Raw genomic sequence first — 41941 nt, 5'->3', positions numbered from 1 at the left:
TTCTCAAACTGTTTCAGCCACGCCGAAGCAGAGACCGTTGAAAATTGGCTGCAAGCCTTCGCCTTCGCATGGAATCAGCTTATCTGAACACTACCCCACGCTCCAATCCATACTCTCAAGTAAATCTGGTTACATAGGTTATGTATAGCAAATCGGGTTGTTACCCGAACCTACACTGCTTCCATTAGGAACCAGCAGCGGGTGTCTGACGACCTTGATTCGCTCGGGTTCGCGGCCTCGAAACTCTGGAACGTCGGACGGTGGGTCTGCGACCGAGTGTGGTCTGAAATCGGCCACATTCCCGGTCACAACGAACTCACCACCTACCTGAAGTCGCACGAACGCTACGATGACCTCTTCGTCTGCAAAGTCGAGATCGAGGTTTCTGAAGCCCCCGGTGAGAAGACCGTGGGTGTTGACCTCGGCATCAACAACTTCGCCGCACTCGCCTACGAAGACGGTCACAGCGAACTGTACCCGCTCAACTGCTTGAAGCAGGACGACTACTACTTCAGCAAGCGACTCGCACAGTGTGACGATTCTGACCCCGAGCAACCTACGCGGTTGAACCAGAAGAACTCGGCTCGTCGCACTCACTACTTCCACACGCTCTCGAAACACATCGTTCAGCGATGTGTGGACGAAGATGTTGGTACGATCGTGGTTGGCGACCTCTCCGGCATCCGCGAGGACGAGAAAACCGACGAGTCGAAAAACTGGGGGAAACACGGCAACCTTGACCTGCACTCGTGGGCGTTCGACCGCTTCACTTCGATGCTTGCGTACAAAGCCGAGATAGACGGCATCACGGTCAAGCAAGTGTCTGAGCGGGACACGTCGAAGTCGTGTTCGTGTTGTGGTCGGAAGCGGAAGGCGAACCGCGTGGAGCGTGGGTTGTACGTCTGTGATGAGTGTGAGACGGTGGCGAACGCGGATGTGAACGGTGCTGAGAACATTCGGCAGAAAGTATCTCCGAATCCTCACGGAGAAGATAGGAGTAACGGCTGGTTGGCACAGCCATCGACGTTCTTGTTTGACAAGGAAACTGGTGTGTTCGCACCTCAAGAACACGTAACGTCGTAAACCACAATATCCCAACGGCGGTCGGGAATCATCGCCCTTCAGGGCCGGGAGGATATCAATCGTCGTGGTCGGTGACGAAGTCGGGCTTCACCGTCTTCTTGTCGACCTCACCGCGGAGGTGCTCGACGAACGCGCTCGGGTCCACGTCGTTGCGCTCGTTCTCGAAGCGGTCGCGTACGGAGATGGTCTGTGCCTCCTCCTCGTCGCCGCCGACGACGACCATGTACGGCACGCGGTCGTCGTGGGCCGCGCGGATCTTCCGACCGATCGTCATGTCGCGGTCTTCGACCTCGACGCGGAACGCCGAGAGCTCGTTCTTCACGCGGTGGGCATACCCGAGATTGTCGTCGGAGATGGGAAGGATGCGGACCTGCTCGGGCGCCAGCCAGAACGGGAAATCGCCGCCGAAGTGCTCGATGAGCACCATGAAGAAGCGCTCGTAGCTCCCGTACAGCGCGCGGTGGATCATCACCGGGCGGTGCTCGGCGTTGTCCTCGCCCGTGTAGGTGAGGTCGAACCGCTCGGGCATGTTGAAATCGAGTTGGACCGTCGGGCCGTCCCACGACCGCCCGAGGGCGTCCTCGAACGAGAAGTCGATCTTCGGGCCGTAGAACGCGCCGTCGCCGGGTTCGATCCCCCACTCCAGCGCGGAGGACTCGAGTACCGACTCCAGTTGGCTCTCGGCTTGCTCCCACACCTCGTCGCTGCCGACGGACTTCTCCGGGCGCGTCGCGAGGTCGACGGAGACGTCCAGATCGAACGTGTCGAGCACCTGCTCGATGCCGTCCATCACCTGCCGCACCTCGGCTTCGATCTGGTCGGGCCGCACGAACAGGTGGCCGTCGTCGATGGTGAACGCCCACGTGCGCGACAGCCCCGACAGCTCACCGCGCTGTTCCTTGCGGTACACCTTCCCGTGTTCGGCGTAGCGGACCGGGAGGTCGCGGTACGACCACGAGCCCTGATCGAAGATGGTGGCGTGGCCGGGGCAGTTCATGGGCTTGAGGCCGTACTCCTCGTCGTTCACGTCGAACAGGAACATGTCGTCCTGATAGTTCTCGTAGTGACCCGACTCCTCCCACAGCTCCGTCCGGAACACGTGCGGCGTCTCCACCTCACCGTAGCCCGCGTCGTCGTTGAGGTCGTTGACGTACTCCTCCAACTCCGAGAGGATCGTCTTGCCCGCCGGGTGATACAGCGGGAGGCCCGGCCCCGTGATCGTCGGGATGGAGAACAGATCCATCTCGCGGGCGATCTTGCGGTGATCGCGCTCCTTGGCCTCCTCGCGCATGTTCAGGAACTCCTCCAGCTCCGACTCGGACTCGAAGGCGGTCCCGTACACGCGCGTCAGCTGGTCGTTCTCCTCGTCGCCCCGCCAGTAGACCGAGGAGATCGACAGCAGCTCGAAGGCGCCGATCTGTCCGGTCGACTCGACGTGCGGTCCCTTGCACAGGTCGCGCCAATCGTCCTGCTCGTAGACGGAGACGGGGTCCTCGCCGGCGGCCTCCTCGTCGAGGATCTCGGTTTTGTACTCGTTGTCCTCGTACTCCGCCAGCGCCTCCGCTCGGGACACCTCCAGGCGTCGAATGTCGTAGTCGGCCTCGACGATGTCGGCCATCTCGGCTTCGATGGCGGGGAAGTCGTCCTCGTCGATGTCGACGCCTGCGATGTCGTAGTAGAACCCCTCCTCGGTCGGCGGGCCGATCGCGAGCTTCGCATCCGGATACACCCGCTGGAGCGCCTGCGCGAACACGTGCGCCGCCGAGTGGCGCAGCACCCGGAGATACTCCTCGGACTGGTCGGTGACGATCTCGATGCGCGCGTCGTCGTGGACTGGCGCGGCCTTGTCGACGAGTTCGCCGTCGACGACGCCCGCGACGGTGTCGCTCCCGAGTCCCGGCCCGATCTCGTACGCCACGTCCTCGACGCAAGCACCCTCCGGGACGGACAGCTCCGAGCCGTCCGGCAAGGTGACGACGATGTCGCTCATACGCGTTCGGTGCCGGGGGGCGCGAATAAGTCTTGTCGAACCGTGCGAGAGCGCCACGGACGCGACCGCTCGCGGTCTCCGGACTCCGGCGTCCGACCCGACTCAGCCCGATCCAACTCGGCCCGGTCCGACCGATATCCGGGGAGATATCGGCGCCGGTCCGCCGAGGGTGCCGACCGCACCCCTACTTCGGAAAGACCCAACATCGTCGAGGCTGCATCCATATGCATGGACTTCACCGTCGACGCCGACCGCCTCCGCGACGACATCGAAGCGACCGCCGCCTTCGGCGACATTGACGCGGGCGAGGGCCGCGGCCGGACGGTCCTCGTCGGCACCGAGGCGAACCGCCGCGCCCGCGAGTACCTCGTCGACCGCATGGAGGCCGCCGACCTCGACGTGACCGTCGACGCCGTCGGCAACGTCGCGGGTACGTGGGTCCCTGACGGCGTCGACCCGGACGCGGCCCCCGTCGCGGTCGGGAGCCACCTCGACTCGGTGCCGGAGGGCGGCATTTTCGACGGCCCGCTCGGCGTCTACGCCGCGCTGGAAGCAGTCCGCGCGCTGCGGGACGCGGACGCGACGCCCGACCGCCCCGTCGCGGTCGTCTGCTTCACCGAGGAGGAGGGCCAGCGATTCGCCGACGGCCTGCTCGGGTCGTCGGTCGCCGTCGGCGAGCGCACCGTCGAGGAGGCGTTCGCGCTGACCGACGACGAGGGCGTCACCCTCGAGGAGGCGCTGGAGGAGATCGGCTTCCGCGGGGAGGGCCGCCTCGACGCGAGCGCGTGGGACGCGTGGTACGAACTGCACGTCGAGCAGGACACGACGCTCGAGGAAGCTGGCGTCCCGGTCGGCGTCGTCACGACGATCACCGGGATCACCCACTGCGAGGTGGAGATCGCGGGCGAGGCGAACCACGCGGGCGCGACCCACATGCACGACCGGACGGACGCGCTCGCGGCGGCCGCCGAACTCGTCCTCGACGTGGAGGCGGCCGCAAACGAGGTCGTCGACGCCAGCAGCGACTCCGCCGTCGGGACGGTCGGCTCGCTCGATGTGTCGCCGAACGCGACGAACGTCGTCCCCGGCCGCGTCGAGGCCGGCGTCGACGTGCGCGACGTGGAGTACGAGTCGATGGAGGCGATCGTGGGCGCCGTGCGCGACACCCTCGACCGGATCGAGGCGGAGCGCGGCGTCGAGACCGAGTTCGCCCGACCGTTCGACCTCCGGCCGACGCCGATGACCGAGCGACTGCGCGAGGCGGCCCACCGCGCCGGCGACGCGGCCGGGATCGAGACGACGGACCTCCACTCGGGCGCCGCCCACGACACGATGCACGTCGCGGACGTGACCGACGCGGCGCTGCTGTTCGCGCCCTCGCGCGAGGGGATCAGTCACAACCCCCGCGAGTGGACCGACTGGGACGACTGCGCGGCCGCGACGCGAGTGCTTGCGGGCGCGATCGCCGAGACCGCTGGCGCCGACGAATAGGCATCCCTCGCCTCGGCGACCGCTGCGGCGTCGTCTATCGTGCCCCGCAGCTCACGCCGCCAGCGCGACGTCCAGATACAGCATCACGAGGACGCCGAGCATCGTCCCCAGCGTCGCGACCCGCTCGTGGCCCCGGGAGTGCGTCTCGGGGAGGATCTCGTCGGAGATGACGAACAGCATGCCCCCGGCGGCGAAGCCCATCGCGTACGGGAGCACCGGCGCGGCGAGCGCGACGGCGACCGCGCCGACCACGGTGAGCGGGATCTCCACGAGCCCCGATCGCACGCCCGTGAGGACGGCGTACGTCCGGCGGTCGAAGCCGGCGTTGATCGCGGCGACCGACACCGCGAGCCCTTCCGGGATGTTCTGGAGCCCGATCGCGAGCATGAGCGAGAGGCCGTTGGCGACGTTCCCGGAGCCGAAGCCGACGCCCACGGCGAGCCCCTCCGGCATGTTGTGGATGGTGATGGCGACGATGAACAGGATCACTGAGGCGACCTTCGCGTCCATGACGGTCTGATCCGGGCGCTCCCGGCCGGTGATCAGGACGTGGACGTGGGGGACCCAGTGGTCGGCCTGGTCGAGCACGAGCACGCCGAGGGCGATACCCGCGAGCACGGGGATCGGCGTGAGTAGCCCGGTCGCGGGGACGCCGGGGACGACGATCTCCGTCAGGTCGATTCCGGGGACGATAAGCGACGTGAACGACGCCGCGAGCATCACGCCCGCGGCGAACCCGAGGGCGCCGTCGAGCAGTCGCTCGGACGGGTCGCGGACCACGAGCACCAGCAAGGCGCCGACCATGTTCATGCCCGCGATGACGAACCCGCCGGCGAGCGCCTGCACGACGGGGTCCGTTCCCACGAGATCGACAAAGAGTCCCTCGAACACGTTCGCACCACCGCCTGGCGGTCATCAAAAGCTACCGATCGGGACGCCGCCGTCGACCGTCCCGACGCCGCGGTCCGCCCGGCGGCGGCGACACGCGGATCAGTTTTCGGCTCCCGGCGCCGCGGCACCGGGCGGCTCCCCGCGCCCCTCGGCGACACGGAACCCTCCGGTCTCCTCGCGGCCCGTGACCTCCCGCTGCGGGTACGGGATCTTGATTCCCGCGTCGTCGAGCGCCGTCTTCACCGCCCGAACCACCGACGCGGTCGCGAGCGCCCGCTTGGGCGCGCTGGGACGGTCGATCCAGAAGCGACACTCCAGCACGACCGCCGAGTCGCCCAGCGACTTCGGGATCACCTGCGGCGGGGGGTTGTCCTCGATCTCGCTCACGCCCGCGAGCGCATCGCTCACGACTGCCTCCGCGGTCGCGAGGTCGGCGTCGTAGTCGACGCCCACGTCGACCGAGAGGCGCAGTTGCCCGAGGCGCGTCAGGTTGGTGACGACCGCGTTGGCGACCCGGTCGTTCGGGATGACGACCACCTCGCCGCCGGCGGTTCGGATCCGGGTGTTGATCACGGTGATGTCGGAGACGATGCCCTCCTCGCCGTCGATCGCGACCCAGTCGCCCAGCTCGAACGGCCGGGAGAACATGAGCACGAAGCCGGCGATGAGCGAGCCGATCGTGCTCCGGGCGGCCGTGCCGATAACGATGCCGAGAAAGCCCGCGCCGACGAGCAGGCCGCCGAGGTTGATTCCCCACACCGTCAGTCCGCCGACGACCGCCGCCGCCAGCACGGCCAACTGGAGCAGCCGGAAGACGATCCCCTTCTGGTGTTGGTTGATCGCGTCGGACTCGGCGGCGTAGTCGTCGAGGCGCGCTTCGAGCACGTCGATCGCGATCAGCGCGCCCGCGACGATGGCGGCCGTCGTGAGTACCTTCGCGAACGCCGGCAGCGTCGCGGCCATCGCCGCCACGGCCGCAAACGCCACCTCGACGTACCCCCAGACGACCAGCGTCGCAAGCCCGCCGCCGAGCACCACCGCGAACTGGAGCGTCCGCACGATCGCATTGACGGGAAACCGCCAGTCCAACTCCGACATTTCGACGGGAACGCGCTCGTTCGCGAGCACCCGGTCGCGGACGAGTCGGTGTGCGCCCCGCACCGCACGGGGCGTGAACAGCAGGGCCGTCACGGCCGCCGCTGTGAGGAGCACGACCGTCGCCGCGAGGCGCGCTTCGGTCGTCACGAACCCCTCAAGGGTCTCTCGGAGCGTCACGAGGAAGGCGAGTCGCATACACGCTGAAACGAAACGGGAACTAAAAGCGCGGCGGTGCGACTATCGGACGCGATTCCCTCGTCGGCGTCCGTGTCGGATGCGTGGCGGGTCGCGAGGCGCGATGGCGTCTCTGATCCGGTCGACCCTCGGCTACAGCCGCTTGCTCACGTACGGGCCGTCCTGGTGATAGCCGAGCTTGTCGCGGTAGTAGCCGCGAACGCCGACGCCGGAGATGACCGACAGCTTCGGGAACCCGGCGTCGGCGGAGATGTCCTCGGCCCGCCGGAGCAGCCGTCGGCCGTAGCCGCGGTGCTGCCAGTCGCCGTCGCGTCCGTCCCCGTCGCCGTCTGTGCCGGCGCCGTCGAACGTCGCCGGCGACCCGTACACGTGGAGTTCGCGCACGAGCGCGGCGTCAGCGAGCTCCCGTCGGACGCCGTCGCCGTCGGCGGCTGGCCCGGCCCCCGGCGCGGCGTGGGAGTAGGAGGGAAATCGGAGCCGGCAGAACCCGACGAGCAGGTCCCGTTCGGTGTCTTCATAAGAGATGAAGTGCTCCAACCCGCCGCCGGAATCGTAGGTCATCACGTCCAACTCGACGTCCTCGGGGCGCGGGTCGGCCTCGTTGTGCCCGACCTCGCGGGCGCGGATGTCCCGGAGCTCGTAGCCCTTCTCCTCGGCCCGCCGCTCGGCCAGCTGCCGGAGGTTCGACTTCCACACGCCAGCGTCGATGAAGTCGGCGGGGATGTCACGCTGGACCCGCTGGAGCCGGCAGTACTTCGGGACTTGGTCCATCGCTTCCGCGACGAGGTCGGCGGCCTCCTCGTTCGAGAGCGGTTCGAACTCGTCGCGGTGCCACGCGTCGTACACCCGCGTGCCGCGGACGACCAGCGTCGGGTAGATCTTCAGGTAGTCCGGCCGCCAGTCCGGGTTCTCGAACAGCTGGCGGAAGTCCTCGCGGCACATCTCCTTCGTCATCCCCGGCTGCCCCGGCATCATGTGGAAGCCGACCTTGAACGCCGCATCGCGCAGTCGCCGGTTGGCGTCGATCGACGCCTGGTTGCCATGGCCGCGGTGCATCTCCCGGTTGACACGCTCGTAGGTCGTCTGGACGCCCACCTCGACCTTCGTCCCGCCGAGCTTCAGCATCCGATCGATCTGCTCGGGATCACACCAGTCGGGCTTGGTCTCGAAGGTGATCCCGATGCAGCGCACGTCGGCCTCCTCGTTGCGCGATTTCACATCCTCCAGGTACGTGAAGTCGTACTCGCCCGAGTCCTGTGCGAAGCTGCGTCCCTCCGCGGGGTTCGGCCGCGCGTCGGTGTCGTACTCGTTCATCGCCTGCAGCGCCCGCTTGACGAACCACTCCTGGTAGTCGTGGCTCCGGGCGGTCATCGTCCCGCCCATGAGTATCAGCTCGGCCTTGTCGACGGGGTGGCCGATGTGGCGGAGCTGCTCGAGCCGGAGGGTGACCTGCCCGTACGGGTCGTAGTCATTCTGCTGCCCGCGGGCGGCCGCGGGCTCGTGGCCGGTGTAGCTCTGGGAGGAGTCGAACTCCGAGGCCGGCCCGCCGGGGCAGTAGAGACACTTCCCGTGCGGGCACGTGTGCGGCGAGGTCATGATTGCGACCGGGGAGACGCCCGATGCGGTGCGCACGGGCTTGCGCCGGACGACCTCGCGGACCTCCTCGCGGCGGCCCTCAGGGGCGCGCTGCAGCAGGTCGGTGTTCTGTGGCACCTTCGGGGAGGAGAACTCCGAGCAGGCGTCGAGCTTGGCCGATTCGAGGTCGTCGCGGCCGATCTCGCCGTCGAGGATCCGCTCGACGAGGCGGGCGCACGCACGCTCGAACGCCGCCGGCTCGTCGGACTCCTCGGCGTACTCGGTGAGTTCGGGGTCCGTCCCCGCGGTACCGCTCATTGGGTGTGTGTGGCCGGGGTTCGGGCCTAAGAGTTTCGTTCGTGCCGATCGGCATCGGCCGGCTCGGTCCGGCGGCGTCGAGACTGCCCCGCTCAGAACGGACGTCAAGAAGTCGCTTGGACTGCGACGGCTCGGGTTACTGCAACTGGCCCGCGACCGCGTCGACGACGGCGTCGGTCACCTCGTCGCGGCGGCCGGCGAGGTACTCGATGCGACCCTGACGCACGCCGACGGCGGTGACGCTCGCGTCCGGAACCGCCATCGCGGCGTCGCCGGCGGCCTCGCGTACGTCCACGTCGCCGTCGGCGCGGACGTACAGCTCGTCGGTGCCGTACACGACCGTCGCGTCGCGGTCGCCGCGGCGCTGGAGTTCGTCGGCCAGCAGCGTCGTCGACGGGAAGTCGAAGCGGTGACTGTACGCGTCGGCGTCCAGCGTCGCGAACGTGCGGCCGTCGACTTCGCGCTCTTCGATGTTCGCTTCGGCCGTGTCCACTTCCGTCTCCAGCTTCTCGCGGAACTGCCCCGCGATGTGGCCCGCGAGGTCGCCGCCCTCGCTGTCAAAGAGGATGTCGGCGATGAGCTCGCGCTTGTCCTGATAGCTCTGGTAGTACGCCTCCAGCGCGACCGCCTCACGGAGTTCGCTCACGCGCTCGGCGTCGACGCCGGCGTCCGCCGCGAGGTCCGCGTACGTCTCCGGCGTCCCCTCCCAGTAGCTCACCGCGGGGAGATGGGCCACGTCGTCGGTCACGTCGCCGTTCACTGTCGCCGCCAACACGGAACCGAGCGCGCCCGTGGTCAGATCGCCCGTCTCGGCACCGGCGAGCCCGGGGTTGACGAGCGTCGCGACGGTGTCGGCGATCTCCGGGTCGGCGGTCGCGGCGTCGACGACGACGCGCTCGGCGCCGTACACGCCGAGCAGGTCGAGGCCGTCTTGGGACTCGACCGTCGAGCCCGTCCCGAGGAGGAGGACGAGCGGGAGCTGCTCGCCGTGGCGGTCACGGTCCTGCAGCATCCGGGTGGCGTCTTTCGTCGCCGCGTCCATGTCGTACACCGGTTCGTCGAGTGGTCGGCGGGTGAAGTAGTGGTACTCGGCGTCGCTCTTGGCGTGTTCCTCGCGGATCAGCGGGAGCACGGCGCGCTCGACGGCCGCGCCGGCGACGTAGCCGTCGGCGGTGGCGGCGTGCCGGACCACGATGGGGCGCGACTCGATGACCGCGCGGCGGACCGACTCGGCGGCATCGAGCAACTCGTCGCCGACGGTGTCGATCGCGGGGTGATCGCCGAGCACGCTGACGCCGTCGGGGCGCGCTTCGTCGGTCAGCGCGTCTGCGAGCCGACGCTCGACGGCGGCGGCCTCGTCGCCCGCAAGCGCCGCCAGCGCCTCGGTCTCGACTTGGACCTCGTTTCGGCGGACCTCCACGTCGCCTTCCAGTCGGACGATATCGCCCACGTCGATCTCGGGGTACGCGCGGACGCCGGCCTGCACGAACGCCGCGCAGTCGACGACGCCCGTCTCATCGCGGAGTTCGAACACCGTCGGCCCGCCCGTCTGTCGCGCGCTGACGACCTCGCCTTCGATGCGGATCGACTCGCCGACGCGGTCCGACAGCGTGCCGATGTCGACGCGCTCGCCGGCGCCCTCGGGAGTCGCCTGCTTCCGTTCGCGGACGGCGTCGATGTCGTCTGTCGATCCCTCCTGGCCTGTAGATCCCTCTTGGCTCGTCGCCTCCGCGTGCGCGGGGCCACGCTCGTTCTCGTCGTCGCGGTCCGTGCGCTCGACATCGTCTCCGGTGTCGGATTCGGCTGCCTCGGCGTCGTTTCCGGCGTCGGGTTCAGCAGCCTCGGCGTTGTCGGGGCGGTCGGGCGACGGCTTGTGCGTCACGGTGCCGGTGTCGCCGGTGCCACCGGTGTCGCTGCCGCCGCTGCCGCCGTCGCTATTTCCCTCGTCGTCGTCCTCGTCCGGCTCCACCTCGGTGGTGCCCTCCTGGATGAGCACGCCGCGGAACTCCCGCTCGGCCTGTCGGATCGACCACGCGAGGTCGACATCGCCGTTCTCGCGCACGTTCTTCACCTGGACGAACACCTCGTCTCCGGGCTCCCAGTCGAGCGATTCGAGCCGGCGGTCGAGCTCCGACCGGTGGAGGAGGCCCGTGACATTCGGGGACAGATCGATGAACACGCCGAAGTCGGCGTAGCCGTCGACGATCCCGGTGTAGAATCGGTTCGACCGGAGCTGGTTGGGGTCGTTGCCGCGGAACTCGAAGACGACGTCTTCCTCGTGGGAGGAGCAGATGCGTCCGTCCACGGACGCACCACAGATGATACACTTACCCATTTGTGTGGAACCTGTGGCCCCTGCCTAAAACGGTTGTCGAAACGCCGATGCACGCACGCGCCGGACGCTCCCCGCGCCGCCACCGGAAATGACCGGTCGGCCCGGCCGATCCCCGGTGGCCGATCCGGAGCGTACGACGGCCTTTGATCAGATGATGTACCACCGGGTGAGCAGCGCCGCGATCGCGTCGAGGCCGCGGAACCCGTAGCCGAACACCACCGTTGCCGGCGCGGCCGCCGCCGCAGCGGCGCGGAGCGTGCTCGTCTCGTGGACCTCGCGGATCCCGAGCAACAACAGTCCGGCGCCGTAGAGGCCACACGCGGCCCGAAGTTCGGGGATGGGCGCTCCCGCAAGCGCGCACGGCGCGCTCGCGTACGCGAGAATCTGAACCGTCTCGCTGATCCCGGCGCGGTCGCGAACGAACAGGATCAACAGCACGGTCTGCAGTGCCGCAGTCAGGTGCAGCCCGGCGGGCGCGATGAAGACGGCGACGAACAGCAGCGAGACGCTCGCGGAGACGGCCGGTCCGCCGAACGCGGTCGGGATCGTCGCGGGCTCGAAGAGGAACCGGCCGCCGGCAAACGCCACGGCGACGCAGACCGCGAACACGAGTCCGGGCGCCTGGTCACCGGGCGCGACACCGGTCCGAAAGAACCGCGAGGGGCGGACCAGTATCTCCACCCACGCTCGGGCGACCGCCGCCGGCCCGCGCGCCCGTCCGTTCCGGGGATTCTTGACCCACGTCGTCACACCCTGCATAGCGACGGCGCGGTCATGACAGTTCCGATGAGCGTCAATCGCGCCGGAGCACGTGACAGCTCCGGCACCGCGCCTGATAGCTCTCCTCGGCGCCAACGAGGATCGTCGGGTCGTCCGCGTGAGCGGGTTCCCCCTCGATGAGCCGCTGGTTCCGGGTCGCCGGCTCGCCGCAGACCGCGCAGATCGCCTGGAGCTTATCGACGTACTCGGCGACGGCCATCAGGTCGGGGAGGGGATCGAACGGCTCGCCGCGGTACGTCTGGTCCGTGCCCGAGACGATGACGCGGCGGTCGTCCTCCGCGAGCGCTTGACACGCGTCGACGAGCGCGTCCGAAAAGAAGTTTGCCTCGTCGATCGCGACGACCATCTCGCCGTTCAGATCGTCCAGGATGTCCCATGGTCTCTCCCCCTCGTTACCGACGACGCTCGCCTCCCACGAGCGCCCGTTGTGGGTCCCGATCGTCGTCTCGCCGTAGCGGTCGTCGAGCGCGGGCGTGAAGACGGCGATCTCCTGGCCCGCGATCTCCGCACGGCGGAGGCGTCGGAGGAGCTCCTCCGTCTTTCCGGAGAACATCGACCCGGAGATGACCTCGATCCACCCGGAGCCGGTGATCGCGTGCATACCAGATGCGGGCGGTTGCTCCCCGGAAAACCGTTACTCTCTGCGGCGCAGCGACGGCTTCGGGGCAGGCGCCGAAGCCGCGGCTGGCCGGTGTAGCGTCCGGAAGGATTGGGCGTGGGTGCTGTCTGTAGGGCGCCCCGAAGGGCGCACAGCACCTGCATCCCGCGATGCGTCCGCACCGCGTAAGATGCGTGGGACCAGATTTGAACTACGGTCGCGCGTTCCGCGCTCCCTGCTTCAAATCCGCCCGTGTACGCATCCGTAAGATGCGTGGGACCGGATTTGAACCGGCGGACCTCTACAGGACAGCGCCCTCAACGCTGCGCCGTTGGCCTGGCTTGGCTACCCACGCATCGTGCGTCAGTACGCACTCAAACGTATCCCGGTTACCGATAAAGGGCTTTCCATTCGGACGAGTCTCCAGTGCGGGATCGCACACGTCGGGGACCGTTAAAGCGGCCCGTTCGCTCGGCGATCGGACAACGGCTTTGATGCTCCCGGTCGTTCCCCCGATAATGAGTACGGACGTTCCGTCGTCTGGCGGTGGTGTCTCCGGGTTCGCACGCGAGCACACGCTCGGCGTCGCCGGCGCCCTCTCCGCTGTCGCACTCGGGCTCGTCTTCGCGGTGGTCGGTGGTCTCGTCCCTAGTTCGGTGCTCCCGCGCGCCCCGACCGCGGTGCTCGACGCGATCCCGACGATCAACGCCCTCGTCTCGCTCGCGGCGATCGCCACGATCGCGCTCGGCGTCCGGGCGGCCCGCGCTCGCGACTTCGAGGCCCACAGACGCTTCATGCTCGCCTCGACTGGGTTGTTCGCGGCGTTCCTCGCGATGTACCTCTACCGTATCACACTCGTCGGAACGACCGACTTCGGGGGCCCCGCGGTCGTCGAGGGGTTCGTCTACCTCCCGCTGCTCGCCGTCCACATCCTCCTCGCGATCGTCTGCGTTCCGCTCGTGGTGTACGCGCTGACGCTCGCGGCGACGCGCCCGATCACGGACCTGTCCGACACCGCACACAAGCGGGTCGGCCGGGTCGCCGCCTCGCTGTGGATCGTCTCGTTCGCTCTCGGCGTCGTCGTGTACGCGCTGCTGTATCTCGTCTACTGACTGCCTGGACTCTGCGGGCGCGCTCGACCCGCCCGGGCGCCCGTGCCGCCGCACGCAAGCGTTGAAATACGATCCCGAATCAGAATCACCGATGCGGTGATCGTCGCCGCGGGCCGCGAGCGGGTGCGCGACACGGCGGCCTGCGGGCGGTGCGGGTGTCGCCTGTTCGCCCCCTCCCAGACTGAGTCACGTATCGGTTCTGAAGTCTCCTTCGCGGTGCCGACGCTGCTCGGTCACCAGACCTCGCCGTGGATGGCCGAGGGCTCCCTACGGTCGCCCTCGCGTTAGTCGTCGGCGGGCGACGCTTCCCCGACGACCGGCCGGCTCACGTCGCGGTCGGTCGGCTCGCCGTCGATGTCGTACGGGTACTCGCCGGTGACACAGCCGAGACAGAGGTCTGCGGTCGTCGACGACAGCGCGCCGGCGACGGCGTCGACCGACAGGTATGACAGTGAGTCGGCGCCGATCTCCTCGCGGACCTCATTGACCGAGCGGTCGGCGGCGATCAGCTCCTCGCGGGTCGCCATGTCGATGCCCATGTAACACGGGGCGACGATCGCCGGCGCCCCGATTCGAACGTGCACAGCTTCGGCACCGGCGTCGCGGAGCAGCTGCACCAACTGCGTCGAGGTCGTCCCCCGAACGATCGAGTCGTCGATGAGCGTGACCGTCCGTCCCTCGACGGTCGACCGGATCGGGTTCAGCTTGAGTCGCACCGCCCGCTCGCGCTCGTCTTGCGTGGGCATGATGAACGTCCGGCCGACGTACCGGTTCTTCATTAGCCCCTCGGCGAACTCCACGTCGGCGCCGTCCTCGGCGGCGGCGTCGGCGTATCCCGATGCGAACGCGCGTCCGGAGTCGGGGACGGGCATCACCACGTCGGAGTCGACGCCGGCTTCCTCCCACAGCGCCCGACCGAGGTCGCGCCGTGCCTCGTACACGAGCGTGTCGTCAATAACGGAGTCTGGTCGCGCGAAGTAGACGTGCTCGAAGAAGCAGTGAGCGGTGTTCTCTTCCTCGAACAGTTGGTAGGAGTCGAAGCCGCTGCCGTCTCTGTCGAGGACGACCAGCTCGCCGGGCTTCACGTCGCGGACGAGATCGCCGTCGAGCGTGTCGACAGCGGCCGATTCGCTGGCGATCACGTAGCCGTCGTCGAGTTCGCCGATGCACAGCGGACGGTTCCCCTGTGGATCGCGCACGCCGACGACGGTGTCGTCGTGCATCACCGTCAGCGAGTAGGAGCCGTGGACGCGGTCCATCGTTCGCTTGACCGCGCGGATGAGGTCGGACTCGAGGAGGTTGCGCGCGAGGTCGTGGGCGATGACCTCCGTGTCCCCTTGCGAGGTGAACGCGTGCCCCGAGGACGCGAGTTCCTCGCGGATCTCGTCGGCGTTGACGAGGTTCCCGTTGTGGGCGAGCCCGAGCGCGCCGGACTTGAACGACACCGAGAACGGCTGGGCACAGCAGGCGTTGATGCCGCCGGCGGTGGGGTATCGAACGTGTCCGATCCCCGCCGAGCCCGCGAGGCTATCCAGATCAGACTGCGAGAAGGCGTCGCCGACGAGCCCCATCTCGACGTGACTGTGCTGCTGGAACCCGTCGTGGGTGGCGATCCCGGCGGAGTCCTGCCCGCGGTGCTGGAGCGCGTACAGCGAGTAGTACAGCGGCCGGGCAACGTCGCGCTCGGCCAGCGAGACGCCGACGACGCCGCACTTCTCGGTCGGCCCGTCGACGGGGGCCGGATCGCGCGAGCCGTCGCCGAGCGGTTCGGTGAGCGATGTAACCGTCGCCGACGCACGGTCCCCGGAATCGCCGTGTGACATGGTCGTTACTGGAAGCCGATTCCACAAAAACCCTCGTTATCGTGCGTAGGTCACCGGGAGAAACCGAACAGATATTCACTCATGTGTATATTTTGGTGGGCACGCGGGTCCCGACGCTTCGTCTCTCGGGTTGTGAGACTCAAGGCTCTCTCGGGCGCTCCGCCGTCGGCTGGCACGGAACCGGGCGCGCCGCGTGTCGGCGTTCGCCGACCCACTCGGTGGTGTGTACGGCGACGCAGTCGCTCAGTGGTGGGTCGAACGAGTGAAGGAGAGAAGACGCCGCTCAGTTGTCGCCGGACTTTGACTGCCACTCGTAGCTCCGACGCTTGGCGGACTTGCCGAAGCCGCAGGAGGAGCACTGCTTCTTTTTCACGTGGTAGGACTTCTCGCCGCAGCGTCGGCACTTGACGTGCGTCGTCTTGTTCTTCTTCCCCTGAGACGGCGTTCCGGCTCCGGTCATGTATTGATGGAAACGACGTTGTCGCCACGGATAATCGTTGTGTCTTCGACTTCGTCGTCCGCCGACCCCTCCAATTCGGTGGGGTCAAGCACGACGTTCATGTGCTGATCGTAGCCGGCGAGGACTCCGAAGTGGGCGGTGTCGTCTTTGAGGTGGACGGTTACCGGCGTGTCCAGTGCCTCCTCCAGCACGTCGAGCGGGCGGCCAGTCATGTTCGTGCGGTCGTTCGATTCGTGTTTAAACGTACCGGACGCCGGACGGGGCGCCACCGCGTCGCTGTCCGACGATCGAACGATCTCCGAGCCCGAGGCAGAGGGGGGATCCGTCGGGCCGCCGAACCCGAGCAGTTTTAACAGCGGGCCTGTTGAATACAGATACCAGAGCCCGCGGGTAAGTACGGGGATCGACCCCGTATAGCGGGATTGCGGACCGACGCGCTGTAAGACGCCGGGGTCCACAGCGACCCGTACCGGGGCTTTCCGTACGAGCATCGGCCGCGCGCGACGCGCGGGATTCACGCTCGCAACGCAGACACCGAAACACAATGGAAGTCGAAATCGCAACAATCGGCGGCTACGAGGAAGTCGGTCGCCAGATGACGGCAGTTCGCGCAGGGGACGACATCGTCGTGTTCGACATGGGCCTCAACCTGAGTCAGGTCCTGATTCACGACAACGTCGAGACAGAGAAGATGCACAGCCTGGACCTCATCGACATGGGAGCCATTCCGGACGACCGGGTCATGAGCGACATGGAGGGCGACGTGAAGGCGATCGTGCCGACGCACGGTCACCTCGACCACATCGGCGCCATCTCCAAGCTCGCACACCGCTACGACGCGCCGGTCGTCGCCGCGCCGTTCACGATCGAGCTGGTCAAACAGCAGGTGAAAAGCGAGAACAAGTTCAACGTCGACAACGACCTCGTCAAGATGGAGGCGGGCGAGACGATGTCCATCGGCGACTCCGGCAACGTCGAGATGGAGTTCGTCCACGTCACCCACTCCATCATCGACGCGGTCAACCCGGTCCTCCACACGCCCGAGGGCGCGGTCGTCTACGGCCTCGACAAGCGCATGGACCACTCGCCGGTTCTCGAGGACCCGATCGACATGGAGCGATTCCGCGAGATCGGCCGCGAGGGCAACGGCGTCCTCTGTTACATCGAGGACTGTACGAACGCCGGCCGGAAGGGCCGCACGCCCTCCGAGTCGCACGCGCGAAACCACCTCAAGGACACGCTGATGAGCATCGAGGACTACGACGGCGGCATCGTCGCCACCACGTTCTCCTCGCACGTCTCGCGCGTCTCCTCGCTCGTCGAGTTCGCCCAAGAGATCGGCCGCGAGCCGGTGCTTCTGGGTCGCTCGATGGAGAAGTACAGCGGCACCGCCGAGCGACTGGACTTCGTCGACTTCCCGGACGACCTCGGGATGTACGGTCACCGGAAGTCCGTCGACCGGACGTTCAAACGGATCATGCAGGAGGGCAAAGAGAAGTACCTCCCCATCGTCACGGGCCACCAGGGCGAACCGCGCGCGATGCTCACCCGGATGGGTCGCGGCGAGACCCCGTACGAACTGGACGACGGCGACAAGGTCGTCTTTTCTGCGCGGGTCATCCCGGAGCCGACGAACGAGGGCCAGCGCTACCAGTCCGAGCGCCTCCTGAAGATGCAGGGCGCGCGCATCTACGACGACATCCACGTCTCGGGCCACCTCCGCGAGGAGGGCCACTACCAGATGCTCGACGCGCTAGAGCCCCAGCACGTCATCCCGGCCCACCAGGACATGAAAGGCTTCTCGCCGTACGTCGACCTCGCGGGCCGAAAGGGGTACAAACTCGGGCGTGACCTCCACGTCACGCAGAACGGGAACATGATCCAGCTGACCGAGTAACGATGGCTCAGGACGCGACGGCCGAACGGGTGCTCGCGGCGGTGAAACAGCGCCGCGACCGCGTCAACGACGCACTCGATGAGGACCTCCCGATGGCCGAGCCGGAGCGGCTCTACGAGGCCACGCGGTACATCCTCGAGGCCGGCGGCAAGCGCCTCCGGCCGACGGCGGCGCTCCTCGTGGGCGAGGCGCTCGCGGAGGTCGACGCCGACGCGGCCACCGACTACCGGTCGTTCCCGGCGCTCGACGGCGAGCGGTTCGACCTGATGCGCGCGGCGGTCAGCGTCGAGGTCATCCAGTCGTTCACCCTCATCCACGACGACATCATGGACGAGGACGACCTCCGGCGGGGCGAGCCGGCGGTCCACCGCGCGTACGATACGGAGACGGCGATCCTCGCCGGCGACACGCTGTACGCGAAGGCGTTCGAGCTGCTCTCGGACACGGACGCGGCGCCGGCGAACACCGTCGAGGCGGTCAACCGCCTCGCCTCCGCCTGCACCCGGATCTGCGAGGGGCAGTCGCTCGACGTGGAGTTTGAGAACCGCGACGACGTGAGGCCCGAGGAGTATCTGGAGATGGTCGAGTTGAAGACGGCCGTGCTGTACGGCGCCTCGGCGGCCATCCCGGCGGTGCTCATGGGGGCCGACGACGAGACCGTGCAGGCGTTGTACCAGTACGGCGTCGACTCCGGGCGCGCTTTCCAGATCCAAGACGACGTGCTCGATCTCACGGTGCCGTCCGAACAGCTCGGCAAGCAGCGCGGCTCCGATCTCGTCGAGGACAAGGAGACGCTCATCACGCTCCACGCGCGCCAGCAGGGCGTCGACGTGGACGGGCTGGTGACCGCCGAGACGCCCGCAGACGTGACCGAGGCCGAGATCGACGCCGCCGTGTCGACGCTCGAAGACGCCGGCTCGATCGACTACGCCCGCGAAATGGCCGAGGACCTCACCGAGCGCTCGAAGGAGCGTCTGACGGTGCTCCCCGAGGGGCCGGCCCGCGACCTGCTGGCGGATCTAGCGGACTACCTCATCGCCCGCGGCTACTGACCCGCGGCGGCTGCCGACCGCGGTCGGCGCCTCCGTGCGTCGGCGTGAGCGGACCGAAACGGAAACGCCGAAGTCGGTTCCGCCCGCCGTGTGGAACGTGAGTCTCCTGTGAGTTCGCTCCGTAACGCCGCCCTCTTTCTCGCCCTCGGGATCTGTTGGGGCGGGAGCTTCCCGGCAATCGAGATCGCACTCGTCGAGTTGCGTCCGTTGCTCTTGGGCGCGTACCGGTTCGACGTGGGCGCGCTCGTCGCGCTGGCGTACGTGTTCTGGCGCGCGGACGACCCGTACCCTCGCGGCCGATCCGACTGGGGTGCGGTCGCCGTCGCGGCACTGCTGTTCGTCGTCGCGAACATCGCGTTCCTCGCGTACGGCCAGCGGTACACCACCGGCGGCGTCGCGGCGATCGTCTACAGCCTCAACCCCATCCTCACCACGTTCTTCACCGTGTGGCTGCTGGGGGAGGGAAGCCTCGACTTCCGCGGTTACGTCGGGGTTGTCCTCGGCGTCGTCGGCGTCGGCCTCGTCGCGCAGCCGTCGCCCTCGGACCTGGCCGGCGACACGACCATCGGCGTCGCGCTGGTGTTCGTCGCGGCCGTCGCCGTCTCCTTCGGGAGCGTCGCCACCCGCTGGCTCGACCCGCAGTCGGACGCACTCCCCCGGACCGCGTGGGAGATGGGGTTCGGCGCCATCGTGCTCCACGTGCTCAGCGTCGCGGCCGGCGAACCGCAGCCGCTCCCGACGGCGCTGTCGGCGGAGGTGCTGGGGTCGCTGCTGTTCCTCGGGGTGTTCGGGTCGGCCGTCGGCTTCGGCATCTACTTCGGCCTGCTGGACCTGCTCGGCCCGTTCGAGATCAACCTCGTGAGCTACGTCGTCCCGGTCGTCGCGACGGTCGCTGGCGTCGTCATCCTCTCGGAGCCGGTGACGCCGCTCACCGTCGGCGGCTTCCTCGTGGTGGTCGCCGGCTTCGCGCTCGTGAAGCGCGAGGCGATCCGCCGGGCGGTGGACGGGTCCTCGTGGTGAGTGAGTCGACTAGTCGCGATCGGTCGACGGACGGCGGTCGGCCGGCTACGACTCCTCGTCGCGGAGGTCGCCGATGTCGGCGAGCAGTTCCTCGGCGTGGTCCTCCGGTGAGACGCCCTCGTAGGTCCGCTCGATCCGCCCGTCGGGACCGATGAGGTACGTGTTGCGGAAAACGCCCTCGACGACGTTGCCGAAGACGTTCTTTTCGCCGTAGGAGTCGTAGGCGCTCGCGACTGCCCCGTCCTCGTCCGACAACAGCGGGAACGGGAGGTCGTGCTTGCGGGCGAACGCCTCTAGGTCGTCGACGGGGTCGTCACTCACGCCCAAGACCGCCGCATCGCGCTCCTCGAACTCGTCGTAGGCGTCGCGGAAGCCGCACGCCTCGGTCGTACAGCCGGGGGTGTCCGCCCGCGGGTAGAAGTAGAGGACGACGCGCCGGCCCTCGAACTCGTCGAGCGAGACCACGCGGCCGACGTGGTCGGGGAGCGAGAACGCGGGCGCTTCGGTGCCGGTGTCGAGCATGGACGAGTGTGCGGCGGCGGCGCGAAAAGGCGTATCGGTGCCGGTGGGGCCTGCTCCCCGTCGTTCGTCGAGCGGGAGGCCGTGGTCACTCGATCGGCTCGGCGGCGTCCCGCTCGACGAGCGGGTCCGCGTTCGCGGTCGGCAGCGAGACCACGTCGTCGCTCGCAAGTTCGTACTCCCGCTCGTCGACGCCGAGGATCTGTCCCACGTCGCGGGTGATCCGGACGGTTCGGCGCTCGGTGTCGGCGCCGGCGTCGGTGTCGGCGTCGCCCCCGCCGGTGTCAGTGGACGATGCCGGCGGGACCGCGTCGCCCGATCGGTCGGGCTCTGACCCCGGAACGAACTCCTCGGAGGGTCCGCCGGCGTCTGCGGCTTCGACGGGTGGACCGGCCTCCTCGACGCCCGCTGCGCCCGCGTCACCGGGTCCGGGCCTGTCGCCGTCGGCCGCGTCGATTTCCCTGGCGGCCTCGGCGCCGGTGTCGGCGTCGGTGTCGACGGAGGCCGCGGGTACGGTCGACTCGCCGTCGCCAGCCTCGCCGCCCATCGCCTCGGCAAGGACACCGCCAGATTGCGGCTGTGCGCTCTCGTCTTCCGGTGTGCCAGCGGCGGACTCCGCGGTCGCGGGCGCGCCGGGCGTTCCGACGCCAGCGTGCCGTCCGTCGTCGGCGGTCGCCGCGGGCGCATCGATGTCGATGTCGATGTCGGCGCCGTTGTCCAACACGTCGAGGACGCGGCTTTTGTTCTGTTCGATACGGACGACGAGGTCTTCGAACAGCTCCGCCTCTTGGACGGTCATCCCCTCGGTGTCGGTAGGAGCGCCGGCGGCGGCGAACGACGAGAGCTTCACGACCTTGCCGACGCGGCGCTCGTACAGCGACTCTACGACCTCTTCGGCGGTCTCGATTTCGTCGGAGAGCTTGCGAACCTGCTCGTCGGAGAACGGGTTCTCGACGGTGGTCGCGCGCTCGTCGCGCTGGCGCTTGCGCTCGGCGAGGTACGCGGCGACGTCCTCGTAGAAGGAATCGCGCAGGTGCTGGAGGCTGTCCTTCGTGCGCTCCTTCGACTGGACCGAGCGTAGTTCGTCTAAATCCATCGTATCTGCTCTCTCGACTGCTACTCTCGCGCCTTCTCGGCGCGCCCTCTGGCCATGAGGAATACGCCGACGTACTCTGGGACTGAGACGATTCCCTCTTCCACCTTATCTCTGTCGTCGCCAACGTCGACCGACCCGGGATCGTGCACGTCGACGAGGATGTCGCGGCCGCGGAAGCGGTCGGGAACGGCGTCCGTCAGCGGGTCGAAGTCGTCGACGGCGTCGTGTTCCAGCGGACGCACGACGAGGCCGCTCCCGCCGTGGATGCTGCCGGGCAGCCGGATGAGCCGGCGAACGTCGGTCGTCACCGGCTCGTCGATTGGCGCGGTCTGTTCGGCGGCGACGCGCTCTGCGATCGCGCGCACGAGCGTCGAGGCGCCGGGGCCTAACTCGACGTTGCCCGACTTCACGCCGTCGGGATTGCGCTCCAGCACGCCGTAGATCGTCCGGGCAGTCTTCTCGCCGACGCCGTCGAGCTCCTGCAGCTCCGCGAGGGCGTCGTCCTCGTCCATCGCGCGGAGGTCCTCCGCGTAGGCAACGAGCTCCTCGTGGACCCGTCGGCCCCACCCGCCCTCTCGGCGGAGTTGCTTCTGGAGGGTCGTCCCGCGCTCGTTCGGGCGGCGCTCGATGAGGCCGTCGTAGTTCAGATCGACCGCGCGGACGTAGTCGACCACCTCGCGGCGCGCAGTCGAGTCGAGGTCGGCGACGGCGTCGTCGCGGACGTGGACGTGGTAGCCGCGCCCGCCCGAGAAGACGACCTGCAAGTCCGTGTCCGCGAAGCCGAAGTCGGTCTCGAGGATGTCCAGCAGCGCGAGCAGTTCGTCCTTGCAGGCCGCGAGCATGTCGCCGTAGCTCGTCTCCTCCGGGTCGACGCCGGGGAGGTGGTCGGCGTCGAGGTCGAACACCAGGTCGGCTGTGCGCCACCCCTTCTCGCTCATCCGCTTGTTCGCCGGGTCGTCGTAGCGGGCCGCCGAGAAGTAGGCGTGGCGCGGCGTCTCGCGCGCGAGGAACTCGCTCACCTCGCCGATGTCGAGCAGCGACTGGTGGCGGACCATCGTGGTGCCGTCGCCCGCGGTGAAGGGGATGTGGCCCCACTCGCGCTCGTTGGCCTCGGGCGGCGGGGAGACGGAGGCGCTCCGGTAGTAGTCGCCAAAGCGGCCCCTCAGGTACTCGCGGGTGCGGCGGTTCATCTAACGAGGCTTGGGTAATGGGGACGCCGGTATGAGTGTTGCCGTCTGGCTCCGACGGCGAGGCTCGCGGGCGGGGCGGGCCGCGGAGAAAGTCCCGGAACACCTAACCCGCAAAGCCACGACGGCGAAGCCATGATAGACGAGACGGTCGCCGAGATCCGAGAGATGCAGACGCACTCCTCGTCGGTCGTCGCGGTGAAGGCGGCGCGCTCGCTGCGCGACCTGCTCGACCGCGAGTACGCCACGCTCGACGAGTTCGAGCGCGACCTCGATCACAACGCTGGCGCCCTCCGCCGGGCGAACCCCTCTCACGCCAGCCTCCACCGCGCGATGCGGGCGGTCACCGACGCGGTGCTGGACAACGCCGAGACGGTGGATGGAGCGAAGGACCTTCTGGAAACGGCGATCGAACAGGAGACCGAGCGGGTCGAGACCGGCAAGCGCGAGGCGGCCGAAAACGCCGCACGGACCTTCGCGGACGGCGAGACGTTCCTCACGCACGACTACTCCTCGACGGTTCTGGAGGCCGTCGAGTCGGCCACAGGCCGCGGCGCCCGCATGACAGCGTACGTCACCGAGGCGCGCCCGCGGTATCTCGGGCGGAAGATGGCGCGCACGCTCGCGGAACTGGACCGGGTCGAACCGCACCTCGCGGTCGACGCCGCAGCCGGCTACCTCCTCCGGGAGGTGGACCCGGATCGCGTCGTCGTCGGCATGGACTGCATCGTCGGCGACACCCTCTACAACCGCATCGGGACGTTCCCGATCGCGGCCGCCGCCGCCAAGGTCGGCGTTCCCGTCGTCGTGGTCGGCTCGGGCACGAAGATCATCGACGACGAGTTCCGCTTCGAGAACGAGTTGCGTCCCCCGAGCGAGGTGATGCTCGAACCTGTCGACGGCATCACGCTGGAGAACCCCGCCTACGACGCGACGCCGATCTCGCTGGTCGACGAGGTGATCACCGACGAGGGCGTCCGGGAGTTCTGAGGTCTCGCCCGGATCGATGCCAAACGATTAGCAGCGCGCGCCCGAACGCCCCCATCGATGTACGACGACATCCTCTTTCCGTACGACGGGAGTGACGGCGCGAGCGACGCGCTCGACCACGTCGCCGCGATCGCGTCGTGGTGTGACGCGACCGTCCACGTATTGTACGTCGCGGACACCAACCGCGACTCCGTAACGGTCGTCGGGGGCGAGGCGGTCGACTCGCTCGTCACCCGCGGCGAGGAGACGGTCGACGAGGCGCGCGCCGCGCTCACCGCTCGCGGAGTCGACCACGAGGCCGAGGTCGCGCAGGGAGGACCGGCGCGAACGATCGTCGACTATGCCGAACGGTACGGCCTCGATCTAATCGCGATGCCGACGAACGGCCGAAAGGGGCTCTCGCGACGGATACTCGGCAGCGTGACCGAGAAAGTCGTCCGCCTCTCGCCGGTGCCGGTGCTGGCCGTTCGGATGGCCGACGACGAGCGGCTATCGTTTCCGTACGAGGACGTCCTCGTCCCGACGGACGGGAGTCGGCGCGCGTCGGCGGCCGTCGACCACGGCATCGCGCTCGCGGGGGCGCTGGATGCGCGGGTGCACGCGCTGTCGGTCGTCGACGACTCGCTGCTCGGCGGGCTCGGCCTCGAAAACGATCCGGACGCTGACGGCGCCGACGATGCGGAGGCCGCGGCGACGGACGTGGTGGACGCCGTCGCCGCCGACGCCGAGGCGGCCGGCGTTCGCGAGGCGACCGCGAGCGTCGTCCGCGGCGACCTGGCCGAGGAGATCCGCGCGTACGTGGAGGCGAACGGCGTGGACGCGGTCGTCATGGGGACGACCGGCCGTCGGGGGACCGAGCGGATCCTGCTGGGCAGCGTCGCCGAGAAGACCGTCCGGACCGCGCCGGTTCCGGTCCTCACCGTCGGCGCAGGCACGGACGAGGAGTGAGCGCGGCCAGCGCCGCCCCGTCCGGTTTCAGTCGTCGATCGCGGCCGTCGATCCCGTTTCCTCGCCGCCGTCCGGCCGGCGCTGCTTGGCCGATCCGTCCGGTCCGCGCTCGTCGTTCTTCTCGCTCGCGTTGAGGCGCTCGACCCGAACGCTCGACAGCTTGTACTCGGGGATACCGCTCGTCGGGTCGACGTGATCGCCGGTGAGTCGATTCACGGCGCCGTCCGCGAAGTGCATCGGGACGAACACCACGCCGTCGCCCGGGCGGTCGCTGATCTCGGCGCGAACCTCGATCGCGCCGCGGGGTGACTCGACGCGGACACGCTCGCCGTCGACGATCCCGAGGCGGTCGGCGGTCGCCGGGTTCACCTCGACGAACGCCTGCACGACGACGACGACGTCTTCCGCCCCGACCGCGCTGGCGGCGACGACGGCGACGGCGACGACCCGGCCGGTGAGGCTCGCGAGCAGCAGCCGATCGCCGTCGACCTTCGGGTCCGCGTCGAGGCCGTTGATCACGACGACCGGGTCGCCGTCGGTGTTGCGGGCCTCGCGCCACCCCTCAACGACCGGCTCGTCCCGCCGGGCGTCACCCCAGCCGCGACCGCGCACGCCGAGGTGGGCCACCGCGTCGAGCGCATCGACGCCGAGGACCGCCGGCGACTCGAACGCGGTCGGGTCGGCCCACCCGGCGCCCCGAAGCGTCCGCCGCGTCCCGGCCGACAGCGGCCCGTCGCCGACGGGGAAGTCGTCCGGGTCGGGACCGTGGTCGACGACGGCTGCCGCGCCGTCGACGGGGATGTCGCCGTCGGCGAGCAGGCTCACCAGGCTCGCCGTGCCGTTCGGGTCGACTGCGCGGTGGACGGCGGTCCGACCGCCCCGGGTCACGGTGACCAGTGGGAGGTGGACCGTCCCGGGCGAGCCGACGGCGAGGGTCTCGATCGGGGGCCGTCCGGGTCGCTCGCGGCGTCGGCGGCCCGCCGTGCCGCCTCCAGCACCGCGCCCCTCAGGGGCGTCGAACGCGACCCGAACCGTCGTCGCGGCCGCGTCGGCTGTCATCATGGGTCACGCTTTCGCGGATTCCATCAAAAACGTTCGCACGGACGCCGACGACCGCCGCGACCGACGGCCTCGGCGGGTCGGGCGTGGCCGCCGCGCCGTCGCCGCGCCGTCGCCGCGTCGGTCAGTTGAGGTCGACGCGGGCGCCTTCGGCGTCCGAGCGCTCGACACCGTCGATCACGCGCTGGACCTCGTAGGCGTCGTCGAAGCTCGGGCTGAAGTCATCTCCCTCCGCGACGGCCGTGAGGAATTCGTAGTTTTCGTGGACGAAGGTGTGCTCCCAGCCGATGACGTGGCCCGGGGGCCACCAGTGGTCGATGTACGGGTCGTCCTCGTCGGTGACGAGCACCGTCTCGTAGCCGCGCGCGTCCCCGGTCATCACCCGCAACTCGTTGAGGCGCTCCAGTGAGAACTCGAGGCTCCCCGCGCTCCCGTGGACGGCGATGGTGTGGTCGTTTTTGTGACCCTCGGTCACGCGTGAGGCCTCGAAGGTGGCAATCGCGCCGGAGTCGTACTCGATCTGCGCGGAGTAGGCGTCGTCCACGGTGACGGGCCGCGTCTCGCCGTCCTCACCCTCGACGGGCCGCTCGTCGGTGAACGTCTTCAGATGGCCGGAGACGCTCGCCGCCTCGCCGACGCGGTCGCCGACGAGGAAGCGCGCGAGGTCGATCGTATGCGCGCCGAGGTCGCCGAGCGCGCCCGAGCCGGCCAGCTCTTCGTCGTTGCGCCAGCTCCACGGCGCCTCGGGGTCCGACAGCCAGTCCTGGAGATATCGACCGCGGACCTGTCGGATCTCGCCGAGTTCGCCGGCGTCGATCAGGCGCTTCGCGTAGCGGATCGCGGGGACGAAGCGGTAGTTGAACGCGCAGGCGGCGGGCACCTCGGCCGCGGCGGCAGCCTCCCGCATCTCCTCGGCGCCCGCCAGCGTCGGCGCCAGCGGCTTCTCACACAGCACGGGCGTGCCGGCCTCCAGTGCGGCGACCGAGGGCTCGACGTGGAGGTGGTTCGGCCCGAGGTTGTAGAAGGCGTCCACCTCCTCGACCACGTCGCGCCAGTCCGTCGCGGTGTGCTCGAAGCCGAGCGTCTCCGCGGCGTCGGCCAGCGCCGCCTCGTCGCGACCGATCACGGTGTGGCGGTTCCTCTCGGGCGCGTCCTCGAAGAACATGGGCAGGCGGTCGAGCGCGTTCGCGTGCGCCTTCCCCATGAAGCGGTACCCCAGAACGCCGATGTCGATTGGTTCGTCGGTCATGGTCGGTTACTCTGCCCAGTAGGCCTCGCCGGGGGTCGTCTCGAAGCGCGCGCGCTTCAGCAGGTCGACGGCCTTCTCCAGCCCCTCCCGGGAGGAGGTGAGCGCGTCCTCGTGTTCGATCGAGAGCGCGCCGTCGTAGCCGACCATCCGGAGCGTGCTGACCACGTCCTTCCAGTGCTCCTCGCCGTGACCGTAGCCGACCGACCGGAACAGCCACGAGCGATTCTCGCTGTCCGCGTAGTCGGTCGTGTCGAGCACGCCCTTCTCGCGCGCTTGCGACTCGTACACCTTCGTGTCTTTCGCGTGGACGTGGTGGATCGCGTCGTGGTCGCCGAGCAGGCGGATCGCCTCGGTCACGTCGATCCCCTGCCAGTAGAGGTGCGAGGGGTCGAAGTTGGCACCGATCCGCTCGTTCGTCGCCTCGCGCAGCTTCAGCATGCCGTGCGGCTCGTACACGAGCATGTTCGGGTGCATCTCGATGGCCACGTCGACGCCGTGGTAGTCGGCGTGGGCGGCGAGATCGGACCAGTAGTCCTCGGCCACGTCCCACTGGTACGCCTCGGCCTCGGCGTGCTCGGTCGGCCACGGCGCCGTGATCCAGTTGGGGACCTCGTCGTTCGGCCCGCCGGCTGGCAGCCCCGAGAAACAGGTGACCGCGTCGACGCCGAACTCGTCGGCGAGTTCGACCGCCTCGCGGAGTTCGCGGTCGGCCTCGGCGGCCGTCTCCTCGTCGGGGTGTAGGGGGTTGTTGTGCGTCGCGAACGCGCTCACCCGGAGGTCGTGCTCGTCCAGGTCGGCCCGCAGCGCTTCGCGGGCGGACTCCTCGGAGCGCAGCGCCTCGCGGTCGGTGTGGTCGGACCCCGGGAAGCCACCGACGCCGAGTTCGACCGCCTCGACGCCGATACCGGAGAGATACTCGAACGCGTCCGATCGCGATTCACCGCCCAACGGCACGGTCAGTACACCGATGTCCATGCTCGCGGTTTGTACAACAGACCGAATAAATCTGTGTGTCGACGGAACGACGCCTGCCGACGGACTGCTCCCGACGATCCCCGGTGACGGCGTCCCGACGGCGCCGCGATCGAGCTACGGAGCGCCGGCGGACCGCTCGCTCGCCTCCCTGTCCATCGGGTCCTCCAGTTCGCCCATCACCTCCTCGAACGCGTCCGTCGCGGTGAGCAGCCCGCGGATCTCCCCCTCAGAGACGACGAGTGCGAGCTCTTGTCCCTCGATCTGGAAGCGGTCGATCGCGTCGGCGACGGTCGTGTCGGGCGACAGCGTCATCGGCGGGGCCGCGACCTTTCGGAGGTCGTGGTCGGGGTTCGCGAGGCTGTCCACCTCGCGTAGGAACGCGGGGACGTACACGATGCCGAGGAACTCCTCGCCGTCGTCGCCCAACAGCGGATAGCGCGTGTGGGGCGTCTCGCGTATCCGCGCGAGGTTCTCCGCCCAGGCGTCGCCGGTCGAGAGCGGCACGATGTCCTCGGCGGGCACCATGATCTCCGCGACGGTTCGCTCGCCGACGACTAGCGCGTTGACGATCTCCTCGCGCCGCTCCTCGGCGATATCGCCCTCTTCGAGGGTCGAGTCGAGGCTCCTGCGCAGATCCGCCCGGCTCTCGATGGCGTCCGCTTCGGTCTCCAGCCAGGCGCCGGTCATCTCGACGCCGAACAGCTTCAGCGTCGCCTTCGCGACCCAGTCGCCGAACGTGATGATCGGCGAGATCACCACGTGGAAGTAGTACAGCGGGGTCGCGCCGTACCGCGACACCTGCCGTGAGCGCTCCACGCCCAGGTACGTCGGCGTCTGCTCGCCGTGCGTGAGATGGAGGAGGTTGATGATGACGAACGCGATGACGGCGCCCGCTCCGGCGGAGGCGAGCGCGGTGTTCGCGAACACGGGCGCGAACAGCGCCGCCAGTGCCGGCTCGGCGACGATTCCGACAGCGATGCTCGACGCCGTGATCCCGACCTGGCAGGTCGTCAGGTAGATCTCGAGCTGTTGGGTCATCTCCCAGGCGCGCTCCAGCGCCGGGGTGTCGCCGACGAACTCCTCCTCGGAGAACTGGCGCGCCCGCGTCAACGCGAACTCGATCGCGACGAAGAAGCCGTTCGTGAGGATCAGGCCGGCCCCCGCGAGGAGTCTGATCAGGATCTCCGGCGTGCTCATCGCTGTGGTGACCATCGCCCTCGCGTTGCGACCGACGGGAGAAAAACGGGACGGCTCGCACGGAGCCCGGGTCGGGTGTGAAGTCGGGTTCGGAGCCCGCGTCCCAGAGCCCGCGTTACTCGTCGAGGCGGACCGCCCGCCCGGTTTCAGTGCAGCGGTAGATCCCGTCGATGACGCGCTGGACCGTCAGCGCCTGTTCGACGGTGTTGCGCGTGGGTGCCTCGCCAGTCTCCACCGCTTGGAGGAAGGCCGCCTGCTCGGCGCGGTGGGTGTCGATGTCGCGGGTGTCGACGTCGGTGTCGGTGAGGTGGTGGCCGCCGCCGACGCCGTTCTCGAAGAGCGTGAGGTCGCCGCTGCCGCGGTCGAAGTGCGCGCCCGCCTCCGTCCCGCGGACGAAGAAGTCGTTGTTCTCGGGGCGGTTCGTCGCCCACGCGGCCTCCAGCGAGACGGTGGCGCCGTCTGCGGTCCGGATGAACGCCGAGACGGAGTCGTCCACGTCGAAGTCCTCGGGGCCGGAGTCGTCGCCCCACATGTCGATGTAGGTGTAGTCGTCGCGGCCGCCGAACTCCGAGCGCGCGACGCCGGAGACCTCCACGACGTCCGGGAAGTCGAGGAAGTACAGCGCGAGGTCGATCGCGTGGACGCCGATGTCGATGAGGCTGCCGCCGCCGGAGACGTCCTTCGTCGTGAACCACGATCCGCGGCCGGGCACCCCCCGGCGGCGCACGTAGTTCGCCTCAACGTGGCGAACGTCCCCGAAACGGCCCTCGCCCTGGTAGTGTTTCAGCACCTCTACCGGCGCAGCGAAGCGGTTGTTGAAGCCGACCATGCAGATCCCGTCGGCCTCGCGAGCGGCGTCGGCGATGCGTTCGGCCGACTCCAGCGTGTGCGCCAGCGGCTTCTCGAGGAGCACGTCGAGCCCCCACTCCAGCGCGGAGACGGCGTACTCTTCGTGGAACCGGTTCGGCGTCGTGAGGAGCACGGCGTCGACCATGTCGTACAGCTCGCCGGCGTCCTCGAACGCGTGCGCGTCGAACTCGTGGACGAAGCGCTCGCGGGCGCCGGCGTCGACGTCCATCCCCCCGACCAGGTCCGCGCCGAGTGATTCGAGGCGCTCTGCGTGGTGGTGGCCGATGCCGCCGAGCCCCACGATGCCGACGCGAACGCCGGATGGATCGAACCCGTCGACGAGCGTCATCGTCGCACCTCGGGGATACTACTCGGGATCGAGTAACACGTCATGGTCGGACGGAAGAGGGGGGAGTCAGTATAGTTGTCGTTCCTGTTCCTCGCGCTCGGCATCCGCCTCCGACTGTCGCTTGAGCCGGCGGCGGCCGCGGAGGTACCGGCGCGCGAGCGGAAGCAGACGGTTCTTGCCGTCGCGCGCCAGCGCGTACAGCCCGTACGCCCACGGGATGAACAGCAGCGCCACCGCGAGGAGGTACAGGGTCTCGACCATCCTACTCGGCCTCCTCTCCGGTCGCGTCGGCGGACGCGCCCGTGGCCCGTGCGACCCCGTGGACGAGCGCCTCTCCGGTGTCGTCGTCGAAGAGGTGGATCTTCGCGCGGTCGAGCGCCACGTTGATGAGATCCCCCTCCTCGAGCGTGCTGTCGGGCGAGACGCTCATCAGGAGGGTGTCGTCGCCGCTCACGTCGCCGCCCATGCCGGACTCGGTGTCCTCCGCGAGCATGAGGTAGACGAAGATCTCGTCGCCCATCGGCTCGAGGACGTCGACCTCGGCGTCGATCAGCTCCGTCGGATCCGCGGCGTCGTCGAGAGTCTCCTCCGGGTAGACGTCTTCCGGCCGGACGCCGAGCGTCACCGGCGTCCCGGGGGAGATCCCGACGCCCTCCGTCGGGAAAGTGACGTCGTAGTGGGCCGAGGAGAACCCCGACCCGGTCAGGTCCCCGTTCGTGAAGTTCATTGCCGGGGATCCGATGAACCCGGCGACGAACTCGTTCCTGGGCTCGTTGTAGCAAGTCAGCGGCGCGGCGAACTGCTGGAGTTCGCCCTCGTTGAGGACGGCGATCCGGTCGGACATCGTCATCGCCTCCGCCTGGTCGTGTGTGACGTAGATGATGGTCGTCTCCAGCTCCTTGTGGAGCCGCTGGAGCTCGGTGCGCATGTGGACGCGCAGCTTCGCGTCGAGGTTCGCCAGCGGCTCGTCCATCAGGAACACCTCGGGCTCGCGGACGATGGCGCGGGCGATGGCGATGCGTTGTCGCTGCCCGCCCGACATCTCGTCGGGCATGCGGTCGAGCATCCCCTCCATCTGGACGATGCCGGCGGCGTCGTCGACGCGGCGGTCGATCTCCGCTTTCTCGTAGTCCCGCAGGCGCAGCCCGAAGGAGATGTTGTCGTACACGTCCATGTGCGGGAACAGGGCGATGTTCTGGAACACCATCGAGATGCCCCGGTCCTTCGGAGGAAGCGTCGTCACGTCCCGATCGCCGATCATCACCGTCCCGTCGCTGGGAGAGGTCAGGCCGGCGATCATCTCCATCGTCGTGGACTTCCCGCACCCGGACGGACCGACGAGCGTGATGAACTCGCCGTCCTTGATGTCGAGGTTCATCTCCTCGACAGCGGTCACGTCCTCGTACCGTTTCGTCACGTCTGTGAGTTGAACTCGTGCCATTGTCTTACTCCTTGAGTGCGCCCGCAGTCAGCCCGCTCACGATCTTCTCTTGCGCGACGACCACGAGGATCGCCACCGGCACCACGGCGATGATGCTGCCCGCGGCCATGATGCCGTAGGTGACCTGGAACTGCCCCGCACGCTGCAGTTGGAGCAGTCCGCCCACGATGGGTGCCCAGTTCTCGGGCTGGCCGTTGTTCATCAGCTGGCTGAAGAAGAACTCGTTGTACACCGCGATGAACGTCAGCACGCCCGCTGTCGCCACTCCCGGCGCCGACAGGGGAACGATGACCCGGAACAGCGCACCGAGTCTGGTCGTCCCTTCGACCCGCGCGGCGTCCTCCAGCCCGTCTGGGATCTGTCCGTAGAAGGTGGTGAGAATGAAGATCGACAGGGGCATGAACAGCGAGCTGAACGGGAGGATCATCGCTCCCGGCGTGTTGTACAGCACCAGCCCCTGGATCACGTTCCCTGTGAACAGCTGGTACAGCGGGACGAAGAACGCCGCCGGCGGGAAGTAGCTGATCGCGAGCACGAGCAACATCAGCGGCGTCCGGCCGGGGAACTCCAGCCGACCGAACACGTATCCAGCGAGGCTCGACAGCAGCAACACGATCGCCGTCGTCGTCAGCGCCAGCACGAGGCTGTTGAACATGTACCGCAGGAAGTTGATCTGGCGGAACACGTCCAGGAAGACGCCGAAGTCAAATGCGGCCGGGACCAACTGAAGCCCCGCAGCCTCCGGCGTCACTGCCAGCACCAGTAGGAAGTAGAACGGGAACAGCGTCGTGACCAGGAAGAACCCGGTCGCGACGTAGAACATCGCGCGGTACGCCCGCTCGGGGTCGTCGATCGACCTGTTGATCCACCGCTGGAACGGCCCTCGTTTCAGTTCGGGCTCGGTCTGGACGCCGCCGTCCGGGCGCGTCGTGTCGTCGTTCATACGTCACCACGGGCGTAGCCAACGATGTACACCGAGACGATCGCGGCGATGATGGCCGCGGTGATGAACGCGACCGTCGCCGACGAACCGAGCATCCGGTTGTTGAACGTCGTGATCACGAGACACGACAGCGAAGGCACCGTCGTACACCCCGCTACGGTCTCGATGAGTCCGTAGATGCGCATCGCCTGGATCGTCCGGAACAGCATCGCCACCATCACCGTCGGCAGGATGATCGGGAAGGTGATGTACTTGAACCGCTGCCACGGCGAGGCGCCCGCGACCTTCGCCACGTCGTAGAGGCTCCGGTCGATCGACTGCATCCCCGCGAGGATGAGCAGCGCCATGAACGCCGTCGTCTTCCACACGTCGGCGACGATCACGATCATCGTGGCGTCCTGGGCGTTCGCCAGCGGCGTCGTCGTCAGCAGCCCGATCTGGTTCAGGAACGCGGGGTTGTCGGAGGTGCCGACGAGGAAGCCGAGGTTCGGCTGGAACATCAAGAAGAAGATCATCCCCTGGACGACGATCGGGATCGCCCACGGCAGGATGATCGCTACGCGGACCCACCGGCGTCCGCGGAAGTTCTGGTCGAGCACCAGCGCCTGCACGAACCCGATGATCGTCTCGAAGAACACGCTGATGACCGTGAACACCACCGTCACGGCGAGCGCGCTGTTGAACATCGCGCCCACCGTGAGCGACTGCGGCAGGAACGGCGACGGCAACAGCGCCGTCCGTTCGCCGGTGAGGATCGCGACGTAGTTGCCCAGGCCGATGAACTCCCCGACGCTCGCCTGTCCGAGGCTGTCGGCGAACAGCGAGAGCTGGAACGTCGACACCAGTGGCCAGAACGCGATCGCCCCCAGCAACAGGAACGCCGGCGTCAAGAGGAGATACGCGTACTGGGTCTCCGAGAGGTTCTCCATCCACCGGACGACGGCCACGTACGGCCCCGACCGCTCGCGCCGAGGAGCGCTTCCCGTCGGTTGTTCAGTGCTCATGACACTTGGTAACGATTGTACATTGAATATATAATTCTGTCGTGCCGCCGTCTCAGACCTGGCTCTCGATCGACTCCAGCGACTTCTTCAGGTCGGTCATCGCCTTCTTCGGGGTCTTCTGCTGGCGGATGCTGGCGTTGACCTCGCTTGCGATCTGCGTCGACTCCTGGGGCCAGACGACCGTGACCGGCCGCGGGAGCGCGTTCTCGCCGGCGACCTTGAGCGAGTCGACGTACCGGCCGATGGGCTTGAGCTGGCGCGTGCGTTCGGTGGCGATGAGGTCCGGGATCGGGGGGATCCACCCGCCGATCTCGAACATCTTGATGCGAACCTCGTCGGTCTGGAGCGCTTTGAACAGCTGGACGGCGGCCTGCTTGCGCGTGTCCGTCGCGTTCGGGTTGAGGGTGAGGTGCCACCCGCCCAGCGCCGACGTGCTCCCGCCGATGGTCTCGTACTCGGAGTCGCTCTGGCTCACGGCGTACGGGATCGGCATCACGCCAAGGTCCTCTCCGAAGACGTCCTCGGCGGCGTTGATGTTGATCGAGTACGGCCAGTTGCGCAGGGCGATCACGTCGCCGTTTGTGAACGGCTTGCGCGAGGACTCCTCTTTGTACTGGACGACCGCGTCCGGCGAGATGTCCTTGATCCCGTCGAGCGCCGCGGGGTCGTTGCCCGGTCCGTAGATGAACGAGCGCATCATTCGGACCGCGTTGATCACGTTCTCGCTGTCGACCGTGACCGGCCGCTCGCCGATGGGGCCGAAGTAGTTGTCGAACGTGCCGAAGTACGACCCGCCGTGCGAGCCCATGAACTCGATGAAGTCACAGCAGGACAGGCCCTCGTAGGCGGCGCCCTGCCAGTTGAATCCGGTCTTACCGGTGGCGTCCATGGTCTTCTTCACGACCTCCGAGAACCGAGTCCACGTCATCGGCTCGGTCGCCCACTTGTCGAACTCGGCGTCCGAGTAACCGGCCTGCCGCATCAGGTCCTTGCGGTACTGGATGGTCGGGAAGTCCGCGAACAGCGGGATACCGTAGAGGTCGCCGTTCTGCCCCTGTGCGGTGGCGACCATGTTGTCGAGGTAGTCCTGTTTCACTGTCTCCGTGATCGACCCGGGCAGTACCTTGCTGAGGTTCGCGAGCTGCCCCCGGGCGATGAACGGGATCGTCCACCCGTTGTCCATCATGAAGACGGTGGGCTTCTGCTGCCCCGCCGAGAGGATCTGCTGGTACTTCGAGCGGCGGTCGCCCGTCGTGAACGACCCCGCGAGGAACTCGACGGTGATATTGTCCGGGAGGCCGCCGTCCTCCCGGAGCGTCTTCATGATCGCCTCCTGAGAGTTGGCGAAGTTCGAGTCCGCCGCCACCTGGATCGTGATCTCCTCCTCGGGCGCGGCCGTGTCGATCGGCGTCCCGGTCGCGGTGTCCGCTCCGCTACCGTCGCCGTTTCCACTGCCTCCCCCCATGCAGCCCGCCAGCCCCAGAGTCGCACCGGCGCCGCCAGCTGCGGCGAGGTACTCGCGCCGCGCCACGCCGTTCCGTGTGTTGTCGTCAGACATCACGCTGGCATAGGGAACAATCATTAATATAGGCTATGGGTTTTACAACGGCTGTTGTTAATTATATTGGGTCCGTCCTGTCAGTCAACATTTGAGAATCCTTCCCCTCTGTCGGGCGAATGACGGGCGATCAATCGAGCGGCGGCGCGTCGACGATCGTGAGTCTCGTTCCCTCGATATCCTCGACAATCGCGCCCCACCCGCCGACGCTGACGTGTTCGCCGTCGACGTCGAGGTCGACGGTCACCTGCCCGGCCAGCTCGTACCCGGTGTCTGATTCGGAGGCGAACGGGACGCGTACGTCGACGACGGTTCCCACGACGGTGGACTCCTCCCCGGTCTTGGTGTCGTATCCCTCGACTCGGAGCGTGATAGGGGCGTCCTCCCAGCCGATCGCCCGAAGGTCGCGGACGAGGTGGCGTACGTCGAAGTACTCGATCGGGAGCCCCTCGCCGGTGGCGTCGTACACCGTCTCCCACGGCTCCCACAGCGTGGTGAGGAAGTACCAGTAGAACACGTACGTGTGCGTCCGGTCGTTGACGAGCACGCCGTAGCGGTCGTAGGAGTCGGGGTGATGGGCGAACGACGCCTGCCGACGGTCCGCGAGCGCGACGAACGGCGCGGCCAGCGGTCGGTGGCGCGCCTCGATGCACGTGCCCTCGAAGAGGTCGAGGTCAGGCGGCGCCTCGTCCTCGTCGGTGTGGACCGACACGCGCACGGAGACGCCACGGTCGACGGCGTCCCGGAGGGACGGCGCGAGCCGACGGAGGTTCCCCGTCGTCGTCGACAGCAGGATCTGGTGGTTCGCATCCGTGATGAACGCCTCTGCGCGCTCGATGACGGTCCGAAAGCGCGTGACGATGCTCGCGCCGCCGGCCTCCAACTCCGGCTGCTCCCACCGCTGTTCTACCTCCTCGGCGGCCGATTCGAGTCGCTCGGCTCGATTCCGTAGGTCGTCGAGCACCACCGACGGGCTGTGGGCGCGAGCCCGCAGCGACTCCGCCTCGTAGGTCTCGATATAGTCTAACTCCTCCAGCGTCCGTAACACGTCGTAGATGCGCGGCGCGGGCACGCCGCTCGCGTCCGCCACGTCGGTCGCCGACGCCGTCCCCAACTCCAACAGCGCGACGTACGCCTCGGCCTGATACGGTGAGAGCCCCGCCGCCTCCAGCGTCTCGACGAGCGACTCGGTCTCCATGGCGGGTGGCCGTCGTGCTCGGGGAAAACCGTACCGCCTGCGGGCGCTCGGCGCGCCGACGCGTGCTCGCGCGGCGTCGGACCGGCCTCGGGACGGCTCAGTCCTTCCCGGGTGCGGGCCATCGGGGCGTCTTCGGCGCCGCGATGCGGGCCGCCTCCTCGTCGGTCAACTCGACCGAGAGCGCGCCGACGTTCTCGCGGAGGTGGTCGCTCGACCGTGGGCCGACGATCGGCGCGTCGACCACGTCTCGGTCGAGCAGCCAGGCCAGCGACACCTGCGCCGGCGTCGCGTCCCTCGCCTCGGCGACCGCGCGGATCTCCTCCAGCACGGCCCAATTCTCATCGGTGAAGCGGTTCTGGGTGTACTCATCGGCGGCCGCGCGCAGCCCGGACTCGGGGTCGGCGTCACGCTCGTACTTGCCGGTGAGGAAGCCGCCGGCGAGCGGTGACCACGGGATCACGCCGACACCCTCGCCGGCGCACACCTCCAGCAGGTTCGCCTCCTCGTGGCGGTCGACGGCGTTGTACTCCGGCTGCATGCAGGCGAACCGCTCGTAATCCTCGACGTCGGAGGTGTACAGCGCCTTGGTGAACTGGTAGGCAGTCATCGTCGAGGCGCCGATGTAGCGGACCCGTCCCGTCTCGACGAGCCGGTCGAGGGCGGCGAGCGTCTCCTCGATGGGAGTGTCGTCGTCCCAGCGGTGGATCTGATAGAGGTCGATGTAGTCCGTGCCGAGGCGGTCGAGGCTGGCCTCGACCTGATCGAGGATGTGCTTCCGAGAGAGCCCTGACCCGTTCGGTCCCTCGAACATGTCCCCGTACACCTTGGTGGCGAGAACGAGCTCGTCGCGGTTCGCCGAGGCGACCGCGTCGCCGACGATCTCCTCGGACTCTCCGGTCGAGTAGACGTTCGCCGTGTCGAGGAAGTTGATGCCAAGGTCGAGCGCCTCGTGGATCAGGTCGATGCTCGCGTCGCGGTCGTTCATCATCCACGGCAGCTCGCTCCCGAAATTCATGCAGCCGAGACACAGCTGCGACACGTCCAGCCCCGTGTCGCCCAGTGTCGTGTACATCATCGAGTCTGACTCAGTCATTGGTTGGACGGCGTCGCCGTGGGGGATAAGGCCCTGTGATCCCGAACCGGACCGTGACCCCAAACCGGGTTGCGAGCCGATCACACGCACGCAACCGCCGGGATCGGTCGCAAAGACAATCCTTAAACGACGCGACGGGGAATCCGAAAGCATGGCTGGAACCATCGAAGTGCTCGTTCCCGGCGGCCAGGCCAATCCCGGCCCGCCGCTCGGTCCCGAGCTCGGTCCGACGCCGGTCGACGTGCAGGCGGTCGTCTCGGAGATCAACGACCAGACCGCCGCCTTCGACGGCATGGAAGTGCCCGTCACAGTCGAGTACGACGACGACGGCTCCTTCAGCATCGAGGTCGGCGTCCCGCCGACGGCGGAGCTGATCAAAGACGAGGTCGGCTTCGAGACGGGCTCGGGCGAGCCCCAGAATGACTTCGTCGCCGACATGTCCGTCGAACAGGTGAAGAAAGTCGCCGAGCAGAAGCTGTCCGACCTGCTCGCGTACGACGTGAAGGCCGCCGCCAAGGAGGTCGGCGGCACCTGTGCGTCGCTGGGCGTCACCATCGACGGCGAGGACGCCCGCACGTTCGACGACCGCGTCGACGCCGGCGAGTACGACGACGTGCTTGCCGACGAAGCCGCGGCGTAACCACCGGTTCCACTTCTCGCACGCCGGCCGCCGATACTCGCCGGCCGGCGCGACGCCTCGACCGCCCAGCCGCAGTGACCGCGTGGGGGCAGCGACCGCGTGAGGATCGTCGACAGCGTGGGTACGGTTCTCCGTCGGCGAGCGGCGCGCCGTGTCACTCCCAACCGTGGGGGACGGCCCTTCGACGGTCTTAAGTGTCGCGTGGGCGGATTCAACGGTGAGACAGGCGTACGCCTGTTTCACTGACCCGTAGGAGCATTCCTGCGTACTACGGAGGTGAAAAATGGCAGATTCAATCGAGGACGCAGTATCCCAAGCACTGGAGACCGCCCCCGCTCGCAACTTCCGCGAGACCGTGGATTTGGCGATCAATCTCCGGGACTTGGACCTCAACGACCCGTCGAATCGAGTTGACGACGAAGTCGTGCTCCCGGCCGGCACCGGCCAGGAGACACAGATCGTCGTCATTGCGGAGGGCGAGACCGCCCTCCGCGCGGAAGACGTCGCAGACGACGTCCTGTCAGGCGACGACCTCTCGGATCTCGCATCCGAAGAGAACGACGCCAAGGACCTCGCCGATGAGACCGACTTCTTCATCGCCGAGGCCGATATGATGCAGGACGTCGCGTCCAACCTCGGACGCATCCTGGGGCCGCGCGGCAAGATGCCGACGCCGCTCCAGCCCGACGACGACGTCGTCGAAACCGTCAACCGCATGAAAAACACCGTCCAGATTCGCTCGCGCGACCGCCGCACGTTCCACACGCGCGTCGGCGCCGAGGATATGACGGCCGACGAGATCGCCGACAACATCGACGTGATCGTCCGCCGACTGGAGGCGGACCTCGAGAAGGGGCCGCTCAACATCGACGGCATCTACGTCAAGACGACGATGGGGCCGTCCGTGGAGGTGCCCGTATGAGCAGTTCCGCACAGGAGCGCAAGACCGAGACGATCCCCGAGTGGAAGCGCGAGGAGGTCGACGAGCTGACGGAGTTCGTCGGCTCCTACGACGCCGTCGGCGTCGTCGACCTCACCGGCATCCCGAGCCGGCAGCTCCAGGACATGCGCCGCGACCTGTACGGGGAGGCCGAGCTGCGGATGTCCCGCAACACGCTCATCGAGCGCGCGCTCGACGAGGTAGACGAGGGCGTCGAAGGCCTCTCCGCGTTCGTCTCGGGCCACGTCGGCCTCATCGGGACGAACGACAACCCCTTCGGGCTGTTCAAGCGGCTCGAGGCGTCGAAGACCTCCGCGCCCATCGGCGCGGGTGAGGTCGCCCCGAACGACATCGTCATCCCCGAGGGTGACACGGGAGTCGACCCCGGTCCGTTCGTCGGCGAGCTGCAGCAGGTCGGCGCGGACGCCCGGATCGACGGCGGGTCGATCAAGGTCATGTCCGACTCGCACGTGCTCGACGCGGGCGAGGAGGTCTCCAACGATCTCGCTAACGTGCTCGGCGAGCTCGGCATCGAGCCGAAGGAGGTCGGCCTCGACCTGCGCGCCGTCTTCGCCGACGACGTGCTGTTCGAGCCCGAGGAGCTCGCCATCGACGTGGACGAGTACCGCGCGGATGTCGAATCCGCCGCGGCGGCGGCGCGGAACCTCTCGGTCAACGCCGCCTACCCGACCGCCCGCACCGCGGGCACCCTGCTCGGCAAGGCCGCCGGCGAGGCGAAGGCCGTCGGCCTGTTCGCCGCCATCGAGGACGAGGAGCTGATGCCCGACCTCGTGGCCCGTGCGGACGCCCAGCTGCGCTCGCTCGCGGCCGCCATCAACGACGACGAGGCGCTCCCCGAGGAGCTCCGCGGCGTCGAGGCGCCCGCGGCCGAGCCTGCCGTCGAGGAGGAGCCGGATGAATCGAGCGACGACGAGGACACGGAAGCCGAGCCTGCCGACGCTGACGCCGACGCCGCCGATGACGATGACGACGACGGCGACGGCGCGGAAGGCCTCGGCGCGATGTTCGGATAAGCGATCAACACACTACACAGGACCATGGAATACGTTTACGCTGCACTCATCCTGAACGAGACGGGCGAGGAGATCAACGAGGACAACGTCACGGCGGTGCTCGAAGCCGCCGACGTCGACGTCGAGGAATCCCGCGTGAAGGCCCTCGTGGCCGCGCTGGAGGACGTCGACATCGAGGACGCCATCGAGACGGCCGCCGCCGCGCCCGCCGCGGGCGCCGCCGGTGGCTCGGCTGGCGGCTCCGCCGACGAGGCGGACGCCGACGAGGGCGCCGCAGACGACGGCGACGAGGCCGACGAGGCCGAAGCCGAGGAGGACGACGACGAGGACGACGACGAGGGCTCGGGCGAGGGCCTGGGCGAGCTCTTCGGCTAACGCCGGCGACGCGCACCTCGTCTCGACCGACTCGACACGCGATCACAGTTCTTTCGACGCCGCCCTGGTAGCCGTCGAGCCGTCGATTCGACCGTCGACCAGCCGTCCCCGGGGGAGTGTTGAAGTCCGATGACGGGTCCACTGCCCCCGGTGCTTCCGCTTCCCGTCGCCCCGCCGGCCGCGATCTCCCTGCTCGCGTACACGCTCGCGGGCTGTGCGCTCGGCTGTTGCAGCGGGCTCGTTCCCGGTTTGCACGCCAACAACTTCGCGTTCCTCCTGGCGGCCGTGGCGCCCGCGCTCGACGCGCCGCCGGTCCCGCTGGGCTGTGCGATGCTCGCCGCCGGCGTCGTCCACACGTTCCTCGACGTGGTGCCGTCGCTGGCGCTGGGCGTCCCCGACGCGGCGATGGCCGCCGCCGCACTCCCCGGTCATCAGTTGGTCGCCGAGGGTCGGGGCCGCGAGGCGCTCCGGCTCTCGGCTGTCGGGTCGGGACTGGCGCTCGCGATCGCGGTTCCGGCTGCAGTCGCCGTCACCGCGGGGATGCGCGTCGCATACCCCCACCTCCGGGCGTGGCTCCCGGTCGTGCTCGGCGGCGTGGCGCTGCTGCTCGTGCTCACGGAGCCGACGGCCCGGCGCAGGCTCGCCGGGGGGTTCACGTTCGCGCTCGCGACGGCGCTGGGGCTCGCCGCGCTCGCCGCGCCGACGGAGCCGCTCGTCGCCGCCGGCGGCGTCCTGGCCCCGCTGTTCGCGGGGCTGTTCGGCGTCCCGGTGCTCGTCGACGCACTCGGCGGCACGGGGGTTCCGCCGCAGGCTGACGCTAGGATCGGGCTGTCGCGGCGCGAACTCGCCGGGGCTGCGGCCGCGGGCGCCGGCGGCGGCGCCGCCGTCGGCTACCTTCCGGGCGTCTCCGCCGGCGTCGCGGCTGTGCTCGCGCTCCCGGCGACTGCCGGCCGGGATCCCACGCGAGAGTACGTCGTCGCGACCAGCGGGGCGAACACGGCGACGGCCGTGTTCGCGCTGTTCGCCTACTGGGCGTTCGACGCGACGCGCTCGGGGGTGCTCGTCGCGATGGGAGACGCCGGCGTCCCCGCCGCGCTCCCGACGCTGGTTACCGCGGTGGCGATCGCGGCTGGTGCCGGAACGGTCGGCGTGATTGTTCTCGGTGACGCCGCGCTCCGGGTCGTCGGCGCGCTGCCCCACGCGCCGCTCGTCGCTGGGGTGCTCGTCGGGCTGGCGCTCCTGTCGGTCGCGTTCGTCGGGGCGGTCGGGCTGGTCGTGTTCGCTGCCGCCGCGGCGGTCGGATTCGTTCCCGTCAGGTTCGGTTGTCGGCGGGTCCATCTGATGGGCGTCCTCCTCGGGCCGCTCGCGCTCGCGTGACTCACCCCCGGTGCCCGTGCCATGTCTGTCTCCTCGTCGGAAAGACAATCGTTAAAAGCCGCGCGCCGGTCTTTAGCCGTATGAGCCAGTCAGAGTCAGAGCAGCGTTCCGAGCGACGCTGCGTCTCCTGCGGCATCAACGTCGCGGGCACGGCCGCGGCGACGTTCAAGTGCCCCGACTGCGGCACGCAGATCAGCCGGTG

39 protein-coding genes, 1 tRNA gene and 1 pseudogene (1 of these 41 cut by a window edge) are annotated in these 41941 nt (G+C 68.4%); 15 read left to right on the top strand and 26 right to left on the bottom strand.

The features are described 5' to 3' along the window. Window positions 1-87, top strand: a pseudogene (locus BUE16_RS16425) (IS6 family transposase); the annotation flags it as partial. Window positions 88-144: 57 nt separating this feature from the next. After that, window positions 145-1083 carry an RNA-guided endonuclease TnpB family protein gene (locus tag BUE16_RS12130; protein ID WP_073310048.1) on the top strand — a complete coding sequence of 313 codons (939 nt, stop codon included), beginning with the start codon at window positions 145-147 and terminating at the stop codon, window positions 1081-1083. Between the two features lie 55 nt (window positions 1084-1138). Here BUE16_RS12130 and thrS read toward each other — a convergent pair whose 3' ends face one another. Next, complete coding sequence (thrS, locus tag BUE16_RS12125; protein WP_073310039.1) at window positions 1139-3073, bottom strand: threonine--tRNA ligase; 1935 nt, start codon at window positions 3071-3073, stop codon at window positions 1139-1141. A 228-nt stretch (window positions 3074-3301) separates the two neighbouring features. On the opposite strand from thrS, the gene BUE16_RS12120 reads away from it, so the two are divergent. Further along, window positions 3302-4564 (top strand): M20 family metallo-hydrolase, encoded by a 1263-nt coding sequence (locus tag BUE16_RS12120; RefSeq protein ID WP_073310030.1) that lies wholly within the window; start codon window positions 3302-3304, stop codon window positions 4562-4564. A gap of 51 nt (window positions 4565-4615) precedes the next feature. Here the strand turns inward: BUE16_RS12120 and BUE16_RS12115 are convergent, their stop codons facing one another. The 7 genes from BUE16_RS12115 to BUE16_RS12085 form a co-directional block, all read right to left on the bottom strand. After that, a complete protein-coding gene (locus BUE16_RS12115; protein ID WP_073310028.1) occupies window positions 4616-5455 on the bottom strand; it encodes a ZIP family metal transporter in 840 nt (279 codons plus the stop codon). 99 nt (window positions 5456-5554) lie between these two features. Beyond that, window positions 5555-6748: a mechanosensitive ion channel family protein gene (locus tag BUE16_RS12110; RefSeq protein ID WP_073310026.1), complete on the bottom strand. Its 1194-nt coding sequence runs from the start codon at window positions 6746-6748 to the stop codon at window positions 5555-5557. A gap of 132 nt (window positions 6749-6880) precedes the next feature. Then, on the bottom strand, window positions 6881-8641 hold the full coding sequence (locus BUE16_RS12105; protein ID WP_073310024.1) for a tRNA uridine(34) 5-carboxymethylaminomethyl modification radical SAM/GNAT enzyme Elp3: 1761 nt from the start codon (window positions 8639-8641) through the stop codon (window positions 6881-6883). A 136-nt stretch (window positions 8642-8777) separates the two neighbouring features. Next, window positions 8778-10976 carry a DHH family phosphoesterase gene (locus tag BUE16_RS12100; RefSeq protein ID WP_073310022.1) on the bottom strand — a complete coding sequence of 733 codons (2199 nt, stop codon included), beginning with the start codon at window positions 10974-10976 and terminating at the stop codon, window positions 8778-8780. Window positions 10977-11123: 147 nt separating this feature from the next. Continuing rightward, window positions 11124-11726: a YIP1 family protein gene (locus BUE16_RS12095; RefSeq protein ID WP_073310020.1), complete on the bottom strand. Its 603-nt coding sequence runs from the start codon at window positions 11724-11726 to the stop codon at window positions 11124-11126. A 43-nt stretch (window positions 11727-11769) separates the two neighbouring features. Then, complete coding sequence (locus tag BUE16_RS12090) at window positions 11770-12357, bottom strand: thymidine kinase (protein WP_073310018.1); 588 nt, start codon at window positions 12355-12357, stop codon at window positions 11770-11772. Window positions 12358-12624: 267 nt separating this feature from the next. Continuing rightward, window positions 12625-12709, bottom strand: a tRNA-Leu gene (locus BUE16_RS12085). 163 nt (window positions 12710-12872) lie between these two features. Between BUE16_RS12085 and BUE16_RS12080 the strand changes: the two genes are divergently transcribed. Further along, window positions 12873-13466, top strand: a complete 594-nt coding sequence (locus tag BUE16_RS12080) for a DUF420 domain-containing protein (protein ID WP_073310016.1) — start codon at window positions 12873-12875, stop codon at window positions 13464-13466. Between the two features lie 284 nt (window positions 13467-13750). On the opposite strand, the gene purF is transcribed toward BUE16_RS12080, so the two are convergent. The 3 genes from purF to BUE16_RS12065 form a co-directional block, all read right to left on the bottom strand. Beyond that, on the bottom strand, window positions 13751-15289 hold the full coding sequence (purF, locus tag BUE16_RS12075) for an amidophosphoribosyltransferase (RefSeq protein WP_073310015.1): 1539 nt from the start codon (window positions 15287-15289) through the stop codon (window positions 13751-13753). 283 nt (window positions 15290-15572) lie between these two features. Next, on the bottom strand, window positions 15573-15749 hold the full coding sequence (locus BUE16_RS12070; protein ID WP_049987259.1) for a 50S ribosomal protein L37e: 177 nt from the start codon (window positions 15747-15749) through the stop codon (window positions 15573-15575). Next, on the bottom strand, window positions 15746-15961 hold the full coding sequence (locus tag BUE16_RS12065; protein WP_073310013.1) for an LSM domain-containing protein: 216 nt from the start codon (window positions 15959-15961) through the stop codon (window positions 15746-15748). The genes BUE16_RS12070 and BUE16_RS12065 overlap by 4 nt, the downstream gene beginning before the upstream one ends. Before the next feature lie 332 nt (window positions 15962-16293). Between BUE16_RS12065 and BUE16_RS12060 the strand changes: the two genes are divergently transcribed. From BUE16_RS12060 to BUE16_RS12050, 3 genes are all read left to right on the top strand, one after another. Continuing rightward, entirely contained in the window at window positions 16294-17646 is a 1353-nt protein-coding gene (locus tag BUE16_RS12060) for a ribonuclease J (RefSeq protein WP_073310011.1), read from the top strand. A 2-nt stretch (window positions 17647-17648) separates the two neighbouring features. Beyond that, on the top strand, window positions 17649-18698 hold the full coding sequence (gene idsA3, locus BUE16_RS12055) for a geranylfarnesyl diphosphate synthase (RefSeq protein WP_073310008.1): 1050 nt from the start codon (window positions 17649-17651) through the stop codon (window positions 18696-18698). 108 nt (window positions 18699-18806) lie between these two features. Next, complete coding sequence (locus BUE16_RS12050; RefSeq protein ID WP_073310006.1) at window positions 18807-19718, top strand: DMT family transporter; 912 nt, start codon at window positions 18807-18809, stop codon at window positions 19716-19718. Window positions 19719-19763: 45 nt separating this feature from the next. Here the strand turns inward: BUE16_RS12050 and bcp are convergent, their stop codons facing one another. From bcp to priS, 3 genes are all read right to left on the bottom strand, one after another. Continuing rightward, entirely contained in the window at window positions 19764-20240 is a 477-nt protein-coding gene (gene bcp / locus BUE16_RS12045) for a thioredoxin-dependent thiol peroxidase (protein WP_073310004.1), read from the bottom strand. A gap of 85 nt (window positions 20241-20325) precedes the next feature. Continuing rightward, a complete protein-coding gene (locus BUE16_RS12040; RefSeq protein ID WP_073310002.1) occupies window positions 20326-21333 on the bottom strand; it encodes a DNA replication complex subunit Gins51 in 1008 nt (335 codons plus the stop codon). Window positions 21334-21353: 20 nt separating this feature from the next. Then, window positions 21354-22523: a DNA primase small subunit PriS gene (gene priS / locus BUE16_RS12035; RefSeq protein ID WP_073310000.1), complete on the bottom strand. Its 1170-nt coding sequence runs from the start codon at window positions 22521-22523 to the stop codon at window positions 21354-21356. Window positions 22524-22655: 132 nt separating this feature from the next. On the opposite strand from priS, the gene BUE16_RS12030 reads away from it, so the two are divergent. Both BUE16_RS12030 and BUE16_RS12025 read left to right on the top strand, forming a co-directional pair. Further along, complete coding sequence (locus tag BUE16_RS12030; RefSeq protein WP_073309998.1) at window positions 22656-23510, top strand: translation initiation factor eIF-2B; 855 nt, start codon at window positions 22656-22658, stop codon at window positions 23508-23510. A 57-nt stretch (window positions 23511-23567) separates the two neighbouring features. Continuing rightward, entirely contained in the window at window positions 23568-24458 is an 891-nt protein-coding gene (locus BUE16_RS12025; protein ID WP_073309996.1) for a universal stress protein, read from the top strand. Between the two features lie 27 nt (window positions 24459-24485). On the opposite strand, the gene BUE16_RS16080 is transcribed toward BUE16_RS12025, so the two are convergent. From BUE16_RS16080 to BUE16_RS11965, 12 genes are all read right to left on the bottom strand, one after another. Further along, a complete protein-coding gene (locus BUE16_RS16080) occupies window positions 24486-25520 on the bottom strand; it encodes a molybdopterin dinucleotide binding domain-containing protein (RefSeq protein WP_073309994.1) in 1035 nt (344 codons plus the stop codon). 121 nt (window positions 25521-25641) lie between these two features. Continuing rightward, window positions 25642-26766: a Gfo/Idh/MocA family protein gene (locus tag BUE16_RS12015; protein ID WP_073309992.1), complete on the bottom strand. Its 1125-nt coding sequence runs from the start codon at window positions 26764-26766 to the stop codon at window positions 25642-25644. A gap of 6 nt (window positions 26767-26772) precedes the next feature. Next, window positions 26773-27741 (bottom strand): sugar phosphate isomerase/epimerase family protein, encoded by a 969-nt coding sequence (locus BUE16_RS12010; protein WP_073309990.1) that lies wholly within the window; start codon window positions 27739-27741, stop codon window positions 26773-26775. A 114-nt stretch (window positions 27742-27855) separates the two neighbouring features. Then, window positions 27856-28938, bottom strand: coding sequence for a hemolysin family protein (locus BUE16_RS12005; RefSeq protein WP_073310081.1), 1083 nt, complete (start codon window positions 28936-28938; stop codon window positions 27856-27858). A 115-nt stretch (window positions 28939-29053) separates the two neighbouring features. Then, entirely contained in the window at window positions 29054-30136 is a 1083-nt protein-coding gene (locus tag BUE16_RS12000) for a Gfo/Idh/MocA family protein (RefSeq protein WP_073309987.1), read from the bottom strand. 66 nt (window positions 30137-30202) lie between these two features. Continuing rightward, window positions 30203-30397 (bottom strand): hypothetical protein, encoded by a 195-nt coding sequence (locus BUE16_RS11995; RefSeq protein WP_073309985.1) that lies wholly within the window; start codon window positions 30395-30397, stop codon window positions 30203-30205. Between the two features lies 1 nt (window position 30398). Further along, window positions 30399-31577: an ABC transporter ATP-binding protein gene (locus BUE16_RS11990; RefSeq protein WP_073309982.1), complete on the bottom strand. Its 1179-nt coding sequence runs from the start codon at window positions 31575-31577 to the stop codon at window positions 30399-30401. Window positions 31578-31581: 4 nt separating this feature from the next. Next, complete coding sequence (locus BUE16_RS11985) at window positions 31582-32520, bottom strand: carbohydrate ABC transporter permease (protein ID WP_073309980.1); 939 nt, start codon at window positions 32518-32520, stop codon at window positions 31582-31584. Next, window positions 32517-33524: a carbohydrate ABC transporter permease gene (locus BUE16_RS11980; protein WP_079991628.1), complete on the bottom strand. Its 1008-nt coding sequence runs from the start codon at window positions 33522-33524 to the stop codon at window positions 32517-32519. Before BUE16_RS11980 ends, BUE16_RS11985 begins: the two co-directional genes overlap by 4 nt. A 52-nt stretch (window positions 33525-33576) precedes the next feature. Further along, complete coding sequence (locus BUE16_RS11975; protein WP_073309978.1) at window positions 33577-35082, bottom strand: extracellular solute-binding protein; 1506 nt, start codon at window positions 35080-35082, stop codon at window positions 33577-33579. A 130-nt stretch (window positions 35083-35212) separates the two neighbouring features. Beyond that, window positions 35213-36280, bottom strand: a complete 1068-nt coding sequence (locus tag BUE16_RS11970; RefSeq protein WP_073309976.1) for a TrmB family transcriptional regulator — start codon at window positions 36278-36280, stop codon at window positions 35213-35215. Window positions 36281-36377: 97 nt separating this feature from the next. Beyond that, a complete protein-coding gene (locus BUE16_RS11965; RefSeq protein ID WP_200778432.1) occupies window positions 36378-37355 on the bottom strand; it encodes an aldo/keto reductase in 978 nt (325 codons plus the stop codon). Between the two features lie 169 nt (window positions 37356-37524). Here BUE16_RS11965 and BUE16_RS11960 point away from each other — a divergent pair, with 169 nt between their 5' ends. The 6 genes from BUE16_RS11960 to BUE16_RS11935 all read left to right on the top strand — a co-directional run. Further along, the gene (locus tag BUE16_RS11960; RefSeq protein WP_073309972.1) at window positions 37525-38013 is read left to right on the top strand and encodes a 50S ribosomal protein L11; all 489 of its coding nucleotides are present in this window, start codon (window positions 37525-37527) and stop codon (window positions 38011-38013) included. A gap of 283 nt (window positions 38014-38296) precedes the next feature. Next, entirely contained in the window at window positions 38297-38935 is a 639-nt protein-coding gene (locus BUE16_RS11955; RefSeq protein ID WP_073309970.1) for a 50S ribosomal protein L1, read from the top strand. Beyond that, a complete protein-coding gene (locus tag BUE16_RS11950; RefSeq protein ID WP_073309968.1) occupies window positions 38932-39987 on the top strand; it encodes a 50S ribosomal protein L10 in 1056 nt (351 codons plus the stop codon). The genes BUE16_RS11955 and BUE16_RS11950 overlap by 4 nt, the downstream gene beginning before the upstream one ends. 24 nt (window positions 39988-40011) lie before the next feature. After that, a complete protein-coding gene (gene rpl12p, locus BUE16_RS11945; protein ID WP_073309965.1) occupies window positions 40012-40362 on the top strand; it encodes a 50S ribosomal protein P1 in 351 nt (116 codons plus the stop codon). Window positions 40363-40491: 129 nt separating this feature from the next. Further along, entirely contained in the window at window positions 40492-41739 is a 1248-nt protein-coding gene (locus BUE16_RS11940; protein ID WP_073309963.1) for a tripartite tricarboxylate transporter permease, read from the top strand. A gap of 80 nt (window positions 41740-41819) precedes the next feature. Continuing rightward, window positions 41820-41941 carry the 5' portion of an HVO_2753 family zinc finger protein gene (locus BUE16_RS11935; RefSeq protein WP_073309961.1) on the top strand. Its footprint extends 64 nt past the window's final position, so the window shows 122 of its 186 coding nt (coding positions 1-122); its start codon is at window positions 41820-41822; its stop codon lies beyond the right edge, outside the window.

It is taken from the genome of Halobaculum gomorrense (genome assembly GCF_900129775.1).
Classification (GTDB): domain Archaea; phylum Halobacteriota; class Halobacteria; order Halobacteriales; family Haloferacaceae; genus Halobaculum; species Halobaculum gomorrense.
Note: the sequence above shows the minus strand (reverse complement) of the source record. Positions and strands in the feature narration are given on the sequence as shown.

Excerpts from the sequence above, each read along its gene's own strand:
- idsA3 (WP_073310008.1), top strand. The coding sequence starts at position 17,649 with ATGGCTCAGGACGCGACGGCCGAACGGGTGCTCGCGGCGGTGAAACAG.
- BUE16_RS12080 (WP_073310016.1), top strand. The coding sequence starts at position 12,873 with ATGAGTACGGACGTTCCGTCGTCTGGCGGTGGTGTCTCCGGGTTCGCA.
- BUE16_RS12070 (WP_049987259.1), bottom strand. The coding sequence starts at position 15,749 with ATGACCGGAGCCGGAACGCCGTCTCAGGGGAAGAAGAACAAGACGACG.
- BUE16_RS12005 (WP_073310081.1), bottom strand. The coding sequence starts at position 28,938 with ATGAGCACGCCGGAGATCCTGATCAGACTCCTCGCGGGGGCCGGCCTG.
- BUE16_RS12065 (WP_073310013.1), bottom strand. The coding sequence starts at position 15,961 with ATGACTGGCCGCCCGCTCGACGTGCTGGAGGAGGCACTGGACACGCCG.
- BUE16_RS12030 (WP_073309998.1), top strand. The coding sequence starts at position 22,656 with ATGATAGACGAGACGGTCGCCGAGATCCGAGAGATGCAGACGCACTCC.
- priS (WP_073310000.1), bottom strand. The coding sequence starts at position 22,523 with ATGAACCGCCGCACCCGCGAGTACCTGAGGGGCCGCTTTGGCGACTAC.
- purF (WP_073310015.1), bottom strand. The coding sequence starts at position 15,289 with ATGTCACACGGCGATTCCGGGGACCGTGCGTCGGCGACGGTTACATCG.
- BUE16_RS16080 (WP_073309994.1), bottom strand. The coding sequence starts at position 25,520 with ATGATGACAGCCGACGCGGCCGCGACGACGGTTCGGGTCGCGTTCGAC.
- BUE16_RS11975 (WP_073309978.1), bottom strand. The coding sequence starts at position 35,082 with ATGTCTGACGACAACACACGGAACGGCGTGGCGCGGCGCGAGTACCTC.
- BUE16_RS12000 (WP_073309987.1), bottom strand. The coding sequence starts at position 30,136 with ATGACGCTCGTCGACGGGTTCGATCCATCCGGCGTTCGCGTCGGCATC.
- BUE16_RS12025 (WP_073309996.1), top strand. The coding sequence starts at position 23,568 with ATGTACGACGACATCCTCTTTCCGTACGACGGGAGTGACGGCGCGAGC.
- BUE16_RS11990 (WP_073309982.1), bottom strand. The coding sequence starts at position 31,577 with ATGGCACGAGTTCAACTCACAGACGTGACGAAACGGTACGAGGACGTG.
- BUE16_RS12040 (WP_073310002.1), bottom strand. The coding sequence starts at position 21,333 with ATGGATTTAGACGAACTACGCTCGGTCCAGTCGAAGGAGCGCACGAAG.
- bcp (WP_073310004.1), bottom strand. The coding sequence starts at position 20,240 with ATGCTCGACACCGGCACCGAAGCGCCCGCGTTCTCGCTCCCCGACCAC.
- BUE16_RS11970 (WP_073309976.1), bottom strand. The coding sequence starts at position 36,280 with ATGGAGACCGAGTCGCTCGTCGAGACGCTGGAGGCGGCGGGGCTCTCA.
- rpl12p (WP_073309965.1), top strand. The coding sequence starts at position 40,012 with ATGGAATACGTTTACGCTGCACTCATCCTGAACGAGACGGGCGAGGAG.
- BUE16_RS11955 (WP_073309970.1), top strand. The coding sequence starts at position 38,297 with ATGGCAGATTCAATCGAGGACGCAGTATCCCAAGCACTGGAGACCGCC.
- BUE16_RS12105 (WP_073310024.1), bottom strand. The coding sequence starts at position 8,641 with ATGAGCGGTACCGCGGGGACGGACCCCGAACTCACCGAGTACGCCGAG.
- BUE16_RS11950 (WP_073309968.1), top strand. The coding sequence starts at position 38,932 with ATGAGCAGTTCCGCACAGGAGCGCAAGACCGAGACGATCCCCGAGTGG.
- BUE16_RS12110 (WP_073310026.1), bottom strand. The coding sequence starts at position 6,748 with ATGCGACTCGCCTTCCTCGTGACGCTCCGAGAGACCCTTGAGGGGTTC.
- BUE16_RS12010 (WP_073309990.1), bottom strand. The coding sequence starts at position 27,741 with ATGGACATCGGTGTACTGACCGTGCCGTTGGGCGGTGAATCGCGATCG.
- BUE16_RS11960 (WP_073309972.1), top strand. The coding sequence starts at position 37,525 with ATGGCTGGAACCATCGAAGTGCTCGTTCCCGGCGGCCAGGCCAATCCC.
- BUE16_RS12060 (WP_073310011.1), top strand. The coding sequence starts at position 16,294 with ATGGAAGTCGAAATCGCAACAATCGGCGGCTACGAGGAAGTCGGTCGC.
- BUE16_RS12120 (WP_073310030.1), top strand. The coding sequence starts at position 3,302 with ATGGACTTCACCGTCGACGCCGACCGCCTCCGCGACGACATCGAAGCG.
- BUE16_RS11980 (WP_079991628.1), bottom strand. The coding sequence starts at position 33,524 with ATGAGCACTGAACAACCGACGGGAAGCGCTCCTCGGCGCGAGCGGTCG.
- thrS (WP_073310039.1), bottom strand. The coding sequence starts at position 3,073 with ATGAGCGACATCGTCGTCACCTTGCCGGACGGCTCGGAGCTGTCCGTC.
- BUE16_RS12090 (WP_073310018.1), bottom strand. The coding sequence starts at position 12,357 with ATGCACGCGATCACCGGCTCCGGGTGGATCGAGGTCATCTCCGGGTCG.
- BUE16_RS11995 (WP_073309985.1), bottom strand. The coding sequence starts at position 30,397 with ATGGTCGAGACCCTGTACCTCCTCGCGGTGGCGCTGCTGTTCATCCCG.
- BUE16_RS11985 (WP_073309980.1), bottom strand. The coding sequence starts at position 32,520 with ATGAACGACGACACGACGCGCCCGGACGGCGGCGTCCAGACCGAGCCC.
- BUE16_RS12100 (WP_073310022.1), bottom strand. The coding sequence starts at position 10,976 with ATGGGTAAGTGTATCATCTGTGGTGCGTCCGTGGACGGACGCATCTGC.
- BUE16_RS11965 (WP_200778432.1), bottom strand. The coding sequence starts at position 37,355 with ATGATGTACACGACACTGGGCGACACGGGGCTGGACGTGTCGCAGCTG.
- BUE16_RS11940 (WP_073309963.1), top strand. The coding sequence starts at position 40,492 with ATGACGGGTCCACTGCCCCCGGTGCTTCCGCTTCCCGTCGCCCCGCCG.
- BUE16_RS12015 (WP_073309992.1), bottom strand. The coding sequence starts at position 26,766 with ATGACCGACGAACCAATCGACATCGGCGTTCTGGGGTACCGCTTCATG.